Here is a 54,892-nt window from a genome sequence, read left to right as displayed (position 1 = left end):
CTGTCTGCGCCAGGGCGAGGCCCGGACGCTGCTCGGCGGGTTCCCGTGGCGGCGCGCGGTGGTGCTCAGCGCGCAGGAGGGCCGGCTCGCCCGGGCCGCCGCGGTCCCCGGATACCGGCCGCGGGTCTGGCCCGACCGGGTGGCCCGGGCGCTGCGCGAGGCCCGCCCCGGCCTCGCCTGTCTGCTCGTACAGGGCCGGCGTGAGCTCGTCCTCGCCGAGGTGCGCTCGCGCCAGCTGGGCCAGGCGCTCGCCTTCCGGGCCGACCTCGCCCTGATCGCCTGCGGTGGCCCCGATGTGCGGGCGCGCCGGTTCGACGCGGACGCGGTGGAGAGCGAACTCGGCCGGATCGTCGCCTCGTTGAAGGAGACGGGCTGCCGCCACACCGTGGTGGTCAGCCCGTTCGACTGGTCCGCCTCCGGCCAGGTGGCCCCGGCCCACCGCGACCGGGTGCGCAACCGCCAGCGTCTCCTGGTGGAACGGCTGACGGCCGTGACGCTCCGTCATGGAGCCCTGCACATCGACCTCATGCGGCAGCGGGACGCCGATCCCCGGACGCTGTGGGGTCCGCAGCCGGGCCGGCTGAACAGCCTGGGGCACGCGGTGGCCGCGGCGGCGGTGGTGCGGACCCTGGCGTCCCGTCCGACGCCCTAGGGCGCGACACGCCCCGGCCGCCCGCGCCGTCCCGGACCGCCCGCTGAGAGGACGTCGAGACCCGACTGAGACGCGCGCGTCAGGGAATTGGGGCCCACGGCTGCGACGATGCTCATGACAGGGGGGAATGTCATGAGTATCGATACCTGTGCCGTGGACGGCGGCGACACGCTTTTGGGAGCCTTACGTGCCTACGGCGACAATCCCGGCGCGTTTCTCGCGATGCGCGGGGGAGGGGAGTACTTCACCGTGGCGGGCCGGCACGGAGTGATCCCCTATCGGGATACCGGCGGCCATCTGCACCAGAGCGCCGGAGTGATCGCACCCCACGACGGCCGGGAACCACTGCTGCGCGCTTTCACCGAATTCGCCGCGCAACACCGCCGGAGAATCGTGGCCTCGCGGCTCCGGCGCCCCGAGGCCGCGCTCTTCGCGCGCTGCGGCTTCACGGTGAACCAGGCAGGGTCGTCCTACGCGCTCTACCTTCCCGAATTCCGCCTCGGCGGCCCGCGCCCGGCCGAGCTGCGCCTCGCCGTCACCCGGGCGTGGCTGGCGGGGGTCGAGGCGGCCGAAGTGGCGTGCGAGGACATTGCGGCCGGGCCGGTCGGGGCGGGCGACGGACGGCGGGCGTTCGCCGGGCGGATCGGGGGCGAGGCCGTCGCGTCCGTCGCCTATCTGCCGGTCTTCGGCTCCCGGCCGGGCTGGCTGCGCCACACCGCGCACCGGGCGCCGGACGCGCCGAAGGGCGCCCTGGAGGCGGTCGGCCTGGCGGCCGTACGGGCCTTCACCGCCGAGGGGGCGCAGTGGCTGCACCTCGGCTTCACCGCGTTCGCCGGGCTCTGCGCGCAGTACGAGCTGGGGACCGCGAGCACCGTGGCGGCGCGGCTGCTGCGGCTGGCCGCCGGGCGCGGGGCGTGGCGCGACGCGGCGGCCCGGCGCCTCGCCCAGCAGCGGATCTGGGATCCGCATCTGGTGGAGCCCGGCTATCTGGCCTGGCAGGGCCGGGCGGCCGGCGGGGCGCTGGGGCACCTGCTGAAGCCCGCCCCTTCGCCGTGAGGCCCGCTCCGCGCCGTGAGGCCTGCCCCTCGCCCTGACGGCCGCCGCGGACTCAGAGGGCGGCCGGCTCCCTGCGCAGGATGTCCTGGAAGCGGGCGCGCAGCGCGTCGCCCGGCTCCAGTCCGAGGCTGTGCGAGAGCCGCTGGCGGGTGCGGTGGTAGGCGTCGAGCGCCTCGGCCTGGCGCCCCGAGCGGTAGAGCGCGGTGATGAGCTGCTCGCAGAACCGTTCGCGCAGCGGGTACTGGGCGTGCAGTTGCTGGAGTTCGGTGATCGCCTCGCGGTGCCCGCCGAGGTCGAGCTCGGCGTCGAAGAGGTGCTCGTACGCCATCAGCCGCACCTCGGTGAGCCGGGTGTAGGCGAGCCGGCTGATCATGCCCTGGCCGGTGTCGAGGAGCGCGGGCCCGCGCCACAGGGCCAGGGCCTCGGTGAGGAGCTTGACCACTCGTTCGGGAGAGGCCCGCCGTGCGGCGGTCGCCTGCCGCACCAGGGCGGTGAACAGCGAGGCGTCGACGTCCCGTTCCGGCAGCGACAGCGCGTAGCCGAACCCTGATGTCTGGATGAGCCCGCGCGGCCCGTCGCGCCCGGTGCGGGACTCGATGATGCGGCGCAGGCGGGCGACATGGCCCTGGAGAGAGTTCTCGGCGTTGCGGGGGAGTTCCTCTCCCCACAACTCGTCGATGAGATCGTGCCGTGAGACCGGCCGGCCCGGCGACAGGGCGAGGGCCGCCACGATCGCCCGTAACTTCTCGCCGGGAATACGGAACGTGAGATGACCGTCGGTTATTTCCAATGATCCGAGCAGACGAACTTTCACCGTGTGCTTCCCCCGTGCTTCGTGCTGGAATCCCATGACTGAGCTGACTCAGCTGACTCCGCCGACGCCTGAAGGGATCTTCCGGCAGCGCCGGTGGACCGTGGATCTCCGCTGCGAAAAGCGGTGACCTTACCCCGTAACGAACATGGACGAAGAGTATTTGTCGCTTCTGGCAGGGTCAACGCAATAGCGGGACGAGTGACCCGCTGTGAGGGGCTCACGCACAGGCGTGCGCACCGCCCGGCGCGCCTCATCCGACGAGCCGCAGCGCCGTGTCGGACCGCCCCACCCGCACCATCTGACCCCACGTCAACTCCAGGGCGTCCGACTCGATTCCGTCGCCGAAGACCACCAAGCGGTCCGACTCGACGGTGACCCGCAGGCGCTCCGCGCCCTCCAGCACCCCCTCCACCCGACTCGTCCCGGTCGTGGGAGAGGGCCATGCCTCCCGGACGAACCAGACGAGCCGGGGATCGGCGGGACCGGGCAGCGCGAGCCGGCTGCCGCGCTGCTGCCAGAGCGAGCGCAGCCAGCCCGTGGCCCCGGTCCCGGTGCCCACCAGCAGACCGGAGGAGGCCTGCGGTTCGGGCGCGGCGGCCGGGTCGTCGGGACCCAGGCGGTAACGGGCGGTCTGGTGGCCCGGCGGGCCCAGATAGATCTCGTTCAGCGCGAGCAGCCGCTGGGTGTCGTCCGCCACCGCCTCCACCATGGTGAGCTCGTCGGCGCGGCTCGTCGCCGCCGACGCCAGCAACTTCCCCGCGTCGGACGGGCGGTGGCGGACCAGGACGCCCGGGTTGCGGCCCGGGTCGGTGTCGATGCCGACCACAGGCTGGCCCGAGAGGTACTTGGCGGCGTTGGCGACCAGCCCGTCCTGCCCGACCACCACGACCACGTCCTCCGGAGCGAACAGGAACCGGGCCAGATCGGCGCGCTCCACCCGCGACCGGCGCCACCGCAGCGGCACCGCCGCCGCCACCTCGGTGAGCGCCCGGTGGACGCGGTGGTGGCGCTCGGCCACCTCGTCGAGGGAGCGCCCGCGCGAGGCGAGGAAGAAGGCGGCCTGCCCGTGGGTGCCGTGCCGGGCGAGCAACTCCTCGTACTCCGTGGTGCGGTGGACCAGTACCGCGCGCGGCGCGAGGCTCACCGCTCCTCACCGCCCGGGCGGCCCAGCTTGGCGAGCAGGCCGGTGAGCACGTCGGGGGAGAGGGTGAGGCTGTCGATCCGGGGCAGGTTCTCGGCCAGCCGGGTCGCGGTGAGCGCGTGGAGCGTCGCCGTGTCGGTGTCGGTGTGCGCCCGCAGCCAGGCGGCCTGCGCCTGGGCGCGCGCCTCACCGGTCGTGCGGGCGGCTTCGGCCTCGGCGCGGGCGAGCCGGACCGTACGGGCGGCCTCGGCCTCGGCGCGTACCCCGTCGGCGGCGGCCTCCTCCTCGGCCTCGCGGCGGGCGTTGGTGCCGCGCTGCTCGACCAACTGCTCCTCCCTGCGCGCGAGTTCGATCCTGCTGGCGAGCTCGTTCTCCGCGATCGCGCGCTCACGTTCGACGGCCACGGCCCGCCGCTCGTACGTCGCCCGGTCGGCCTCCTGCTGGATCTGCTCGCGGGCCGGGGTGCGCAGCGCCCGCTCCACCTCCGGCTCCGGGCGGATGGCGACGACGCGCACGGCCACCACCTCGATCCCGGTGGCGGGCAGCCGGGGCTCGGCCGCAAGACCGTCCGCGATCCGCCCGCGCACCGAGGCGACCCCGTCGACGAGGGCCGCCGCCAGCGGGGTGCGGGCGAGGACGTCGAGGGCGTGCTGCTGGGCGGTCTCGGTGAGCAGCGTGGACAGCTGCTCCAGCGGGGCGCCGCGCCAGACACCGCTGTCCGGGTCGACCGAGAAGTCGAGCCGGGCGGCGGCCACGGCCGGGTCGCTGATCCGGTAGGTGACGGTGGCCTGCACGGTGACGTCCTGGAAGTCCGAGGTGCGGGCGTGGAAGGCCATCGCCAACTCGCGGTCGTCGACCGGGACTTCGGAGAGCGCGGCGCTCAGCGGCCGGAACCAGAAGCTGAGTCCGGGCCCGTCGTGGACGAGCCGGCCGCGCTGGTGGTGGCGGATGTGGGAGGTGGGGGCGGAGCGCAGATGGCGCAGGCCCAGTCTGCGGTTGATGTCGGCCATGGCGGGAGACCTCCTCGTTTTCGTCACAGCGACGATATTGGGTCTCCTTTATATCGTCAAGGTGACGAAATAAGAACCCGGCGAGAATCCGGCGACCGGGCTTTACCCGTCCGGTATCCGCGAAGCCGTTGACATGTACCGGCCGCGTCATGAATCTTGATGCTCGAAACCGCACTGTTCCAAGCATGAACGCGCACGCACCGCACCCCTTGTTGTTCGACAGCGGCTTCGGCGGCAGCCCGCAGACACCCCGGACGCGGCTCCGAAGCGGCTCGGTACGAACGGAGAACACTCCTTGCGGAATCTTCGACACCGCCGAGGGAGAGTGGCCGCCGCCGTGCTCGCGGCGACCGCGCTCTCCCTCACCGCGCTCACGGTCCCGGCTGCCTCGGCGGCCGACGCCGCCCCGCCCTCGGGCACGCTCGACGGCGCCTCCCCGAGCGTCACCTGGCAGAGCCCGGTCTACCCCAAGGGCACGGTCGGCTCGCCCGACAAGTGCGGCACCCCCGCCGAGGATCCGGCGAACGCCGTCTGTGCCCGCTTCGACCTGACGGTGAACCCGCCGGCGGGCGAGTGGGACGACAACCCCGAGGGCGGGGTCCCCGTCTCCGTCCAGTGGGAGAAACCCACCGACGACTTCGACCTCTACGTCTACGACTCGGCGGGCCGGAAGGTCGCCGAGAGCGCCGGGACCGCCGACCCCGAGGCGACGGTCATCCCCAAGGCGTCCGGTACGTACCACGTGGTCGTCGTCCCCTACGACGTGCACGACAACTCCTTCACGGGCAAGGCCTATCTGCCCGAGGCCAGCGACGCCGGGAACCTCACCGGCTTCACCGGCGGACACGGTACGTACGAGATCGCGGCGGGCGCGCTCAAGGCCCGGGCCGAGTTCTTCGAGGACGACACCCTGCGGCTCCAGGCGTCACCCGACGGCGTCCTCGCCGACCCGCCCGGCAGCCGCATGATCCAGCACCAGCCCCGGCCGCGCCGGGCCACCAGCTCCTTCGACGCGGGGGCCTACTACGGCGTCCGCGCCCAGGACACCGTTCTGCGCGTCTACAAGAAGCCCCTGCGGTTCGCCCTCTACAAGGCCGACAACCGCACCCCGATCTGGCAGGAGGCCGACCCGCTGCGCTGGACCACCGGCGGGCTGCGCCAGAGCCTGGCGCGCGGCGCGGACGAGCAGTTCTTCGGCGGCGGCGAGCAGAACGGCAGCTTCTCCCACCGCGACCAGGTGATGAACGTCGGCAACAACACCAACTGGAACGAGGGCGGCTACAACAACTCCCAGCCGTTCTACATCTCCTCGGCCGGCTACGGCGTCTTCCGCAACACCTTCACCCCGGGCGTCTACGACTTCGGCCCCCACGTCCGCACCGGCCAGCAGGAACGGCGCCTGGACGCCTACTACTTCACCGGTGACGTGAAGTCCGTGATCGGCAAGTACACCTCCCTGGTGGGCAAGCCGTTCATGCCCCCGGTGTACGGGCTCGAACCCGGTGACTCCGACTGCTATCTGCACAACGCCAACCGGGGCGAGCGGCACACCCTGGACGCGCTCAAGGTGGCCGACGGCTATGTGGCGAACCGGATGCCGCTGGGGTGGATGCTCGTCAACGACGGCTACGGCTGCGGCTACGAGAACCTCGCCGAGACCGGGCAGGGCCTCAACGCCAGGAACGCCCAGCTGGGCCTGTGGACACAGGACGGCCTCGACAAGCTCGCCGAGCAGGTCAAGGCGGGCCAGCGGGTCGCCAAACTCGACGTCGCCTGGGTCGGCAACGGCTACGGCTTCGCCCTGAACGCCTGCGACCGGGCGAAGGCCGGTATCGAGGACAACAGCGACGCCCGCGGCTTCGTCTGGCTGCCGGTCTCCTGGGCGGGCGCCCAGCGCTGCGGCGTCCTGTGGAGCGGCGACCAGAAGCTGAGCTGGGACTACATCCGCTGGCAGATCCCCACCTATGCGGGCGCCACCCTCTCGGGAATCGCCTACAACACCGGTGACGTGGGCAGCATCTACGCCCACGACCCGAAGATGTACGCCCGCGACCTCCAGTGGAAGGCGTTCCTGCCCGCGATCATGACCATGGACGGCTGGTCCAGCGACCTCACCACGCACCAGCCGCACGACCAGCAGCCCTGGCTCGACGGCGAGCCGTACACCTCCATCAACCGCAAGTACCTCCAGCTCAAGGAGCGGCTCATCCCGTACATGTACGGGCTCTCCCAGGAGGCGACGAAGACCGGTGTCGGCGCGGTCCGGCCGCTCTCCCTGGAGTACCCGGACGACCCGGACACGCTCGGGGCGAACGCCGAGTACGAGTTCCTGGCGGGCCCGGACTTCCTGGTCGCCCCGGTCTACAGCGACACGGAGGTACGCGACGGGATCTATCTGCCGAAGGGAACGTGGACGGACTACTGGACGGGGAAGACCTATCAGGGCCCGACCACGGTCAACGGCTACAAGGCACCCCTCGACACCCTGCCGCTGTTCGTGAAGGGCGGCTCCATCGTGCCGATGTGGCCCAAGGGCACGCTGTCCTGGCAGACCCGGGACAAGAGCGAGCTGGACTACGACATCTACCCGCGGGCGGGGAAGTCCTCGTACACGCTGTACGAGGACGACGGCGTGACCCGGCGGTTCGCCCAGGGCGCGTCCGCCACCCAGAAGGTCCAGGTGCACTCGGCGGGCCGTGCCTCGGTCATCGAGGTCGGCCCCAGCGTGGGCACGTACACGGGCAAGCCCTCGGCGCGCGCGTACCGCTTTACGGTGCACACGAAGTCCGCGCCCGGCGCCGTCGCCCTGGGCGGTGAGCGGCTGCGCCGCCACGGCTCCGCGCAGGAGCTGTCGGCGGCCGGATCGGGGTGGTTCTACGACGCCCGGACCGGTGTGACGGAGGTGAAAACGGCCTCCGTCCCGACCGCGCACGGCTTCACGGTCACCCTCGTCTGACCCCATGGACAGCGGGGCCGCACCGGAGTTCCCGGTGCGGCCCCGCTGTCCGTCCCTGCTCTCAGACCGGTACGCGCGCCGGTTCCGGGGCGCGCGGGGCCGGGACCTGCGGGGGCTCGGCGCCGGTCAGCATCAGCACGCCGCGGGCGGCGACCGCCGCCGCCACCGCGGCCGTGAGCCAGCCGAGCGGGCCGCCGTGGAACCGCTCGCCCAGCAGCGCCACCCCGATCACGGCGGCAGCCGCCGGGTTGGCGAGGTTCACCACGGCGAGCGGCGCCGCGAGGCCGCCCCGGAACGCGGACTGCGAGAGCAGCAGCCCGCCCACCGCGAACGCCGCCACCAGCACGGCCAGCAGAGCCGTCTGCCACCAGGCGAGCGGGCCGCCCGGCAGCTCGCGGGCGAGCGAGGCGGTGACGGTCTGGGTGAGCGCGGAGCCCACACCGGAGGCGACACCGGAGGCGGTGGCGTGGCCGAGGCCGACACGGCCGTGGCCCTCCCCGGCCCGGGAGGCCGCCGCGATCAGGAGCGCGGTGGCCGCCGCGACGGCGAGCGCCTCCCGCAGACTCAGCGCGTCCCCGGGCGCGGCGGGCCCGGTCACCGCGATCAGTCCGGCCAGCCCGACCAGCGTCCAGGCGGCGCCCCGCCACTCGCGCCGGGTGACCCGGCGCCGCTGGTAGTACGCGCCGATGGGCAGCGCGGCGACGAGCGTGAGCGCGCCCAGCGGCTGGACGAGGGTGAGCGGGCCGTAGTGGAGCGCGGCGACGTGCATCAGCGCGCCCGCCGCGTTGAGTCCGACGGCCGACCACCACTGGGGGCGGGCGAGCAGCGCGGCCAGTCCGCCGCCCCCGTCGGTGGAGGCCAGCCGGGACTGGGCGACGGCGGCGAGGGCGTACCCGGCGGCCGAGGCGAGCGAGAGCAGGACGGCGAGGACCGCGGACCCGTTCATCGCAGCGCCTCCGCGAGCACGGGCTCGTCGGCGGGCTCAGGGGTGCCCGTGCGCCCGGAGGTCAGGGCAGATTCCGGGGCACGGGCGGTCTGGGGGGCCACGGCGGGCCGGGGCGCGGGGGTGCGGCGCACCTGTCCGGCGACGGTGCGTCCACCGCGGACCGGCGCCGGGCGCGGCACCAGGTACAGGGCGGCGCCGAGCAGCGCGGTCGCGACGAGCGCGTCCAGCCAGTAGTGGTTGGCGGTGCCGACGATCACCAGCAGCGTGAGCGCCGGGTGCAGCAGCCACAGCCACCGCCACCGGCCGCGGGTCGCGGCGATCAGTCCGATCGCCACCATCAGCGCCCAGCCGAAGTGCAGTGACGGCATCGCCGCGAACTGGTTGGCCATGGTGTCGGTGTCCGGCGTCGCCGCGTACACCGACGGCCCGTACACCTGCGCGGTGTCGACCAGCCCGGCCGACGCCAGCATCCGTGGCGGCGCCAGCGGCAGCAGGATGTGCAGGGCGAGCGCGGCCGTGGTCACCAGCGCCAGGACCCGGCGGGACCAGAGGTAGTGGGCGGGGCGGCGGAGGTACAGCCAGACCAGGAAGGCGACCGTCGCGGGGAAGTGGACGGTGGCGTAGAAGGTGTTGGCGACGTGGATCACGGTGTCGTCGTGGAGCAGCAGACGCTGCACCGCGCCCTCGCCGGGCAGATGGAGCGCGCGCTCCCAGTCCCAGACGCGGTCGGCGTTGTGGAAGGCGCGCGTCTCGTGTCCGTTGGCCAGCCGGCGGCCGAACTTGTACACGAGGAAGAGCGCGGTCACGAGCAGCAGCTCGCGTACCAGGGGCGGCCGGGGGGTACCGGTCGTCTCCGGTCCGGTGGGACGCCGGGTCCCTGGACGTATACCGGCAGTCATTCTCCGGCCCCTCTGAGACGAGAATTCGAGAAGAAATCGGACAAGCAAACGTAGGAAGGCTAGATCGGATTTCATCGAGACGCAAACGTCTCGATACGTTTGCGTCTCGGACGGGGCGGGGCTTACTCTCGTACCAGCAGGAGCCCTGCCCCACGCCCCGGAGGGACACGATGTCCACGCAGGCCGCGACGGCCGCCGCACGCCGCAGCAAGATCAGCCCCGAACGGGAGCTGGAGCTGTACGAGGCGGTGCTGGACCTGCTCCGCGAGGGCGGCTACGACGCCGTGACCATGGAGGGCGTCGCCGCGCGCACCAAGTGCGGCAAGGCCACGCTCTACCGTCAGTGGAAGTCCAAGCCGGTACTGGTCACGGCGGCGCTCGGCGCGAGCCGCTGCTCGTTCTTCACCGGGATCGACACGGGCACCCTCGCGGGCGACCTGCGCGAGGCGGCCCGCTCCGCGTCCCGCGGCAAGGGCCGCGACGCCGAGCTGATGGAGGCCGTGGGTCAGGCCTATGTGATGCACCCCGACCTGCGCGCGGCGCTGCGCGAGACCGTCCTGAACCCCGAGATCGCCGCGCTGGACGCGATGCTGCGGCGTGGGGTGGAGCGCGGCGAGGTGGCCGCCGACAACCGGGCGATCGACTTCGTGGCGCCCGCGTTCATGGGCGTCCTGCGGGTGGAGCGCCTCTTCGAGGACCGGTTCACGGGCGGGGAATCGCTGCTGGAGTTCCTGGAGGCGGTCCTGCTCCCGGCGCTGGGCCTGGACTGACGGCTCGTCACCTCGACTGTTCACGAGGGGGCTTGGGGGACTTCCCCGCGTCTTCGGGGGTGCGGGGGTGTGCGCGACGAGCCCCGCCGGGCGCCGACCGGCCGTGCGCGGCCCGCAGGCAGACGGCCGGCTCAGACGGCGAGGACCGTGACCCCCGCGTCGGTGAACCGCGCGACCGTCTCCCCGGAGACCCCCGCGTCGGTCACCAGCGTGCCGACCTGGTCCGTCGCGCAGATCCGCGCGAACGTCCGGCGCCCCAGCTTCGTCGAGTCCGCCGCGACCACCACCCGCTCGGCCCGCTCGCACAGCAGCCGGTTGATCCCCGCCTCGTCCTCGTCGTGCGCGGTCGCCCCGTGCGCCACGTCGAACGCGCCGACCCCGAGCACCGCGACGTCCATCGTGATCTGGTTCAGTACGCCCCCGGCCAGCGGCCCCGTGAGCTCGTACGACTGCGGCCGGGCCACCCCGCCGGTCACCACGATCTTGAACTGTGGCCGCACCGCCAGCTCGTTGGCGATGTTCAGCGCGTTGGTCACGATCGTCAACGCCGGTGACCCGGAGGCCAGTTCCGGCCGTACGGCGAGGGCCCGCGCCACCTCGGTGGTCGTCGTGCCCCCGGTGAGACCCACCGCCTCGCCGGGTGCGACCAGATCCGCCACGGCCTTCGCGATGCGCTGCTTCTCCGAGGCCCGCCGGGCCGTCTTGTAGCGCAGCGGCAGCTCGTACGAGACACCGTGGACGACCGCGCCCCCACGGGTGCGCACCAGCATCTGCTGCTCGGCGAGCTGGTCGAAGTCGCGGCGGATGGTCGCGGCCGACACACCGAGCACCGTCGCCGCCTCCTCGACGTCGAGGCGGCCCTGCTCCACGAGCAGTTCAAGGAGCGCCTGCCAGCGGGCGTCGCGCGACATCCGGATCCTCTTCTCTCCCGTGCTCTCCCACACCGACCTGTGACTTTAACCCACGCCCGAATGCTTGATTGTGCTCGAAAGCTAGCTATATTTTGCAGAAACATGCATCCGGAAGCATGCATCCGACGACGGATCCAGAGCGAGTGGGAGCCCGGCATGAGCCATGTCGAGAACGAACTCAGCAGCCAGCCCGAGTGCTGGAAGCGCGCCGCCGAGCAGGCGGCGCACCACAAGGACGCCCTTCCCGCGCCGGGCGAGCGGGTCGCGATCGTCGGCTGCGGCACCTCGCTCTTCATGGCCCAGGCCGCCGCCGCCCTGCGCGAGGGAGCGGGCCAGGGCGAGACGGACGCCTTCGCCGCCTCCGAGTACCCGGCGGGCCGCTCCTACGACCGGGTGGTCGCCCTCACCCGCTCCGGCACCACCACCGAGGTCCTCGAACTCCTCGCCCGGGTACGCGGCAGCGCCCGCACCACCGCGATCACCGCCGACCCCGAGACGCCGGTGATGCGGACCGCCGACGACCTCGTGGTGCTGGAGTTCGCGGACGAGGAGTCCGTGGTGCAGACCCGCTTCGCCACCACCGCGCTCACCCTGCTCCGCGCCCACCTCGGCCTCCACACCGAACAAGCCGTCGCCGACGCGCGCACCGCGCTGGCCGAGCCGCTGCCCGAAGGGCTCGTCGGGCGGAGCCAGTTCACGTTCCTCGGCCGCGGCTGGACCGTCGGGCTCGCCCAGGAGGCCGCGCTGAAGATGCGCGAGGCGTCGCTGTCCTGGACCGAGGCCTACCCCGCGATGGAGTACCGCCACGGCCCGATCAGCATCTCCACCGCCACCACGGCCACCTGGATGTTCGGCGAGGCCCCGGACGGCCTCGCCGACCAGGTGCGGGCCACCGGCGCGCAGTGGGTGGCCGGGCACCTCGACCCGCTGGCCGAACTCGTCCGGGCACAGCGGCTCGCGGTGGCCGTCGCGGCTGCCCGCGGCCTCGACCCGGACCGCCCGCGCCACCTCACCCGCTCGGTGATCCTCGACGGCTCCTGACCCGCGCCCGACCACCGACAAGAACAAGCAGCACAGCAGAGGACAGGGGAAGCACGATGCCACTCGCCCGGACCGGGGTCCTGGTCACCGAGGCCGCCGCCAAGCGCGGCGCGGTCGCGGCCTTCAACATCATCACGCTGGAGCACGCCGAGGCCGTCATCGCGGGCGCCGAGGCCGCGCACTCGCCGGTCGTCCTGCAGATCAGCGAGAACGCGGTGAGGTTCCGCTACGGCCGGGTGCTGCCGCTCGCCCGGGCGGCCGTCGCCGCCGCCGAGACCGCCGCCGTACCGGTGGCGCTCCACCTCGACCACGTCAAGCGCGACGACCTGCTGCGGCAGGCGGCCGACGCCGGGTTCAGCTCGGTGATGTACGACGGCGGACATCTGCCGTACGAGCAGAACCTCGCCGCGACCCGTGCCGCCGCTGATTGGGCGCACACCCAGGGCCTGTGGATCGAGGCCGAGCTGGGGGAGGTCGGCGGCAAGAACGGCCGGCCACCGCTGGACGCGCACGCGCCCGGCGCCAGGACCGACCCCGAGGAGGCGCGCGCCTTCGTCGCGGAGTCGGGGGTGGACGCGCTCGCCGTCGCCATCGGCAACACCCACGCCATGACCACCCGTACGGCCGAGCTCGACCACGGTCTGCTCAGCCGCCTCGACGCGGCGCTGCACGTCCCGCTGGTGCTCCACGGCTCCTCGGGTGTCCCCGACGACGAGCTGGCGGCGGCGGTCGCCGGCGGTATGTCGAAGATCAACATCGGTACGGCGCTGAACATCGCCATGACCGACGCGATCCGCGCCTATCTCGCCGCCCATCCGGAGGCGGTGGACGCCCGCGGTTATCTCACCGTCGGACGGCAGGCGATGGTGGAGACGGTCACCCGGCTGATCGGGGTGCTGACCGCCAAGGCGTGACACGCGCAGGAGGGGCGGGGCGGCGGGGCCGGGAGACCCGGAACCCGGTCGGCCACACGGGTGAAAGAACGGGCGCGCGGAGGGGGGAAACCCCGCCGCCTCCCCGCCCGGACCCGTCCGCCCCTCCCGGTGCTCTTCCGCCCGCGACCCGCTTCGTACACGATGAGCCTGTGGACAGGCATGAGCACGCACGGCTCGACGCGCTCCAGCGCGACCCCTATCCGCACTACGCGCGCGCCCGCCGCGCCGAGGGCCTGACCTTCGTCCCCGAGCTGGACGCCTGGCTGGTCGCGCGCGACGCCGACGTACGCGAGGTGCTGCGCCGGCCCGAGGCGTTCTCCTCGGCGAACGCGCTGCGCCCCGACGTGATCCCCGGCCCCGCCGTCCTCGCCGAACTCGGCTCCGGCTTCGGGGGCCGCCCCGTCGTCGTCACCTCGGACGGGCCCCAGCACCACCGGCTGCGCGCCCCCATCGTCCACGGCCTCTCACCCGCCCGGGTCGCCGCCGTGCTGCCGTACGCCGCCGAGCGCGCGACCGCCCTGGTGGACGCCTTCGCGGCGCGGGGCCGGGTGGAGCTGATGGGGGAGTACGCGACGCTGCTGCCCGGGGACGTCGTCGGACGGCTGATCGGCCTGGACGCGGCGGACGTCCCGGTGGCGGTACGCGGCGGACACCGGGCCGAGGAATTGCTGTTCCGGCCACTGGAGGAGGCCGAGCAGATCGCGGCGGCGCGGGACGTGGTGACGATGCAGCAACTGCTCGACACGTATCTGCGCGCGAGACGGGCCCGGCCGCGCGACGACCTGTGCACGGCGCTGCTCACCGCGCTGGCGCCGGGCACCGGTGAACTGACCCTGGAGGAGCGCCACGAAATGGTGGCCCACCTGCAGAACTTCCTGCTGGCCGGGCATCTGACCACGACCGCGCAGATCGGTACGACGGTGCTGCACCTGCTGCGGCACCGCGCGCAGTGGGAGCTGCTCTGCGCGAAGCCCGAGCTGATCCCCGCCGCGATCGAGGAGGCGGCGCGCTACGACTCGGCGCTCCAGGGGTTCCGGCGCATCACGACCCGGCCGGTGCTGCTGTCCGGGACCGAACTGCCCACGGGCGCGGCGGTCTTCGTGGCCTTCGGCTCGGCGAACCGGGACGCGCGCCGCCACGAGCGCCCGGACGTCTTCGACATCACCCGCCCGCCCGCGCGCCACCTCGCCTTCGGCCACGGCGCCCACAGCTGCCCGGGAGCGCAGCTGGCGCGCGAACAACTCCGCATCACCGTCCAACTGCTGACCAGCCGCTTCCCCACCCTGCGCCTGGCGTCCCCGGACGCACCGGTACGGATGAGGCCAACGCTGATCCACCGGTCACCGGAGGTGCTGGAGCTGGCGTGGTGAGGGGTGTTGCGGGCGGTCTTTCGTCTGCGGGTGGTGGTGGGCTGGTCGCGCAGTTCCCCGCGCCCCTTCGAGGCCGGGCCTCACGCCCCTGAGGGGGACGGTGGGGCGGGGGGAACAGGGGCCGAAGGTCCCGTTCCTTCAGGGGCGCGGGGAACTGCGCGACCGGCCCCCACCGGCCCGCAGGAGAAGACGAAAGCGGGGCCCGGGGGCCGCAGGCCACCGCCACGGGGTCCGGGGGCCTCGCCCCCGCCCACCCGCCTCCGGAGGATTCGGGGAAGGGGCGGGGTGGGGGAACTATCCTCGGCCCATGCCCACCCCCGCCAACCCCCTGCCCCCCCACACCCTGATCCTCGCCGGCACCACCGAAGCCCGCGAACTCGCCGCCGCCCTCGCCGCCACCGGCATCCGCGTCACCACCTCCCTCGCCGGACGCGTCGGCGCACCCCGCGCGCTCCCGGGCGAGCTCCGCGTCGGAGGGTTCGGCGGCGCCGAGGGGCTGGCGGCATGGATGCGGGAGCAGCACGTCACCGCGCTCCTCGACGCCACCCACCCCTTCGCCCACCGCATCAGCGAGAACGCCGCCGAGGCCGCCCGCCGCACCGGTACCCCGCTCGTCGCCCTGCGCCGCCCCGGCTGGACCCCCGGCCCCGGCGACCGCTGGCACAGCGCGCGCACCCTCGACGAGGCCGCCGCCCTGCTGCCCGCCCTCGGCCGCCGGGTGTTCCTCACCACCGGCCGCCTCGGCCTCGCCGCTTTCGTACCCGTCGGTGAAAGCGGGCCCGTCGGTGAAGGCGTACCCGTCGGTGAAGGCGTACCCGTCGGTGAAAGCGGACCGGTCGGTGAAGGCGGACCCGACCCGCTCTGGTTCCTCATCCGTTCCGTCGAGCTCCCGGACCCCCCGACCCCCCGCCACTGCCAAGTCATCCTCGACCGGGGCCCGTTCACCCTCGACGGGGAGCGGCGGCTCCTGCGGGAGCACCGCATCGACGTGCTCGTCACCAAGGACAGCGGCGGCCCCGCCACCGCCGCCAAGCTCACCGCCGCCCGCGAACTGGGGCTGCCGGTCGTCGTGGTGCGCCGGCCGGAGCCGCCCGCCGGGGTGACCACCGCCCCGGACGTGCCGAGCGTCCTCGCGCTGCTCAGTCGCGCCGCAGCAGATACGTGTCCATGATCCAGCCCTTGCGCTCGCGGGCCCGCGCCCGCAGCTCCTCGATCCGGTCGGAGACCTCCGACAGGCGGCCCCGCACCAGGATCTCGTCCGGCGTGCCGACGTAGGCGCCCCAGTAGATGTACAGGTCCTGGTCGAGGTGGCGGGTGAAGGCCTGGCGCGCGTCCAGCATCACCACCACGTCGTCCACCCCCTCCGGCCAGCCCTCCGCGAGCCGCCGCCCGGTGGTGATCTGCACCGGCCGGGCCACCCGGTTCAGCCCCGTGCGGTGCTTGGCCAGGAGCGCCGAGACGCTGCTGATGCCCGGCACCACCTCGTGGTCGAACTCCACCGTGCCCCGCTCCAGGATCTCCTCCAGGATGCCGAGGGTGGAGTCGTACAGCGCCGGATCGCCCCACACCAGGAACGCCCCGCACTCGTCCTCGGCCAGTTCGTCCACGATGAACCGCTCGTAGAGGTCGGCCCGGCGGCGCCGCCAGTCGTCGACGGCGGGCGAGTAGTCCGATGTCTTGCGGTCGCGCTCGGGGTCGCGCGCCTCGACCAGCCGGTACGGGCGGCCGGTGACATGTGCGTCGAGGATGTCCCTGCGCAGCCCGGTCAGATCGGACTTCTCCTCGCCCTTCTCCAGGATGAAGAAGGCATCCGCCTTGTTCAGCGCCTTGACGGCCTGGAGCGTCAGATGGTCGGGGTCGCCCGCCCCGATGCCGATCACATAGATCTTTCTCACGGTCCCGAGTCTGCCCCATCCCTTCCACGACGCGAACGGCGAGGCCTACCGGGACGGCGGGGCACGGCCTATCCTCCGACCATGCGTGTCGCACTCTTCGTCACCTGCGTCAATGACGCGGTGTACCCGGCCACGGGCATCGCGACGGTGAGACTTCTCGAACGCCTGGGCGTGGAGGTCGACTTCCCGCCCGGCCAGACGTGCTGCGGACAGGCCCAGTTCAACACCGGCTACCGCCGCGAGACCGAGCCGCTGGTACGCCGGATGGGGGCGGTGTTCGAGGGGTACGACCACGTGGTCACGCCGTCCGGCTCCTGCGCGGCCATGATCCGCGACAACTACCCGCGCCTCGCCCGCAGGGCCGCCGCCGAGGGCCGGGGCACCGAGCTCGGCGCCATCGCCCAGTCGCTGGTCCCGAGGGTGCATGAGCTGTCCGAGTTCCTGGTCGACGTCCTCGGTGTCACGGATGTCGGCGCGTACTTCCCGTACACCGTCACTTATCACCCCTCCTGTCATGGTCTGCGCATGCTGGGACTCGGTGACCGGCCACGGCGGCTCCTGGAGGCCGTCACGGGGCTCAAGCTGCGGGAACTGCCCGGCGCCGAGGAGTGCTGCGGCTTCGGCGGCACCTTCGCCCTCAAGAACCCGGACGTCTCGGCGGCCATGGGCACCGACAAGGCGGACAGCGCGCTCACCACCGGCGCCGAGGTGCTCTGCGGCGCCGACAGCTCCTGTCTGATGCATCTGGACGGCATCCTGCGCCGCCGGGGCGACCCCCTGCGGGCCGTGCACCTCGCCGAGATCCTGGCCAGTACGGAAGCGGAGCCCCACGTATGAGCGGCACCTTCGTCGGCATGCCGGCCTTCCCGAAGGCGGCCAGGGGCGCGGTCCACGACGCCACCCTGCGCGCCAACCTCCGCCACGCCACCCACACCATCCGCGACAAACGCGCCGCGGCCGTCGCCGAGCTCGCCGACTGGCAGGAGCTGCGCGAGGCGGGCAGGCAGATCAAGGACCACACCCTGCGCCATCTCGACCGGTATCTGGTGATGCTGGAGGAGTCGGTCGTACGCGCGGGAGGCACCGTCCACTGGGCGGCCGACGCCGAGGAGGCCAACCGCATCGTCGCGGACCTGGTCAAGGCCACCGGCGAGCACGAGGTCGTCAAGGTCAAGTCGATGGCCACGCAGGAGATCGGCCTCAACGAGGCGCTGGCCGCCGAGGGCATCTCCGCTTACGAGACCGACCTCGCCGAGCTGATCGTGCAGCTCGGCCACGACCGGCCGTCCCACATCCTCGTCCCCGCCATCCACCGCAACCGGGGCGAGATCCGCGACATCTTCCGCGAGGAGATGGGGAATTGGGGCCGCCCCGCCCCGGACGGCCTCAGCGACAGCCCCGCCGAGCTGGCCGAGGCGGCCCGGCTGCATCTGCGGGAGAAGTTCCTGCGCGCCAGGGTCGGGATCTCCGGCGCGAACTTCATGGTCGCCGAGACCGGCACCCTGGTCGTCCTGGAGTCCGAGGGCAACGGCCGGATGTGCCTCACCCTGCCCGAGACGCTGATCTCCGTGGTCGGCATCGAGAAGGTGATCCCCGCCTGGCGGGACCTGGAGGTCTTCCTCCAGACACTGCCGCGCTCCTCCACGGCCGAGCGGATGAACCCGTACACCACCATGTGGACGGGCACCACCGACGGCGACGGCCCCTCGGTCTTCCACCTCGTCCTGCTGGACAACGGCCGCACCGACACCCTCGCCGACGAGGTGGGCCGCCAGGCGCTGCGCTGCATCCGCTGCTCCGCCTGCCTCAACGTCTGCCCGGTGTACGAACGGGCCGGCGGCCATGCGTACGGCTCGGTCTACCCCGGCCCCATCGGCGCCATCCTCAGCCCCCAACTGCGCGGCACCGCGAGCGAGATCGACGCCTCGCTCCCGTACGCCTCCTCCCTCTGCGGGGCGTGCTACGAGGTGTGCCCGGTCGCCATCGACATCCCCGAGGTGCTGGTGCATCTGCGCGAGCGCGTCGCGGACCGGGGTGGCCGGGGCCACCGGCTGGAGAAGGCGGCGATGAAGGCGGCGAGTTGGGCGATGGACCGGCCTGCGGTGCTGGCGGCGGCCGAGCGGGCGGCGACCCGGACCCGGCGGATGCACCCGGCCAACCCGCCCGGCGCCGGAGCGTGGACGGCCAGCCGCGCCCTGCCCGAACTGCCGCCGGAACCGTTCCGCGACTGGTGGAAGAAGAGGGACCGATGAACTCCCGCGACCGCATCCTGGCCCGCGTCCGCACGGCGGTGGCCGACGCCCGCGAGGCACCGGACCCCGCCCGCGACTACCTCACCAGCCACACCCCGGACGACCCCGGCGCCCTCGTCGACCTGCTGCACGAGAACCTGGCCGACTACCGGGCGCTCGTGCACCGCACGGACACCGAGGGCCTGCCGGCGCTGCTGGCCCGGCTGCTCGCCGAGCGCGGCGCGGCGACGGTCCTGGCGCCGGCCGGGCTGCCCCCGCGCTGGCTGGGCGCCGCCGACGCCGTACAGGTGCGGGACCGGGCCGCGTCCACCCCGGCCGAACTCGACGCGGTGGACAGCGTGGTGACCGGCTGCGCCCTCGCCGTCGCCGAGACCGGCACCCTCGTCCTGGACGGCGGCCCGGACCAGGGCAGGCGCCGGATCACGCTCGTCCCGGACCACCACATCTGCGTCGTCCGCGTGCCCGACCAGGTGGTGGCGTCGGTCCCGCAGGCCCTGGCGCGGCTCACCCCGACACGCCCGCTGACCTGGATCTCGGGACCGTCCGCGACGAGCGACATCGAGCTGGACCGGGTGGAGGGCGTACACGGCCCGCGCACGCTGGAAGTGGTGCTGGTCGGCGCCTGAGGCGGCCGGGCTCCCGGGGGCCGCCGTCAGCGGGTGAGCCGGGGCGCCTCGGCCGCCGCGTCCACCGGTCCGGGCAGCCGCTCCGCGAGCGCCCGGGCCCACGCCATGAGCCCGGCCGGATCGATCCCGTACAGCGGTGTCCCCCTGTACCGCCCCAGCGAGTCCGTGCCCCGCGCGAGCAGCGCGGCGCCGCCCTTCGCGTTGCCGCGCGCGGCGTGCGTGAGCCCCACGGCGAGCTGGGCGAGCCCCCGCCACAACTCGCGCTCGCTCTCCGGCCCCGACTTCCAGGCGTCCTCGAACACCTCGTGCGCGTGGAACGGCATCCCCGCGTCGAGCAGCCGCTGCGCCTCCCGCACGGTCTCGTCCGGGGTGCGCACCACCCCCTCCGCCAGCCGCTCCACTCCGGGCGAGCCGTACGGCAGGGGCCGCCCCAGCCCGTCCCTGGGCCGCGCGTTGCGCGCCCGCCCCTCGGCGTCCCGGTCCCGGCGCGAAGAAGTCTCCATACGCCCATTGTCCCCTCCGTCGCTCCCCGTACCGGAACACCGCCCTGAGTGAGGTATGGTTCTCATGCACGACCGGCCAGGGGAAACCCCAGGTCAGACGGGCACCGGGACGTGGCGCAGCTTGGTAGCGCACTTGACTGGGGGTCAAGGGGTCGCAGGTTCAAATCCTGTCGTCCCGACTTGCGTGACGCGAGTCAGAGGCCGTATCGGAAACTTCCGATGCGGCCTCGGTGTTTTTCGGGGACCGGTCGGCCGCGGGCTGCCCCCGGCTCAGCGGGGGGAGCTGACCTGGCCCAGGAACAGCCCGCGTTGCCGATCACCAGGGTGCCGACGCCGTGCCGGGTCCCGGGCACGGTGCTCACAACGTATCGCCGGGAGCTCCGCCGGCTCATCCGGAATGCGTGGCCGTTTTCCGCAGCCGGGGGAGGCGTCAGGGGGTGCCCAGGGTCTGGGAGGGCAGCTCGCCGAAGCGCGCGCGGTAGCTGTCCGCGAAGCGGCCCAGGTGGGTGAAGCCCCAGCGGTAGGCCGCCTCTCCCACGGTCAGCCGGCCGGGGTCGGCCTGGCGCAGCTCCGCGTGGACCCGGCTCATCCGGACGTCGCGCAGATACGCCATCGGGGACATGCCGAGATGACGGCGGAAGCCCTCCTGGAGCCAGCGCGCGCCGACCTGGCCCAGGCCGGCGAGTTCGGTGGTGGTGTAGGGGCGCTCGGGATGGGCGTGGATCGCGTCCACGACCCGCTTGACCGGGCCGGGCAGCACGGCCCCGACCGGCTTGTCGAGCTCCTCGCGGTAGCGGTGGCCGGTGGCCAGGAGCAGCCCCGTGAGCAGGGCGTCCTGGAGGCGGGCCGCCATGAGCGGCTGAGCGAGCGCCCCGTGCTCGTTGTCCATTTCCCGTACGACCAGGGCCACCATGCGCGACCAGCTCAGACCGGGGCCCCGGGCGATGTCGACCTCGGGTTCCAGCCGTGTCCCGGTGGGGACCGAGCGGTCGAGCAGGACCTCCAGATGACGCAGCAGGGCCTGGGCCTCCACCTTGACGGCGAACAGCCGGCAGTCCCGGTTCCACCGCTCCAGCGTCGGCTCGCCCTCGGGCTGGAAGACGGCCGCGCGCCGTGCGGTCGCGGTGGCCGAGGTCCGCGCCTGGCGCCAGCTCAGCTCCCCGGAGAGGGGGACGTCGACGTGGTAGGCCCCCAAGTCGCCGAAGCGCATCCGCACATCGGCGCCCCAGCGCAGGTCGCCCAGGGTCAGCGGCCCCAGCCGCGTGACGTCGAAGACGGCGTCGAGCCGGTGCGTACGGTCCAGTACGTCGATGGAGGTGGCGTAGTACGTCTCGCCGATCACCTGGCGTGCCTCGTCGAGGTCCCCGGTACGGAAGGAGAGCCGGGACGCGGTCGGGGTGCCCCGCGTGCCCGAGTGCGAAGTCGCCTGCATGGCCCCCATCTTCCCCGGCGCCCGGCCCGGCCGTCACCGCCGGCCGCGCACACGATCCGGCGCGGGCGGCGTCCGGCTCGCTCGTGTGTTCCTCCGGTCGGGCCGTATCGCGGGAATTGCGGCGGTCCCGGAGAAATCCGGTGCCGCCCCTCTGTGTTTACCGGAAAAGCCGGTGAACGCGTCGTACTCTTAGGCGGTTGTCGGCTATCGGGTCATCATCAGAACTCTCCGGTCCGTCCATTGAGGGTCCGTGGGACGGCTGACGGGAGAGGCGATGCGGGAGATCACCCGAAGGGCAGTGCTGGAGACCGGACTTGGCGCCGTGGCGGCGGTCTCGGTCGCCGGGTGCGGGGCCGGCGGGGAGCGGGGCGCCGCCGGGGGACCGCAGCCGCCGGGCAACGGGCCGGGCCGCCCGGCCGCGCCCAACGCCCCGGTGAAACCGCACTTCAAGATGGTCGGTGACGGTTCGACCGCGGACACCGGTCCACAGCCCAACCAGCCCAGACCCCTGCCGCTCGAACCGGGACAGACCCCGCCGCAGTTCGTGGTCTTCTCCTGGGACGGCGCCGGGGAAGTCGGCAACGGGCTCTTCCCGCGCTTTCTGGAACTCGCCCGCGACCACGGCGCCTCGATGACGTTCTTCCTCTCCGGGCTCTATCTCCTGACGGAATCCGGCAAGTCGCGCTACCGGCCGCCCAATAATCCGATCGGCGCCTCGGACATCGGTTATCTGAACGACGCACATGTGCGCGAGACACTTCGCTGTGTACGGGAGGCGTGGTGGGACGGCCATGAGATCGGGACGCATTTCAACGGCCATTTCTGCGGTGGCCCGGGATCGGTGGCCAACTGGTCGCCCGGCCAGTGGCGCAGCGAGATCGAACAGGCCGTCTCCTTCGTCACCGAGTGGCGGACCAACACCGGCTGGCGCGACCTGGAACCGCTGCCCTTCGACTACCGCAAGGAGCTGATCGGCGGTCGCACCCCCTGCCTGCTCGGCCAGGACAACCTGCTGCCCACCGCCCGGCAGCTCGGCTGGCGCTACGACGCCTCCTCGCCCGGCGGGCGCCAGGTGTGGCCGGGAAAGCGCCAGGGGATCTGGGACCTGCCGCTCCAGGGCGTGCCCTTCCCCGGGCACTCCTTCGAGGTGCTGTCGATGGACTACAACATCCTCGCCAACCAGTCCGCGAACACCACCCGGGGCACGCCCTCGCGCTACCCGGCCTGGCGGCAGCAGGCCACCAGCGCCTATCTCGCCGGTTTCCAGCGCGCGTACGAGACGAACCGCGCGCCCTTCTTCATCGGCAACCACTTCGAGGAGTGGAACGGCGGCATCTACATGGACGCCGTCGAGGAGGCGCTGAAGGGAATGGCCGGGAAGAAGGACGTACGGCTGGTCTCCTTCCGCCAGTTCGTGGACTGGCTCGACGCCCAGGACCCCCGGGTGCTGGACAGGCTGCGGGCGCTGGACGTCGGCCAGGCCCCGGCGGGCGGCTGGAACGCCTACTTCAAGGCCGCCTGAACGCCCCCGGGACGGCCCGAACGGCCCCCGGCGCCCCTGACACCCCGTACGACGTGAACGTCCCGAACGACGTGAACGCCCCGAACGACCTGAACGAAAGGGCCGCCGCCGTGCACGAGATGAGAGCCGAGCGGGACTCCGGCGAGACCGGGGCAGCGGGCCGGGGAGCCCTGCTCTGGCACGTCATGAGCACCGACGAGCCGAGGACGATGTGCGGACGCACGCTCGCCCGCCCGCAGGCAGCGGTCCCACCGGACCCGGACCTCTCCGACGCCGACCGCTACTGCGCGGACTGCATGGCGGCCTGCTGAGGGCGGGCCTCCCGGCCTCCTCGCCGCTCAGAGGCGGCCCGCCGGCTCCTCACGCCGTATCTCCACCGGGATGTGCGGCGCCGTCACCCAGCTGCCGAGGGTCAGCCACACCGCCGCGAAGAGCCAGCCCCCGAGCACATCGGTCAGCCAGTGCACCCCGAGGTAGACACGGGAGAGGCCGACCGCCGCACCCCACAGCAGGATCAGCGCCGCGGCGAGGCGGCCCGAGGACGAGCGGGAGCGCCTCGTCACGCCCCAGGCCAGCAGCCCGGCGGTCAGCGCCGAAGTGGTGGTGTGACCGGAGGGGAAGGAGTAACCCGAGGCGTGGGTGGCCCAGTCGGCCAGGGCGGGGCGCGGGCGGGCGACGGCGGCCATCACGGCGAACCGCACGGCCTGGCCGAGGGCGAGGACCGCGAGGGCGCCCGCCGCCGCGCACAGGCGCTGGCGGGGGTCCCGCCCGGCCAGCAGCCCGGCGCCGACGGCCAGCAGATACGGGAGCGGCCCGGTGCCGGTGGCGGTGAGCGCGCGGGCCAGCGCCTCCGCCACCGGCGGGCGGTGGTGCACCGCCCAGGAGTGCGAGGCCCGGTCGCCGGGCAGCGGTGCCCCGTCCCGTACGGCGACGACCACCGTGAGCAGGACGAACAGCAGCAGGCACACGGCCGCTCCGACGCGCCGGGCCCTTGTCATCGGGCGGCCACCAGCGGGCGCAGCCGGGTGTCGCGGAGCCGGTCCACCCACGGCGCGGCCCGGCGCGCGAGCAGCGTGAGGACCAGGGCGACGACGGCGCCCACGGCCAGACCGGCCAGCACGTCGTGCGGATAGTGCGCGCCGATCCAGACCCGGGAGGCGGCCATGAGCAGCGCGGCGGGCACCGCGATCGCGCCGAGGAGCCGGTCGCCCAGCAGGAGCGCCACCGCGGACGCCGCCGCGATCGCCGCGTGGTTGCTGGGGAAGGACCAGTCGCCCAGCGCCGGACAGGCCTCCACGGTCATCACGTGCAGGCTCTGGCAGGGCCGCTGTTCGTGGACGGCCGCTTTGGCCAGGTCGTTGACGGCGAAGGCGGCGACCACGACGAGCGGCGCGGCCAGCGCCGCGGCCAGCCGGGCGCCGCCGGCCGGACGGGCCCGCCACCAGGCGAGGACCATCAGCACCGCGAAGAGCCCCAGGCCGTAGTCCGACCAGAGCCGGACCGCCGTGTCGACCGGGCCCGGCGCGTCGTGCGCGAGCTCGGTGACCCAGGTGTACCAGCCGTTGTCGAAGTGCATCAGTGGGTGTCCTCTGCGGTGCGGGCGCGGCGGGCGCGCAGGATCTCCAGGGCGATCGGGAGCAGCGAGACGGCGACGACCAGCGCCACCAGCGGCAACAGATAGCGGTCGATGTTCGGGATGGACGAACCCAGCGCATACCCGCCGAGGACGAGTCCGCACGTCCACACCGCGCCTCCGGCGACCTGCCAGAGCGCGAAGACGCCGGCGGGGACGCCGAGCACGCCCGCGAGCGGGTTGAGCACGGTCCGGACGATCGGAACGAAGCGGGCCAGGACGATCGCCTTCGCGTGGCCGTACTTGGCGAGCAGCTCCTCGGCGCGCGCCGCGCCCTCATGGAGCTTGCGGGACCTGGTCCGGGCGAGAAGCGCCCGGCCGCCGCGGCGGCCGATCCAGTACCCCACCTGCGCTCCGGTGAGCGCGCCCGCCACGGAGGCGAGCAGGACCTGCGGCAGCGAGAGGGAGACCGGCCCGTCCCCGCCCGGCACGCACAGCAGCCCGGCGGTGAACAGCAGCGAGTCGCCCGGCAGGAAGAAGCCGACGAGCAGGCCGGTCTCGGCGAACAGCACGACGGCGACGCCGATCGCGCCGAAGGCCGAGAGCAGCGAGCCCGCGTCCAGCACGTTCACGGCCTGGGGGGTGGCGGCGAACAGGGGTACGGCCATGGCGGTGGGCCCTCCCATAATGGTTTGCGGGCCGAGAGCAGCTCGCGGCCCGACTGACTACAGTGCTGTAGACGGTCTACAGAACTGTAGACGAAAGATCGAGGAGGATCGTTCCCATGGGCGTCGTTGACGGGTCCGGCCCCTTCGCCGGCCGTGCGGGCGGCGACGCGCGGCGGCCCGCCGGGGAGCTGGAGGCGGGTGTGCTCGCCGCGCTGTGGGCCGCCGAGGGCCCCCTCACGCCCGGCGAGGTCCAGGGCGCCCTGGGCGGCAGCCTGGCCCGCACCACCGTGACCACGATCCTCACCCGGCTCTACGAGAAGGGCGCCGTCACCCGCGACCGCTCCGGCCGGGGCTTCGCCTACACCCCCACCGAGGACTCGCCGGGCCTCACCGCCCGCCGGATGCACACCGAACTCGCCAAGGAGGAGGACCGCTCCACGGTCCTCGCCCGCTTCGTCTCGCAACTCAGCGACGAGGACGAACGCCTGCTGCGGACCCTGCTCGACGGGGAGGCGGGCGCGCCCGGCGAGGCGATATCCGGCGACCGGACCTCCCTCGGCCAGGACCGTGCCGGGGGTGACCGGAAATGATTTTCGCGGTGTGGGTTCCGCTGCTCGTCCCGTTCCTCGCCGTCCCGGCGGCGTGCCGGCTCGCCGAGGCACTTCCGCCCAGGCCCGCCGCCTGGCTCCTCACCGCCACCACCACCGGCCTCGCCCTCTGCTCGGCGGCTGCCCTCGGACTGCTGACCGCCGCGGGCGCCCTGCGGCTCCCGTTGGTCGCGGCCCTCGGCCATCTGGTGACCCCGTTCGACGCGGTGCCCGGCGCGGTCGCCCTGCCCGCCGCCTGCGCGGCCGGCGCCCTGCTCGCCCTGTGCGGCGTCGCCCTGATCCGCACCGTCCGCCGCCAGACCGGCGAGGTGCGGGCCGTCCGTCGCCGTCTCGCGCCCGCCACCGGGGAGCTCGCGGTGGTGCGCGACCCGGGCCCGTACGCCTACGCGCTGCCCGGCCGCCCCGGCCGCATCGTGGTGACCACCGGCATGCTGCGCGCCCTCGACCCGGCGGAGCGCGAGGCGCTCTTCGCCCACGAGCGCGCCCATCTGCGCGCCCGTCACCACCTCTTCCTCGCGGCGGCCGAGCTCGCCGCGCATCTGCACCCCGCGCTCCGCTCGCTGCGCGCGCCCCTGGAGTACGCCCTGGAGCGCTGGGCGGACGAGGCCGCCGCCCGGGCCGTGGGCGACCGCCGGCTCGCCGCCCGCGCCATCGGCCGCGCCGCCCTCGCCGGACGCACCGCCGCGCCCGCGCCGCGCGCCGTCCTCGCGGCGGCCACCGGACCGGTGCCGCGCCGGGTCGCCGCCCTCCTGGACCGCCGCCCGCCCGCCGCACCGCTCCGCTCGCGCGACCCCCGCCTGATAGCGGCGGCGCTGCTCGCCTGCCTCTGCGCCTCCGCCGTCTCGGCGGCCGAGGCAGCGGTCGATCTGCACGGCGGCATCGAGACGGCCCAGGGCGAGGACTGACCGCCCCGCGAACGGGAACCCCGGTGGTCGGCGATGACCCGTACGGCCCAGCAACACCGGGGCCCCGGGCCCCGCGCCACGGAGAGTGGAGTGCGTACGCCCGTGGGGCGTGCCACGCCACGAACGGCCACCGCGGAGGCAGTCATGACATGCATCAACCGACGGGACCTGGGACTGCTGGTCCTGCGGGTGGGCACCGGAGCCGTCCTCGCGGCGCACGGCGCCCAGAAGCTCCTGGGCTGGTTCGGGGGCGGCGGCATCGAGGGCACGGCCGCGGCGATGGAGCACATGGGCTTCCGCCCCGGCAAACAGAGCGCGGTGGCCGCCGGGCTCGGCGAGGCCGGCGGCGGCGCCCTCCTGGCCCTGGGCCTCGCCACCCCGGCGGCCGGGGCGGCGGCGGCCGGGGCGATGGCGGGCGCGGTCTCGGTACACGCCCCGGCCGGCTTCTTCGCCACGGCCGGCGGCTTCGAGTACCCGGCGTTCCTCGGCTTCACGGCCGCCGCGATCGGCGTCGCCGGAGCCGGCCGCTACTCCCTCGACCACGCCACCGGCCACGTCCTGGACCGGCCGTGGACGGTCGCCCTGGCGTTCCTCGGCAGCGCGGCGGCGGCAGCGGTGGTCGTGGGGCGGCGGGCGCAGGGGCAGGACGGGGACGGGGGCGAGGACGCGGGGGCGGAGGCCGACGCCTCTCCGGAGGCGGGGGCGTAACCCGGGGCGCGCGGCCGGCCCGCGCCAGGACACGCGACCGGCGCGGGAGTTGAGAGGGAGGGTCAGGTCACAGAGTCATACAGAGTCATACGGCGGACGGTGGCCTACCCTGTCAGGCGACGGGACCGGGGGTACCTCGTGTTCACGGACGGCCCCGGTGCGTGGCGTTCGACGCGGTCTTGGTGTGCTCCGGCGTGCCGTCTGGCTGCAAGCAGGTCCGCGTCATCAACGGCTGCCCTCTTGATGCTCACTGCGGGTGGCGTCGGTAGGAGGGCCCTTCGGCACGGCGGCACCTGGGCTCGTACGGGTCCGCCGACCGATTCCCGGTAGGGCGTCGCTGTAGCGGAACGTCCCGATCCTTTCGTCATGCTGTGTGTTGAGCCGGTGGATCACGATCATTCCCGCGATGATCACGACAATGATCACGACGACGGTGACGGCGGTCTCCACGTCCTCACCTCCTCGGGGCGGGGGTGGAACTAGAGATCCCGGTCGCGGCTCCGTCAGCCGAAGCGGCTCCGCCGTCGGTCTCCCATTTCTCTTCCCGGTTATGAGCCTCTGCCGCGTCCCGGCTGATGGCCTCGTCGGCCATCAGACCGCCGGCGGTGCGGATGCCCCCCGGAGAGGTTGCCGCTGCCATCAGCCGGGCGGCGGCGGCCGGTTCCGCCTCCGGAGGGATCACCAGCAGGTCCAGGCGGCCCACCGTGTAGGAGAGGAGGATCACTTTGTTCGGGTCCTGCTCGGCGGCGAACCAGCCGACATGCACCGTGTGGCCCGTGACGGGGACCTTGCGCGGGATGACGGGCCAGTGGGTCGGGTTCACGGTGACGTGGGTGATCCGGCCCCAGCACGTGTCCAGTGCGTCTGTCAGAGTGGGGATCTCGCGGAGGAGATCACGGGAGCGGGGCCACCAGGCGCCGTCCAGGAGACCGGGAACCGAACCGATCGGGGTCAGGGACAGCCGGGCCGCCGACGAAGGCAGGCGTTGTTGGATGATCGTGGGTTCGATGGTCGCGGTCATGACGCGGACCTGTCCCCGGGCCTCCTCTCGGAGGCCGGTGTTGTTGCTCGCCGGAAATGGCACCGACATGGCGGCCGGCGTGCGAAGTACTCCCGGTCCTCTCACTGTACGCCGCTGCGGAGGTCCGGGACGTGTGCGTGAGCAGGCAGTCCGCCGATGGACAACGGGGCCCGGAAACGTCGCGCAGCCGCTGCGGCGGGGCACGGCTTACGGTGAGAGGACGAGGTCCCGCGTTCGGCGGCGGCACCGCTTCCCGCAGACAGGCGGACACACCATGAGCGAATCCGACATCCCTCGCGTTCCACGTCTTCTGCCGGACGCGATCCATCGGGCCGCTAAACCCGGGACGGTCCTTCTGAGGCTGGAGACGACACGGTCCCGGGAAGGCAACTTCGACGGTGCGTGGTGGCCGCGTTCCCGCGACATCGGTGCTGAGCTGCCCGACCTCGTCCACGCGCTGACCGTGCATCTCGGCTCCATCACGCGCGTCGGTCTGGACGCCAGCGCTTGGGATGAACTTCCCCCGCACCTGGTGATCGACGACCAGGTCGTCCGTATCGACTCCTTTCCGGTGGGTGACGACACCGTCCTGATCACTCGCGGCGGCCAGGACCACTTCTCCCTTCTCGTGGTCCCGCCCCACGCGACAGCCGAGGCCGCCCGTGCCGCGATGGCCAGGGCTGTCCGGGCCGACAACGTCACCGATGCCGCACAGATCCTCATCGACACCGGCACCCGTCAGGCATACACGGTCCCCGCGGAGGGCCTTCGGAGCGGCGAGGAACACCACGAGCCCGAGGAATGACTTCCGGAGCTCCGGGTGCCCGTAGGGCTGTATGTGCCGGGCGGTGCCCTCAAGGCGGTCGAGGCGGTGCCCCCGTCGGAGTGGATGCCCGGTCGTGGTGTCCGCCGGGGCTCCGCCGGTGCCGTTAGGGTGCGCGACGTGGCCCGTACCCGGCTGTACCGCGACGGCTCCCTGGCCGAGGAGGACTTCCCGGTCCGGGACATCTCCCGGCATCTGGAGGACCCGTCCACCACCGTGTGGTTGGACCTGTACCGCCCGGACCGAGCCGAGTTCACGGCGGTCGGCGAGGCACTCGGTCTGCACGAGCTGGCTCTCGAGGACGCGTTGCACGAGGGACAGCGGGCGAAACTCGACAACTACCGCACCCACCACTTCCTCAGTATCTACGCGGTCGCCGTCGACCCGGACGGCGTGGGACTGACGATGAGCGAGCTCGCGGTCATCCTCACGCCGCAGGCCCTGATCACGGTCCGCAAGGACGCAGCGTTCGCCCTCGACGAGCTGGTCGCCCGCTGGGACCGCACCCCGGCTCTGGCAGCGCACGGGGTCGCCTTTCTGCTCCACGGTCTGCTCGACCATGTCGTCGACGGGCACTTCGCCGCGGTACGGCGGCTCGACGAACGTATCGAGGAACTGGACGCTCTGCTCTTCGCCGAAGGCGGCCGGCAGATCCAGACCGTACAGCGCCAGTCCTACGCCCTGCGGAAAACACTGGTCCGGCTCCGCCGCGTGGTCCTGCCCATGCGGGAGGTCGTCAACGCCCTCATGCGCCCCGACCTCGACGTCGTCGACGGGCCCTTGTTGCCGTACTACCGAGACGTGTACGACCACGTGCTGCGTGCCGGCGAGTGGACGGAGTCGCTGCGCGACCTGGTGGCCTCGGCGATGGAGACCAACCTGTCGGTGCAGGCGAACCGGATGAACCTGATCATGAAGAAGGTGACGAGCTGGGCCGCGATCATCGCCGTGCCCACCGCGATCACCGGCTTCTATGGACAGAATCTTCCCTACCCCGGCTTCGCACACCAGTCGGGATTCATCGTGTCCAGCGCCGTCATCCTCGTTGCCTCTGTGACGCTGTACTTCGTTTTCAAGAACGGGGACTGGCTCTGATCGCACACCCCCTGCGTGCTCCTCGCCGGCCGGGGCTGGGCCGGTTCCAGAAGTCGGCCCCCGTGCGGGTTGCAAGACTTCGGGCTGTGTGCCAGTTCACGTGCTGCGACCGACCGTCGTGAAGGAGGCGTTCATGACGGCTGTCTCTACTGGCTCCCGTGGCACCGCCCGTGCGACTCACATTCGGTCTCAGCGATGCCGTTGCACACCCACGCCAGGGTTTGGCCACCGTTGGGAAGGACGGCGTGGGCTTGGGAGTCGCAGTCCGTTGACGGTGGCCTCGGACCAGTCCCCCCGGGTCCGCACTCCTGGCGCGATCCCGGGGGTGTTGTCACCGGACCCGGCTGGGAAGGCTCCACCTTGCCCGGACCTGGACCGGCCGCGCTACCTGACGGGAGTCCGCTCGGGTCGTCAACGGAGTACTGTGGTGTTACCGAGGGTATTTCGTGCATCGGCTTCCATGACGTTGTCGCTTTCGGCGATGTGATCACGCCGGGCCGGTTCCGGTCGGCCCGGAGCAGGGTGCGCGTCATGACTGCGACCGCTTGCCCCACGCCGACCCCCGTACGTCCTCCTCCCCATCACTGCGGATTCCTTCCGCTCTTCTCGGTCCCTCGCCGACGGCCGTGCCCGATCCGCCGTCGGCGTTGATCACGTGGGGCCTGTTGAACCGCGCGTACCGGCCCGCCGCCCGGGCCGGCGTACCGCAGAGTTCTCCCGGCTGAGCCGGGCCGCCCCACCAGAGCCTCAGCAGCAGCCCGAGACCCCGGCCGCGCCGCAGACGACAGGCCGGGGTCCTCCCGTGCCGTGTGCTTCCCGGACCGCTCGGGTCCGGGACCGTCATCGACGTAAGGAAAGTGAGAACCATGGGTGTTCTGATCACCGTGCTGGCGGTGTGCGCCGTGGCCGGACTGGTCCTGCTCGCCCTGAGCGTGCGCAACGTCCAGCAGTACGAGAAGGGCGTGGTGTTCCGCTTCGGGCGGCTGCTGCCGGACATACGAGGGCCCGGCCTGCGCGTCATCCGGCCGATCGGGGACCGGATGCGGAAGGTGTCCGTACAGACCGAGGTCCTCGGCATCCCGCCGCAGCGGTCCATCACCGCCGACAACGTGACGCTCACCGTCGACGCGGTCGTTTACTTCAAGGTCATCGACCCGGTCAGGGCCCTGGTGAACGTCCGCAACTATCCTGCCGCTGTCTCCCAGATCGCGCAGACGTCGCTCCGCTCGGTCATCGGAAGGGCGGACCTGGACACGCTGCTCTCCGACCGCGACCACATCAACGCGGAACTCAAGAAGGTGATGGACGCCCCCACCGAGGAGCCCTGGGGTCTGCGCATCGAACGCGTCGAGATCAAGGACATCGCCCTGCCGGAGCCCATGATGCGCTCCATGTCCAAGCAGGCCGAAGCCGAGCGGGAACGCCGGGCGCGGGTCATCGCGGCCGACGGAGAGTTCCAGGCGTCCCAGCGGCTGACCGACGCCGCCGCGACGATGGCCGACACCCCCGGGGCACTCCAACTGCGGTTGCTGCAGACCGTGGTGGACGTCTCCGCCGAGAAGAACAGCACCCTCGTGATGCCGTTCCCCGTGGAGATGCTCCGCTTCTTCGAGCACCAGAGCAGGGAGACGGGCGACGAGTCCGCGGGCCGGCGCGTGCACCGGACCGCCAGGCGCCCCGCGCTGTCCACCAGCGCTGTGATCCCCGAGCCGGCCACCTCGGTACCTGCCCTCGCACCGTCGGTGTCCCTGCCCGGGGAGCGGGCCGGCAGCCGTGCCGAGGTGGCCCGGGAGCGGCGGGACAACTGGCCGACGCGGCGGGATGCCGAGGAAGCCTTGAGCGGTTGACCGTTCCGGGCCGCCCGGGGTGACGCGATCGTCCTGGTGTGGTGCGGTGCGGAACAGCTGATGGCCCCGGTGACAGCATGTCACCGGGGTCACAGCGGTCCGGGGTGGCTGAAGCGGCCGGCCCGCCGTTGGATGCGGTGCCGACGGGTGCGGTGGCGCACCGGCGGATGTGCGGCCCGCGCGTCGAGGCGGGCGTAGAAGACGTGCTTGGCGCCCTCGATCAGCACCAGGTAGAGCACGACCATCAGGCCCAGGGTGAGGAGGAGTCCGAGCGGCAGGGACTGGAAACCGAGTGGTCCCGCGAGCGGGGACATCGGCAGCGCGACACCGACGGTGACGACGCCGATGGCGCTGACCAGCAGGGGGCGGCTGGGCCGGCTGCGGTAGAACGGCACCCGGCGGGTGCGGATGGCGAAGACGACCAGTGCCTGCGTGGCGAGGGACTCCACGAACCAGCCGGAGCGGAACAGTTCGGCGCCGGTGTGGAAGATCTCGATCATGACCGCGAAGGTGAGGAAGTCGAAGAGGGAGCTGACGGGCCCGAAGAAGAGCATGAAGCGACGGATGAAGGCGATGTCCCAGTGTGAGGGCGCGCGCAGTTGCTCCGGGTCGACGTGGTCGGTGGGGATGGTCAACTGCCCCGCGTCGTAGAGGAGGTTGTTGAGCAGGATCTGTGAGGGCAGCATCGGCAGGAAGGCCAGCACCAGGGAGGCTCCAGCCGCACTGAACATGTTGCCGAAGTTGCTGGAGGTGCCCATCAGGACGTACTTGATGGTGTTGGCGAAGATCCGGCGGCCCTCGGCGACCCCGTCGGCGAGAACCCCGAGGTCCTTCTCCAGGAGCAGGACGTCCGCCGCGTCCTTGGCCACGTCGGTCGCGGTGTCCACGGACAGCCCCACGTCGGCCGCGTGCAGGGCCAGCGCGTCGTTCACGCCGTCGCCCAGGAACCCGATGTCGCGGCCCCGGCGCCGCAGCGCCCGTACGACCCGTGCCTTGTCCTGGGGCGAGACGCGGGCGAAGACGGTGGTGGTCTCGGCCGCACGGGTCAGCTGGTCGTCGTCCAGCTGACCGATGTCCTGGCCGGTGAGGGCGCGGCCGGGCGGCAGGCCGAGGTCGGCGCAGACCTTCTGGGCGACTAGCGCGTTGTCGCCCGTACAGATCTTGACGGTGATGCCGAGGTCGGCGAGGCGGCGCAGTGAGGCGGCGGCGCCGGTCTTGGGCGGGTCGAGGAAGACCAGGAAGCCGGCCAGACACAGCCGGTACTCGTCGGCGGCACTGAGGGACGTCTGCCCGTCCGCGTCCCGGGTGGCCACGGCGACCACCCGGCTGCCCGCCGCGAAGTGCTCCTGGAGCACCGCCGCGGCCTTCTCCGGTACGTCACCGCAGCGGGCCAGGACCGCCTCGGGCGCGCCCTTGGCGACGAGAAGGCGGCTGCCGTCCGGGCGCTCGACGAGCGCGGAGCCCAGCTGCCGGTCGTGGTCGAAGGGCAGCAGCGCGAGCCGGTGGTGTCCGGCCGGGGGTTTGCCCGTGGCCTGCCACAGCGCGCTGTCCAGCGCGTTGCCGCCCACGTGGTCGAGGTCGCCCTCGGTGGCCAGCAGGCCGAGCTTCAGCACCGTGTCGGAGAGTGCGCCGGCCGGGTCGAGGGCCGCCTCGAAACGGATGCGGCCCTCGGTGAGCGTGCCGGTCTTGTCGGTGACCAGGACATCCATGTCGCCCAGGTCCTCGATGCACACCAGCCGCTTGACGAGGACCTTGCGCCGCGCCAGCTGCCGGGAGCCGGTGGCCAGGCTCGTGCTCACCACGGCCGGCAGCAGCTGTGGGGTGATGCCCACCGCGATGGCCAACGAGAAGAGCAGAGCGTCGAGCAGCGGGCGCTGGAGCAGGAGGTTGATGACGAAGATCCCGGTGGTGAGGGCGGCGGCGACCTTGAGGAGCAGCATGGAGAAGCGGCGCAGCCCCGCCTGGAAGTCGGTCTCCGGCTGCCGTTCCCCCAGCCCCAGCGCGATCCGCCCGAACTCGGCACGGCCCCCGGTGGCGACGACCACTCCGGTCGCGCTGCCCCCGTGCACCACCGTCCCCATCAGCGCGCAGGAGGTCAGCTCGGCCAGGGCCGCCCCTGCGGCGACCGGCTCCGGGTCCTTGTCGGCGGGGGCGGACTCCCCGGTGAGGACGCTCTCGTCGCAGGCGAACGCGGTGCACTCCAGCAGGCGCAGGTCCGCCGGGACCACCTGCCCCAGCGTCAGCCGGACGACATCGCCCGGCACCAGCTCGGTCACATCGACCTCGGTGGCCGCGCCGCCGCGGATCACCACAGCCGTGTGCCGCACCCGCGAGTGCAGGGCCTGTGCCGCCCTCTCCGCCCGGTACTCGTTGACGAAGCCCAGCGCGACGCTCAGCACCAGAATCCCCGCGATGATGACCGCGCCGGTCCGCTCGCCGAAGAAGTACGAGACCCCGGCCGTCACCGCGAGCAGGATCAGCAGGGCACTGCGCAGCTGCCGCCCGAGGACCGCCAGGACGCGGACGTGGTGGGTGCGCACGGCGTTCGGCCCGACGGCCGCGAGCCGCTCGGCCGCCTCACCCTTCTCGCCCCCCGACAGGCCGTCGGGGCTGCTCGCGAGCGCGGCCAGCACGGCCTTTGCGTCCTCGGCGGCGGCGTTCCCCACCCGCAGCTCAGCCGCACGGGTGGTCACCGACTCCGTGGTCACTGGCTCCAGGTCCATTCGGCGACCTCGGGCAGGTCCGCCCCATGGGCGCGGATCCAGTCGTGATGGCGGTAGCGGACGTCGACCATCCGCTGCCGCAACGCAGCCGCGCGGACCGCGAGGCCCGGCACCCGGTCGATGACGTCCATGACCAGCCGGTACCGGTCGAGGTCGTTGCGTACGACCATGTCGAACGGAGTCGTGGTGGTGCCCTCCTCCTTGTAACCGCGCACGTGCAGGTGCGGGTGGTTGGCGCGGCGGTAGGCGAGCCGGTGGATCAGCCACGGATAGCCGTGGTACGCGAAGACGACGGGCTTGTCGGGGGTGAACAGCGCGTCGTACTCGCTGTCGGGCATGCCGTGCGGGTGTTCCTCCACGGGCAGCAGCCGGGCGATGTCCACGACGTTGACCACCCGTACCGCGAGGTCGGGCAGATGGCGGCGGAGCAGCGAGGCCGCGGCCAGCACTTCGAGGGTGGGGACGTCACCCGCGCAGGCGAGCACCACGTCGGGCTCGCCGAGGTCGGCCTCGGTGCCCGCCCACTCCCAGATGCCGGCGCCGCGGGCGCAGTGCGCGCGGGCGGCGTCGAGGTCGAGCCAGTCGAAGCACGGCTGCTTGCCCGCGACGACGACGTTGACGTAGTCGCGGCTGCGCAGCACGTGATCCGCCACGCACAGCAGGGAGTTGGCGTCCGGCGGATAGTAGACCCTTACCACCTCCGGCGACTTGTTGAGCACGTGGTCGACGAAGCCGGGGTCCTGATGCGAGAAACCGTTGTTGTCCTGGCGCCACACGTGCGAGGTGAGCAGGTAGTTGAGGGAGGCGATCGGGCGGCGCCAGGGGAGTCGGCGGGCGACGCGAAGCCACTTGATGTGCTGGTTCGCCATGGAGTCGACGATGTGGACGAATGCCTCGTAGCAGGAGAACAGGCCATGCCGACCGGTGAGGAGGTAGCCCTCCAGCCAGCCCTGACAGGTGTGTTCGGAGAGGATCTCCACCACCCGGCCGCCGCGCTCCAGGTGTTCGTCCGTGGACAGTATCTGGGCCTCCCACGCCTTGCCGCTCGCCTCGTAGACGGCCTGGAGGCGGTTGGAGGCCGTCTCGTCCGGGCCGACCAGCCGGAAGTCGCGCCGCTCGCCCGTGTCGGCCATCACCTGCGCGAGCAGGTCGCCGAGGACGCGGGTCGGCTCGTGCGCTGTCGCGCCGGGCTTGTCGACGGGGACGGCGAACCGCTCCAGGGACGGTACGGGCAGGTCGCGCAGCAGCAGGCCGCCGTTGGTGTGCGGGTTGGCGCCCAGCCGGTGTGCGCCGTCGGGGACACACGCCAGGACCTGCTCCCGGGGGCGCCCGTGATCGTCGAAAAGTTCCTCGGGACGGTAGGAGCGCAGCCACCGCTCCAACTGCCTCAGATGGTCCGGGTTCTCGCGTACGGCCGGCAGCGGCACCTGGTGCGCTCGCCAGGTGCCCTCCACCGGGAGGCCGTCGACCTCAGCGGGCCCGGTCCAGCCCTTCGGCGTACGCAGGACGATCACCGGCCACCGCGGGCGTTCGGCAGCGCCCTCCGTGCGGGCCGCGTGCTGGAAGGCGGCGATGCGGTCCAGGGCCTCGTCCATGGCACGAGCCATCGTCTGGTGGACGGTGTGAGGGTCGTCCCCGGTGACATGGAGGGGCTCGTGGCCGTATCCCCTGAGCAGGGAGTCGAGTTCGCGCTCCGGTATCCGGGCCAGGACCGTCGGGTTGGCGATCTTGTAGCCGTTGAGGTGCAGGATCGGCAGGACGGCGCCGTCCCGTACCGGGTCGAGGAACTTGTTGGAGTGCCAGGACGCTGCCAGCGGGCCCGTCTCGGCCTCACCGTCGCCGATCACGCAGGCCACCAGAAGTCCCGGATTGTCGAACGCGGCCCCGTAGGCATGCGAGAGGGAGTAGCCCAGCTCGCCGCCCTCGTGGATCGATCCGGGAGTCTCGGGTGCGACGTGACTGGGGATGCCGCCCGGGAAGGAGAACTGCCGGAAGAGGCGGGCCATGCCGGCCGTGTCCCGTGTGATGTCCGGGTAGGTCTCGGTGTAGCTGCCCTCCAGCCAGGAGTTCGCCACCACGGCCGGTCCGCCGTGACCGGGCCCCCAGACGCAGATCGCGTCCAGGTTCCTCGCCTTGACGACCCTGTTGAGGTGGGTGTGGACCAGGTTCAGGCCCGGTGAGGTGCCCCAGTGCCCGAGCAGTCGCGGCTTGACGTGCTCAGGCGTCAGCGGCTCGGTCAGCAGTGGGTTGGACATGAGGTAGATCTGCCCGACGGCCAGGTAGTTCGCTGCCCGCCAGTGGGCGTCCAGCGCGCTCAGCTCCTCCTCGTCGAGGGAGCCGGGGGTGTCCGGAGTGTCGAGGGAGGTCTCGGTGGTGGGGCCGAGCGGCATGACGAACCCTTCTCGCAGGAGGCTGATCAGGAACTTCCGGAAGTGAGACCGGGAAGGTGCTCGGTCTCGTCGATGAAGGCGCGGGCGACGTCCGCCAGGCGGCGGTTGTGGGCGCGGGCGTAGGTACGCAGCGTCGTGAAGGCCCGCTCCATGTCCGTGTTGCGGCGTTCGGCGAGCTTTCCCTTGGCCTGTTCGATCAGGACGCGGCTGTTGAGGGCGGTCTGCAGCTGTTCGTTGAGGAGGGTGCTGCGCTCGGTGGTGCGTTGTTGCAGCACGCTGATGGTGGCGACGTCGGCGAGGGCCTGTGCGAAGGGGGTGGCGGCGGGGTTGATGGGCGCCGGGGTGGTGTGGAACAGGTTGAGGGCGCCGACGGCCTCGTCGCGCAGGCGCATGGGCAGCGCCTGGACGGCGGTGAAGCCGAGGCGCTGCGCCTGGGCGGTGAACAGGGGCCAGCGCGCCGCTTCGTCGCGCAGGTCGGGAACGGACACGGTGATCCCGGTGTGGAAGCAGTCCAGGCAGGGGCCTTCGTGGTTCTGGAGCTGGAACAGTTCGAGGAGGCGCACCCGTTCGTCGGAGGCGGCCATGACACGCAGCACGCCGTCGCGGTCGGCGAGCAGGACGCCCGCCGCACTCGCGTCGAGCAGATCGACGCAGCGGTCGGTGAGCAGGCGCAGGAAGTCCATGAGGTCGAAGTCGGCGACGAGACTGTCCGCCAACTCGACGAACGTCCGGGCCATCAGCTGTTCCTTCATCGTGCACACCTCTGTTTGTGGGGCGTGAGCATCAGGGCTCCTCGTCGGGCGGTCGCGCATCCGGCGGTTGCGGGTCGGACGCTGTCGTCTCCGGGGGGAAGCGGAGCCGGTGGGCGACCACGTCGGCGGCGACCACCGAGATCCGTGTCCCCCGGGCGTACGCGTGGGCGCGCAGCCGGATGAAGGCTTCCTCGGCGCCGACGCCGAGCTGGACCATGAGGATGCCGGTGGCCTGGTCGATCTCGGCCCGGTAACCGCCCAGGTCGTCGAGGGGCGCGGCGCCCGGCAGGTCCGTGCCGGCCACGTCGGTGCCGGACGCGCCGGTGTCGGACGGGACACCCGTCACGCTGATCCCGGCGTCGAGCAGAAGCAACGTGGCAGTGTCGGCGAAGGCCATCGCGTCGGCCACCTCGTCCGCGTCCAGCTCGACCGAGGTGCTGGAGTACAGGTCGAGTACCCCGGGGCTGATGGCACCGATCTGCAAGGGGAAGGCGAAGACCGCCCTGGCTCCGGCTTCCAGGGCCGCATCGGCGAACACCGTCCAATGCTGCTGGAGTTCACCGGCCAACAAGTCCGTGCAGAGGACCGAGGAGCCGAGGACGAAGGCATCCACGCACGGCCCCTCGCCCAGGGTGAGCTGGAGTTCTTCCAGCTGCTGACTGACGGAGTCGGTGCTGCACAGCGGATGGCTCGCCCGGTCGCGGGACATCGCGGACACCCCGGCCCCGCCGACCGGCAGCGCCGCCACCGCCGCCGTGCACACGTCGAGGAGGCCGACCCGGACGCCGCGCAGGGCCGCCTGCTCGGCCACGAGAGCCTGGATCCGCGCCGACCGGCTGCCGGGGGTCACGGTAACCACCGGATCGAGGAGGGAGCCGGCGCCGGGCACACGGCACGGCCGACCGGCCTGCGGACGTTTCCGACGCCCTTCCTGCGCCAGGAGCGGAGAGAGGCCACGATCGGCTCGTCGGCCCGGTCCGCCGTGGCGACACCGACTGACGTCTGACGCCCGGAGGGGAGCAGTTCCCGCAACCGCTGGGCCACAGCCCGGTGCCGCTCGTGCGAGGAAACCAGGAGCCCGGCGAAGCCGGCGCCGGCGCTGGTGATCCGGCCGACGGCGGGCCGGAGAACTCCGTCGACTCCCGGCCCCCCGAAGCCGTCCTCGCCTACGACACGGGGGGCCGCGTAGGGGAGCCGCCGGCGCCAACCCCCCGGGGAAGACCCGAACCCGCGGCCCTTCAGGGCCGCGGTTTCCGCGATCACCATGGCGAATCGGGGCGGCTCTACGGCGACGGCGAGACGTCCTGGACGGACTTCCGGGCTCGGCTCGCGTGCGTCTTCGTCGGACGCCGCTGCGCGGGACTCCGCGACGGACCCGTCAGATCCCCGCGGGAACCGACGGCCTGCCGGTGGGCCGGCCCGGCCCGGGTACATCGCTTCCACGGCGAGCTGCTCGCAATGGCCTCCGCTCCACGGCTGACCGCGGGCCGGAGGGGTGATCACGGCGCGTCCGCCCGCTGGAGGGGACGAGAGCGGCGCGAGCGGGCGCGAGCCCTCTGGCGGACGGACAGCCGCAGAGTAAGGCATGACACCTCGGTTCCAGCCGTTCAGGCGTTCTCGGGACCGCCCCTGGCACCGGACGCGATGCGCCGGCTCAGTGCCCGGCGGGGTGCGACCGAGGTCGGGGGCGTGCGAGGACGTGAGTGGGTCACCAGGTCGGGATTCCGCGCTCCGAAGCTCGGCGCCCGACAGGGATCTTCTCGAAGATGTGACGGGTCCGGACGGTAATCCGCTCTCGTGGCATCGTGGTCAGCAAGCGTGCGTCCACCGGGGTCCTGGGCGTCCGCTCACCAGCATAGTCCCCGGCCCTCCGCCGCGGCGGATCCGAACGGGCCGGAATCCGGCACCCGGCGGCTGCGGAAAAGCGTGGGAGAAATCCGGAGCGAGCCGAAGGTGAGTGAGCGGGTGGGCCCGCAGCGCAAGTCGACGAGCGGGGCGATGGCCAGGCAGGCGGAGAACAGGAGTGTCGAGCAGAGGCAGGAGCCGGGTCATGTCGATGAGGTTTCCGCCGGTCAGTGACACCGCGAGCGGGAGGCCCCGCCCGTCGGGGAGGACGTGGTGCCTGCTGCCCGGACGTGCGCGGTCGACCGGGCTGGGACCGCTTTGGCGGCGCCGAGCCGCCCGCCCGCGTGAGGAGTCGATCACCACCCGCGACCGGTCGAGCTTCTTCGGGGCCCGCGGTTTCCTCAGCAGCACCAAGCAGCCGCTCGGCATTATCGCGCAACAGTGGGCCAGTGCGCCGGTGTTGATCGAGCCAAGGAATGCTGTTTGCGGAGGCACGACTTGTGGTCGTCGCGGGGCCTGGCTTGAGGCGGCCCGCCGGGTGAGTGGCCACGTGCGAGCACGGATGCGAGGCCGCCTCGGATGCCGGCGACGGCAAGCCGAGTCCAGGGCAGGCTCAGGTGAGAAGCCTGCTCGTCGTGACGCACGATGTTCTGGAAAGTCTTCGACTCGAAGGCGTGCCGTTGTACAGTGATGGATGCCCCTGACCTGCAGAAAGCTGGCGGGGAGCCGTCCTCCAGGAGTCCAAAGTGCTGCGAACTCTGTTCAAGTCCAAGATCCACCGAGCCACCGTGACCCAGGCCGACCTCCACTACGTGGGTTCGGTCACCGTCGACGCCGAGCTGATGGAAGCCGCCGACCTGCTGCCCGGCGAGCTCGTCCACATCGTCGACATCGACAACGGCGCCCGGCTGGAGACCTACGTCATCGAGGGCGAGCGCGGCTCCGGAGTCATCGGTATCAACGGCGCCGCCGCCCACCTCGTCCACCCCGGCGACCTGGTGATCCTCATCAGCTACGCCCAGGTCGACGACGCCGAGGCGCGCACCCTGCGCCCGCGCGTGGTGCACGTCGACGCGGACAACCGTGTCGTCGAGCTCGGCGACGACGCCTCCGCGCCGGTCCCCGGCACCGACCAGCGCCGCAGCCCGCACGCGCGCGTCCCCTCCGCCTCCCAGCACTGACGCCGGAGGAGGACGCCATGGCCGGCCCCCTCACCCTGCTGCACACCTCGCCGGTGCACGTGCCCGTCTTCGACGCCCTGCGCGACGAGGACCACCCGGGCCTCGCCCTGCGCCACCTGGTGGACGAGGACCTGCTCGCCCGGGCTCGCCGGCTCGGTGCGTCCGGGGCCGCCGACGCCACCGGGGCGGTCCTCGCCGAGGCCGTGGCCGGGGGTGCGAGGGCCGTGCTGTGCACCTGCTCGACCATCGGCGGCCTCGCGGAGGCCGCCGGGGCCGAACTCGGGCTGCCGGTCCTGCGGGTGGACCGGCCGATGGCCGCCGCGGCCGTCGCCCACGGCCCGCGGATCACGGTCCTCGCCGCCCTGGAGACCACCCTGCGCCCCACCACCGAGCTGCTCCACGAGGAGGCCGCCCGGGCGGGCCGCGCGGTCGCGCCGCGGACGGTGCTGGTGGACGGAGCCTGGCGCCGCTTCGAGCAGGGCGACCCGGGGGGCTACGCGCGGGCGGTCGCCGAGGCCATCGGGCGGGTCGAGGACGCGGACGTCATCGTCCTGGCCCAGGCCTCCATGGCCCCCGGGGCGCGACTGGCCCCGTCCAGGACTCCGGTGCTGTCCAGCCCCCGCCCGGGGCTGGCGGCGGCGGCGAAGCTGGTGTGAGCCGGGCGCGGGGGGGGGGGGGGGGGGGAACCAAACCCCCCCCCCCCCCCCCCCCCCCCCACCCCCACCTCCCCCCCCCCCCCCCCCCCCCCCCCCCCCCCCCTCGCCGCTCAGCCCGCCTCGACCTCCGTGCGCTCGCCGCCCCACAGCGTGTGGAACGAGCCCTCGCGGTCCACCCGGCGGTAGGTGTGCGCCCCGAAGAAGTCCCGCTGCCCCTGGGTGAGCGCCGCCGGCAGCCGCTCGGCGCGCAGCGCGTCGTAGTACGCCAGCGCCGCCGAGAAGCCCGGCACCGGCACGCCCTGGCGCGTCGCCGCCACGACCACCGCGCGCCAGTCCTCCTGCGCCGCCCCGATCTCCTCGCCGAAGCGCTTGTCCGAGAGCAGGCTCACCAGGTCCGGTTCGGCGTCGTACGCGGCCCGGATGCGGTCCAGGAACGCCGCCCGGATGATGCATCCGGCGCGCCAGATCGCGGCCACCGAGCCCAGGTCCACGTCCCACCCGTACTGCTCGCTGCCGGCCCGGACCTGGTGGAAGCCCTGGGTGTACGACACGATCTTCGAGGCGTACAGCGCCTGCTCCACCTGCGCGGCGAACGCCTCGGCCGCCTTCTCGTCCAGCGGCTCGGGCACGGGCCCGGCCAGGGCGCCGGAGGCCTCGCGCAGATCGGCGTGGCCGGAGAGGGAGCGCGCGAACACCGCCTCGGCGATCCCGGACACCGGCACCCCCAGGTCCAGCGCGATCTGCACCGTCCACCGCCCCGTGCCTTTCTGCTCGGCCCGGTCCTGGACGACGTCGACGAACGGCTTCCCGGTCGCCGCGTCCTGGTGGGCCAGCACCTCCGCCGTGATCTCGATCAGATACGAGTCGAGGCGCCCCGTGTTCCAGCCCCGGAACGTCTCGGCGATCTTGGCGGGGGAGTACCCGGCGACCGTACGCAGCAGGTGGTAGGCCTCGGCGATCAGCTGCATGTCGGCGTACTCGATGCCGTTGTGCACCATCTTCACGAAGTGGCCCGCCCCGTCGGGGCCGACGTGGGTCACGCACGGGGTGCCGTCCGGCGCCTTGGCCGCGATCCTCTCCAGGAGCGGGCCCAGCGACTCGTACGACTCGGCGGAGCCGCCCGGCATGATGCTCGGGCCGTGCAGCGCGCCCTCCTCGCCGCCCGAGACGCCGGCGCCCACGAAGTGGATACCGCGCTCGCGCAGCTCGCGCTCGCGCCGGCGCGTGTCCTCGAAGTGCGCGTTGCCGCCGTCGATGATGACATCGCCCTCGTCGAGCAGCGGGGCGAACTCCTCGATCACCGCGTCCGTCGGCTCGCCCGCCTTCACCATGACGACCAGCCGGCGCGGCCGTTCGAGTGCCGCCACGAACTCCTCCGGCGACTCGGCGGGCACGAACCGCCCCTCCTCGCCGAACTCCTCGACCAGGGCCCGGGTCTTGGCCGCCGTCCGGTTGTGCACCGCCACCGTGAGGCCGTTGCGAGCGAAGTTGCGGGCGAGGTTGCGCCCCATGACGGCGAGTCCGGTGACGCCGATCTGGGCTGTTCCACTCATGGCTGTGCTCCTCGGATCATCGGGTGCGCTGCTCGGTCAACCCTACGGAAGACTCCAAGCGGCGCGACTCGGCCGGCATTCCCCTCGACGGATGGGTACGCACTCTTGTCACGGTCCGTTCAGAGCCCCTACTTTGGCGGCTCCCGATGCGTTCGAGGGGGACCCATGTCCGTACGCGGGCGGCACCGCCGCTACCAGCCGGGCCGTATCAACCGGGCTTCGCTGACGGTGACGGCGGGCGGGGCGGGCATGGCCCTGCCCCTGATCGGCGCGGGCGCGGCCCACGCCGCCTCCCTGGACGTCTGGGACAAGGTCGCGGCCTGCGAGTCCACCCACAACTGGCAGATCAACACCGGTAACGGGTACTACGGCGGGCTCCAGTTCAGCCAGTCGACCTGGGTGGCCTACGGCGGCCGGGCCTACGCCCCGCGCGCCGACCTCGCCTCCAGGAGCGAGCAGATCGCCGTCGCGGAGAAGGTGCTCCAGGCCCAGGGTCCGGGCGCCTGGCCGGTCTGCTCGGGCGAGGCGGGACTGACCCGCGGCGCGGCGCACACCACACACACGGCGCACACCGCGTCCACCACCCATACCGCGCACCCCGCCCCGGCGGTCCAGGAGCACCACGCGCGCGTGGTGCGCGAGGCGGCGCCCCAGGCGGGCCCCACCAAGGTCCCCGGCAAGCGGGAGGGATACGTGGGATACACCGTCGTCCCCGGCGACTCCCTCTCCCGTATCGCGCACACCGAGCAGGTCAGGGGCGGCTGGCACGCGCTGTACACCGAGAACCGCCGGGTCGTGGGCTCCGACCCCGATCTGATCCTGCCGGGCCAGCGGCTGTCCTTACCGGACACGGCGGCGCCGCCGCGGACCCGCCCCGGGCCGCAGCCGGCGCCCCAGCAGAAGCGGCCCGCCAAGCCGCAGCCGAAGAAGCCCGCCGCCCCGCACAAGCAGCCGGCGCCGAAGCAGGTCGTCCACAAGGGCGGCCTCCTCGCCGCGCCCGTGGACGCCGGGCCCAGCACCCCCTACCACAAGGCCGGTTCGTCCTGGGCGAGCGGCTACCACACGGGGGTCGACTTCCCCGTCTCCACCGGGACCTCGGTCCACGCGGTGGCCACCGGCAAGGTCGTGGAGGCGGGCTGGGGCGGCTCGTACGGCTACCAGGTGGTGATCCGGCACACCGACGGCCGCTACAGCCAGTACGGCCATCTCTCGGCCGTGAACGTACGGGCCGGACAGCAGGTCAACACCGGCCAGCGCATCGGCCGTTCGGGCTCCACCGGCAACGCCACCGGGCCGCATCTGCACTTCGAGATCCGCACCGGGCCCTCGTACGGGTCGGACATCGACCCGCTGGCCTACCTCAGGGCGGGCGGCGTCAGCCTCTGACCGGACGTGCTGCCCTCGGCGCTCTGGCCGGGCGCCGGGATCGCCGGCAGGGTCCGGGGCCCGGGGCGTGAGCGCCGGGAGGCGGCGCCGAGGCGCTCGGTGGTGAGCAGGATCAGTCCGCCCGCGGCCACGACGCCGCTGGCGAGGGCGACGGCCAGACCTGCCGTCCCGTAGCGGAACTCCTCGCCGAACATGGTGAGCCCGACGGTCGCCGCGACCACCGGGTTGACGACGGTGACGGTCGCCAGGGGCGCCGCGAGTCCCGCGCCCCGGTAGGAGGCCTGGGAGAGCAGCAGGCCCGCGGCGGCGAGCACGGCTATGGCGAGCAGGCTGGGCGCCTCGGTGAGCTTCAGGCCCTCGTCCCAGTCCTCGGCCACCAGCTTGGTGAAGACCGACGCCATGCCGAAGGAGATGCCCGCGGCGGCGGCGAGCAGCACACTGCGCACCACCGGGCCGTGCACCGCGCGCGAGGCGAGGAAGAGCACCGCCATCGCGCCGAAGGTGACCGCCCCCAGCAGCAGCCGCTCTCCGCCGCCGACCGAGTCGGCGTCCGCGTCGCTGGTGAGGGCGAGCAGCCCGGCGAGGCCGGCGGTGGCCATGACCGCGCCGCGCCAGGCCGCCGCGCCCGCCCTGCGGCGGACGAACACGGCGGCCATCGGCAGCGCGAAGACGATGGTCAGCGCGCCGAGCGGCTGGACGAGGGTGAGCGGTCCGCACGCGAGTGCCACGACGTGCAGGAGGGCGCCGAGACCGTTGAGTGCCACAGAGCCCCACCAGGCGCCCTGGCGGAGGTACGTACTGTCGGGGGAGGCCGCGGCCACGCGCTCCTGGACGATCGCCGCAGCCGCGTACGCGACGGCGGAGACCAGGGAGAGCAGCACGGACAGGGCAAGGGCACTCATGCATCCACGATCCCTCGCCGATCGCCTCTCGTCGTCGTCCTTGAGACCGCATTGACACGTACTGCCATAGGAGTACGCCCCTACTCCAGAAGTCGTCCATACATCGGGCATTCGGTACAACTGCTGGTGGGGAGGGGTGAGATGAGGGCATTTCGGCCAGGTACGGGATGGGGGATGTCCATTAGTAGCCGAAGATGTGTTCGATCGAAAATCTGTGAGAATCGCGGGGTACGTGGCAGGTCCGCCACGGCGCGCACGGAGGGGGACGAGGAGTGGATCTGGCGGCGGTGGCCTCGGTCGGCGGGTTCTTCGCGCTGCGCACCGGACCGGCCGGGGGCGCGCACCACCCGCTTGCCCGGCTCTACGCGGGGGAGGGCGGCCCCCTGGCCGCCCGGATCGACACCGTCACGGCCGCCCTGCGCGCACCCGACCGCCGCACCGGCGCCTCCATCGCCCACCTGGGACTCGTCGCCCGGCTCTGGTCCATCGCCCTCGGGCCCGCCGTGCTCCACGGCGAACTGCCCGACCTCGACCCGGCGGCCCTGTCCTGGGACGGTGGCCGCGGCGCCCCCGACGACCTGCTGCTCGACCGGGTCCGGCCGCTGCCCGGCACCGCCGGGCGGATCCGCGAGAGCGTCCAGTACGGCCACTTGGTCCCGCTCGCCGAGGCCGTCCGGCGCGACACCCCCGTCGCGACCGGCCTGCTGTGGGGGAACGCGGGCTCCGCGCTCGCCGGAGCCGTCCGCGAACTGCACCGCTGGGCGCTGCGCGCGGGCCGCCCGGACGCGGCCGGGCGGGCGCTGGAGCTCGGCGCCGAACTCCTCGCCCACCCGGATCTGGCGGGCACCGGCACGCTGCTCCCGGGCCCGGTCTTCCGGCGCCGCAGCTGCTGCCTCTACTACCGCTGCCCGGGCGCCGGGCTCTGCGGTGACTGCGTCTTCGACCGCCCGCCCGCACGCCCCTGACCGGCGGTCCACGGGCTCGCGGTTTGGTCTGCGGCGCCCCGCTCCGTACGATTGCGCTTTTGGGAACTTCCACACGCGGGCGAGACCGCGCATGACCGAGGAACGGCGACGGCGATGACGGTGACAGAGGACATCCAGGACCAGGAGTACGGTCCCGGCATCGGCCAGGAGCCCGCCGAACCCGACGTGGAGTACGGCCCCGGCATCGACCCCGAGCGCCTCGCCGTCTGCCTGAGCGTGCTGGACGAGCTCGACAGCATCGAGGTCGACCACCCCGACGCGATCGCCGTGCGCCGCGCCACCGCCGCGATCTACCGGACCGTGAAGCAGCGCCGCCGCCAGGAGCGCCGGGCCGCCAAGACCGCCCACGACCGGGCCGTCACGCATGCGACCGCCACCGGCTCCGCCGAGCGCATCGACGACGAGACCGAGGGCATCCTGCCCTCGTCCGCGACCCCCACCGGCCAGATCGCCGGGGTGCTCCAGCGCCCCCGCTCCTGCTACATCTGCAAGACCCGGTACGTCGAGGTCGACTACTTCTACCACCAGCTCTGCCAGAAGTGCGCCGCAGAGAACCGGATGCGCCGGGAGGCCCGCACCGACCTCACCGGCAAGCGCGCGCTGCTCACCGGCGGCCGGGCGAAGATCGGCATGTACATCGCGCTGCGGCTGCTGCGCGACGGCGCCCACACCACCATCACCACCCGCTTCCCCAAGGACGCCATCCGCCGCTTCAAGGCGATGGAGGACTCGGCGCAGTGGATGCACCGCCTGGAGGTCGTCGGCATCGACCTGCGCGACCCGGCGCAGGCGGTCGCGCTCGCCGAGCAGACCGCCCAGCAGGGTCCGCTGGACATCCTGATCAACAACGCCACCCAGACCGTGCGCCGGCTGCCCTCCGCGTACGCCGCCCTGGTCGAGGGCGAGAGCGCCCCGCTGCCCGCCGGTGAGCTCCCCGCCCACCATGTGATCGGCGCCTTCAACTCCGGCGCCGTCGGTGATCTCGGCGCACCGGCCGCGCTGCCGCTCGGCACCTCCGGCCTCGACGCCCAGCGGGTCGCCGACCTCGCCCTGGTCGCGGGGAACGCCAGCATCGCCCGGCACCACGACGGCACCGCCATAGACGCGGGCGGGCTGCTGCCGGACGTCGTCGACACCAACACCTGGGTGCAGTCCATCGACCAGATCTCCCCGGTCGAACTGCTGGAGACCCAGCTGTGCAACTACACCGCGCCGTTCATCCTGATCAGCATGTTGCGCCCGGCGATGGCCGACGCGGCCCGCAAGGCCCCGAAGGGCCGCGCCTACGTGGTCAACGTCTCCGCGATGGAGGGCGTGTTCAGCCGCGGTTACAAGGGCGCCGGGCACCCCAACACCAACGCCGCCAAGGCCGCCATGAACATGGTCACCCGGACCAGCGGCCAGGAGATGTTCGAGACCGACAAGATCCTGATGACCTCGGTCGACACCGGCTGGATCACCGACGAGCGCCCGCACCACGACAAGCTGCGACTCGCCGAGGAGGGCTTCCACGCCCCGCTCGACCTGGTCGACGGCGCCGCGCGCGTCTACGACCCGATCGTGCGCGGCGAGTCGGGCGAGGACCTGCACAGCGTCTTCCTCAAGGACTACGCGCCCGGGAACTGGTAGACCGCACCCGCAGCGCGCACGGTGGCCGGACTCCCCGAGGGGCTCCGGCCACCGGTGCGTCCGGGGCCCTGCCCCGCCGCCGACGACTGTGGGACCGGGCGCGCTCACCCGGACGGAGCAGAGATCGCCGCCCCGGCGTGGCGGCCGTCCGGGGGCGGCAGATCATGGCTGGACGGGGCCCGTGACCAACGCACGGTGAAGGAAAGTTGACGCAAAGGAAACGGCCCCATCGAGCAGGGGCCCGCTCATTTGGTTACTCTGACTCCGACGGAAGCCATCAAAGGATCGACCAGTCCTCGATGCCCGTTCCGGAACCGGCCCGCACACTGGGCCGAGCTTCCGACAGAGTGCCGGCGCCACCGCGTCAGAACTGCCCCTGACCCCTGCCCCCTCGGGCGGCCGGCGACCGGGAAGGGACCGGAGCCGCCAGTACGCCCAGGGTTACGCGACACAGAGGAGTGCGCGGTGACACCAGAGACGACAGAACGCGAACAGCGGACGCCGGAACGCGGCGACCGGCCCGGCCGACCCGAAAAGCTCCGCAACCTTGAGGTCTGGGCCCGTTCGGCCCCGATCCGGCTGGCCGGCTACGAGGACGACCTGGCCGAACCGCACATCCTGCCGGGCATCGACTGAGCGGTCCCCGCCCCGTCCGGGCGGTCCGCCCCGGCCCCTTTCTCGCAACGTGTGCCCCCTGTTCCGGCAGGGGGCACACGTCTGTCCCGGCCCGGACGACGCGCCCGGGCCGCTCTCCCGTACGGCGGTCGTCCGCTTGCGGGACCGGGCGCCCTCCGGCAGACAATGAGTGACAACTCGGGGCGAATAGGTGGGAGATCTACGTGCGCTCGACCCCGCGCCGGTTCACCCTGGCGGCAGTCGTCATGTCCATCGGAGTGCTCGTCGCGGCCTGTGGCGGCGACGGCGGAGGAGGCCGCGCCGCCTCCGACGAGAAGGAGCTCTTCCTTCAGCCCGTCGCGGCGTCCGGCCCCGACCCCTTCACGGAGTCGACGGCCAAGGCCGCCCGGCCGCTCACGCCCTCCCAGCCGCCGCCGAGCGCCCCCGGCAACCCCACGGCGACCGTACAGACCGTCCGGACCGTCCCGGGCTCCATGCCCGGCCTGTACGGCGGCACCCAGTCGGTGGCCAGCTGCGACGTGGAGGCGCAGATCCGCTTCCTCGACGCCGACCGGGCGAAGGCGCGCGCCTTCTCGGAGACCGCCGGGATCAACCCGGACGACCTCCCCTCGTTCCTGCGCGGGCTGACCCCCGTTGTGCTGCGGGCCGACACCCGGGTCACCAACCACGGCTTCAAGGACGGCCACGCCACCCCCTTCCAGTCGGTGCTCCAGGCCGGCACCGCCGTCCTGGTCGACGACCACGGCTCGCCCCGGGTGCGCTGCGCCTGCGGCAACCCGCTCAAGCCGCCCGTCGCCACCCAGGGCGCCGCCTCCCGGGGCCAGTCCTGGCCCGGCTACCAGCCGCAGCGCACCGTCGTCATCAACCGCACCACCACGGTCATCAACAGCCTGATCATCGTGAACGTCGTCAACAACACCTGGATCGAGCGGCCGACGGGCGACCAGGGCATGCGCGACCGCGAGCGGCCCGACATCCAGATCGACCCGACGGCGCCGGTGGTCACCGACTCGCCGAGCGCGCCGGTCAGCCCGGACCAGTCCGGCCCGGCCGTGGCGCCGAGCCTGTCCGCGCCGTCCACGAACAGCACCTCGCCGAGCGTGAACTGCCCCAGCCCCGCCCCGACCGTCACCGTGACGAGGCCGCCCGGGTCGCTGCCGCCGGGCGCCGCCCTGCCGAGCGTGCCCTCCCCGGGCTGCCCGACGGCCACCGTCACCGTCCGCCCCAAGCTGACCTCGAAGCCCCCCACGGCTTCCATCGCCCCCACCGCCCCCACCGCCCCCACCGCCCCCACGGCTCCCAGCGAGCAGATCGTGCCGACGGCGTCGTCCGAGCTGCCCACGCTGCCCTCGGAGCCGCAGCCGGTCTTCCCGCCGCAGCCGTCCGGCGGCGGTGAGATGCCCACGGGCCTGTCCGCCTTCGACATCGAGCCGCCCATGGACGCCAGACTCTCCTGACGGGCGCCCCCGATCGGACCGAGGATCGGAGTGACGATGGACGAGTGGCCCGCACCCCCCGGTCTAGGCCTCGCCCTCAACCGCATGGGCACCTTCGACTGGGACCTCACCAGCGGGCAGATGCACATGGACCGGTCGGCGCTGGCGGTCTTCGACATGGAGCCCGAGGAGTACGACAACCGGCCCGAGACGCTGGGCAGCCGGGTCACCCCGGCCGAGGCGGCCCGGCTCGACGCCATGGTCTCGCAGGCCCTGAAGAGCGGCGGCGTCCACTACGGCGCCTACTTCCGCGTCCGGCTGCGCGACGGCACCGCGCGCTGGACGCACACCCAGGGGTATGTGCGCCGGGACGCCACCGGCCGCCCGCAGCGCATCATCGGCGTGATCCGGGACGCCACCCAGGAGCTCACCGAGTACGCCGACCGTCCCGCCGCCGACGACGAGGACCGCCGCCGCACCAGTGTGGTGGACAGGACCACGGCCGCCCTGGCCCACGCCCGTACCGTGCAGGACGTCATCGACGTGCTCAAGGGCTCGCGCGGGCTCGAACACCTGGGCGCCACCAGCCTGGTGATGGGGCTCCTGGAGGCCGGCCGCATCCATCTGGTGGCCGAGGGCCCCGAGGGCAGCTTCGTGCCGGGCACCCGCTGGACGCGGGTCGACGAGCAGTACCCGATGAGCGAGGTCGTGCGCACCCTGGCCCCCCGGTTCATCCAGACCCCGGAGGACTTCGCCGCCTCCTACCCGCGCCTGTGGCCGCACATCAGCGGGCTCGGGATCACCGCCGCCGCCTATCTGCCGCTGATCGCCCAGGCCCGTCCGATCGGCGCGCTCGGCCTGCTCTACAGCGACAAGACCGGCTTCACGGCCGACGAGCGCAACCTCCTGGTGGCGCTGGGCAGTTCCCTGGCGCAGAGCCTGCAGCGGGCCGTGCTGTACGAGCAGGAGCACGACCTCGCCGAGGGGCTCCAGCAGGCCATGCTGCCGCGCCGCATCCCCGAGGTGCCCGGCGCCCAGATCGCGGTGCGCTACCGTTCGGCCCGGCTCGGCCGGGACATCGGCGGCGACTGGTACGACGTCATCCCGCTGCCCGGCGGTCGCGTGGGCGCGGTCATCGGCGACGTCCAGGGCCACGACACGCACGCCGCCGCCGTCATGGGCCAGCTGCGGATCGTGCTGCGCGCGTACGCGGCCGAGGGGCACACCCCGGCGACCGTGATGGCCCGCGCCTCGGTGTTCCTGCACGAGCTGGACACCGACCGCTTCGCCACCTGCACCTACGCCGAGGCCGACCTGTCGACCGGGGTCGTCCAGCTCGTCCGGGCCGGGCACGTGGACCCGCTGCTGCGGTACGGCGACGGCAGCTGCCGCCGGCTGCCGGTCGAGGGCGGCCTCCCGCTGGGCCTGTCGGCGGAGTTCGGGCGGCTGGAGTATCCGGTGGCCACCGTCGAGCTGGACCCCGGCCAGACCCTGCTGCTCTACACCGACGGCCTGGTCGAGCAGCCCGGCGCCGACCTCGACGACGGGATGCAGCTCCTCGCCGCGCTGGTGCGCTCGGGGCCCGGTGACCTCCAGGAGCTGGCGGACCGGCTGTGCGACGTGGTCGACGACCGGGCGGGCGACGACGACGTGGCCCTGTTGCTGCTGCGCCGGCGCGCCCTGGAGGCCCCGCAGAGCGGCGGCCGGCTCCAGCAGCACGTGGCGCAGAACGACCCGGAGGCGCTGAGCTCCTCGCGCCATATGATCCGGGCGGCGGTGCGGGCCTGGGGCGCCCGGGAGCGGGCCGACGAGATCGAGCTGGCCGCCGACGAGCTGATCACCAACGCGCTGATGCACACCGACGGCGGTGCCATCGTGACCGTACGGGTCCTGACCGGGCCCGTACGGCGGCTGCGCGTCGAGGTCGAGGACCGCTCCAGTGCCCTGCCGCGCCGCCGGGAGGCGGGCGACTCCGGGGTGTCGGGGCGCGGTCTGATGCTGGTGGACCGGCTCGCCGACGTCTGGGGCGTGGAGTCGAGAGGCAGCGGCAAGTGCGTCTGGTGCGAGTTCGTCGTCCCGGAGCGGGGCGCCCCCGCCGACGGGTGACCGGCCGGCGCGGGCGCCGGGCTCGCGGAGCTGGTTAATCTGTGAGGTATGCCGGAATTGCCCGAAGTTCAAGCGCTCCGTGACTTCCTCGCCACCCACCTCGTCGGCCACCGCGTCGAGCGCGTGCGACCCGTCGCGATCAGCGTCCTCAAGACGTACGACCCGCCGCTGGACGCCCTCGACGGACGGTCGGTCACCGGGGTGGGGCGGTACGGCAAGTTCCTCGACATCGACGCCGACGGCCTCCATCTGGTGACCCATCTGGCCCGGGCCGGCTGGCTGCGCTGGCACGACGCCCTGCCCGAGGCCCCGCCGCGCCCCGGAAAGGGCCCCCTGGCCCTGCGGGTCGCGCTGGAGGGCGGGGCCGGGTTCGACCTGACCGAGGCGGGCACCCGCAAGAGCCTCGCCGCCTATCTGGTCCACGACCCCCAGGAGGTGCCCGGTATCGCCCGGCTCGGGCCCGACCCGCTCGCCCCGGACTTCGACCGCGACCGGTTCGCCGGGCTGCTCGCGGGGGAGCGCCGGCAGCTCAAGGGCGCCCTGCGCGACCAGTCGCTGATCGCCGGGATCGGCAACGCCTACAGCGACGAGATCCTCCATGTGGCGCGGATGTCGCCGTTCAAGCAGGTGGACCGGCTGACCGAGGAGGAGGTCACCGCGTTGTACGAGGCGGTCCGCGCCACCCTCACTGACGCGGTGGAGCGCTCGCGCGGACTGGCGGCGGGGCGTCTGAAGGCGGAGAAGAAGAGCGGGATGCGGGTCCACGGCCGGACCGGCGAGCCCTGCCCGGTCTGCGGCGACACCGTCCGCGAGGTCTCCTTCGCGGACTCCTCCCTCCAGTACTGCGCCACCTGCCAGACCGGCGGGAAGATCCTCGCCGACCGCCGGCTGTCCAAGTTCCTCAAGTAGGCGCCGCCGCCGTGTGCGTTCCTCCTCACCCCGACCGGGACAGCGTCGCGAGCCGGGACCCGTCCTGGCCCCGCACCTCGAAGTGGGAGATGTCGGCGGGCGCCAGGGCCGCCGCGCCCCGCATCGTCACCCGCGCCCCGTCCCGTACCGCCCAGGTCGCCACCGTGTCCTCCTCGCCGCCGCGCCCGACCGCGACCAGCGTGCACACCGCCGGGCCGCTCACCCCGCCCACGTCGAGCCCCACATCGGTGCCGAACCCGGTGGGCGCCGCCGCCAGGGTCGCCGTCACCCCCGGCGCCGACGCGGTCGCCGTCCAGTGCGGAACGGTCGGGTTCGCCAGCAGGTTCAGCGCGGCGAAGGGCGCGCCCACCACCAGCGCCGCCGCGGCGGCCAGCAGCCCCAGCCGCACCCTGTGCCGGGCCCGCAGCCGGCCGCCCACCGCCGCCAGCGCCGAGGGCAGCAGCGCGGGCGAGGGCACGGCGACGGGATCCACGCCCGGCGGCGTCCAGCGGGCGTACGCGGCGAGCAGCGCCTCCACGCTCCCGAGCTCCTCCAGCAGGCGCGCGCAGTGCGCGCACCCCGCCAAGTGCTCCTCGAAACGGAAGGTGTCGGCGGCGCCGAGCACCCCCAGTGCGTACGCCCCGACGTCCCGGTGCAGTTCCAGCGGCCTCATGCCGTCTGGTACGCAGACGGCGGCACAATCACTCACGTCACACGCAAGGGGACAGCGAGGAGTCGGCCCACCTACAATCCGAGCGCATGCTGCGCGTACTGGCGGTCGACGACGAAGCCCCCGCCCTCGAAGAGCTCCTGTACCTGCTGCGCTCCGACCCGCGGGTGCGCAGCGCCGAGGGCGCCACCGGGGCCACCGACGCGCTGCGCCTGATCGGCGGCGCGCTCGACGCCGGGCCCGAGGACGAACAGGGCCTGGACGTCGTCTTCCTCGACATCCACATGGCGGGGCTCACCGGACTCGACGTCGCCCGGCTGCTCGCCGGGTTCGCCCGGCCGCCGCTGATCGTCTTCGTCACCGCGCACGAGGGCTTCGCGGTCCAGGCCTTCGACCTGAAGGCGGTCGACTACGTGCTCAAGCCCGTGCGCAGGGAGCGGCTGGCCGAGGCGGTGCGCCGGGTGGCCGAGATGGTGGGCGACCGCGGCCCGGCGCCGGGGGAGGCCCGGACGGGCGCGAACGCGCCGGCCCCCGTGCCCGTGGAACTCGGCGGCGTCACCCGGTTCCTGGCCGTCGCCGACATCAGCTACGCCGAGGCGCAGGGCGACTACGCCCGGCTGCACACCGACTCCGGCAGCCATCTCGTGCGCGTACCGCTCTCCACGCTGGAGGACCGCTGGCGCGTGCACGGCTTCGTCCGCATCCACCGCAGCCATCTCGTGGCCCTCGCCAGGATCGACGAACTGCGCCTGGACGCGGGCAGCATGAGCGTCCGCGTCGGCGGGGCCGTGCTCCCCGTCAGCCGCCGCCACGCGCGTACCCTCCGCGACCGGCTGCTGCGGCAAGGCCGCTGACGATCCGCCGTGCCCCTGGTGCGTCAGAACAGGTGGATCGCCAGATGCCCCAGTGGCAGGCCGAGTTCCCAGGCCGGGGTCCACACCCGCGGCTCGTCCTCCGCCTCGGCGCGCGGGTCGACCCCGCCCGGTACCACCGCGTCCAGGTCCGCGGCCAGCAGCTCGGTCTCCTCCAGCCACCGCCAGGCGTCCCGCGCCAGCGCCAGGTCCGGGCCGGACCCGGTCGCCTCCCGCTCCCGCAGCCGCTCGCGGACCCAGCCGTGCCACGGCCGGCCGGCCGCGGTGAGCGCGCTCCACTC

The 54,892-nt window shown here is 73.0% G+C and carries 50 protein-coding genes, 1 tRNA gene and 2 pseudogenes (2 of these 53 running past the window's edge); 30 read left to right on the top strand and 23 right to left on the bottom strand.

The annotated features are described in order from the left end of the window. Together ACZ5ID_RS19575 and ACZ5ID_RS19570 are read left to right on the top strand one after the other, a co-directional pair. Positions 1-652: the 3' portion of a GDSL-type esterase/lipase family protein gene (locus ACZ5ID_RS19575; protein ID WP_468899354.1), read on the top strand. The gene continues 20 nt to the left of window position 1, outside the view; only the last 652 of its 672 coding nucleotides appear in the window; its start codon lies beyond the left edge, outside the window; the stop codon is at positions 650-652. 132 nt (positions 653-784) lie between these two features. Next, positions 785-1,708: a phosphatidylglycerol lysyltransferase domain-containing protein gene (locus ACZ5ID_RS19570; RefSeq protein WP_468899352.1), complete on the top strand. Its 924-nt coding sequence runs from the start codon at positions 785-787 to the stop codon at positions 1,706-1,708. A gap of 52 nt (positions 1,709-1,760) precedes the next feature. Here the strand turns inward: ACZ5ID_RS19570 and ACZ5ID_RS19565 are convergent, their stop codons facing one another. From ACZ5ID_RS19565 to ACZ5ID_RS19555, 3 genes are all read right to left on the bottom strand, one after another. Then, the gene (locus tag ACZ5ID_RS19565; RefSeq protein ID WP_468899350.1) at positions 1,761-2,522 is read right to left on the bottom strand and encodes an AfsR/SARP family transcriptional regulator; all 762 of its coding nucleotides are present in this window, start codon (positions 2,520-2,522) and stop codon (positions 1,761-1,763) included. Positions 2,523-2,772: 250 nt separating this feature from the next. Continuing rightward, complete coding sequence (locus ACZ5ID_RS19560) at positions 2,773-3,666, bottom strand: hypothetical protein (protein ID WP_468899347.1); 894 nt, start codon at positions 3,664-3,666, stop codon at positions 2,773-2,775. After that, positions 3,663-4,673: an SPFH domain-containing protein gene (locus tag ACZ5ID_RS19555; RefSeq protein ID WP_468899345.1), complete on the bottom strand. Its 1,011-nt coding sequence runs from the start codon at positions 4,671-4,673 to the stop codon at positions 3,663-3,665. The genes ACZ5ID_RS19560 and ACZ5ID_RS19555 overlap by 4 nt, the downstream gene beginning before the upstream one ends. Before the next feature lie 325 nt (positions 4,674-4,998). On the opposite strand from ACZ5ID_RS19555, the gene ACZ5ID_RS19550 reads away from it, so the two are divergent. Further along, positions 4,999-7,629, top strand: coding sequence for a glycoside hydrolase family 31 protein (locus ACZ5ID_RS19550; protein WP_468899342.1), 2,631 nt, complete (start codon positions 4,999-5,001; stop codon positions 7,627-7,629). Between the two features lie 61 nt (positions 7,630-7,690). Here the strand turns inward: ACZ5ID_RS19550 and ACZ5ID_RS19545 are convergent, their stop codons facing one another. Beyond that, complete coding sequence (locus tag ACZ5ID_RS19545; protein ID WP_468899340.1) at positions 7,691-8,575, bottom strand: DMT family transporter; 885 nt, start codon at positions 8,573-8,575, stop codon at positions 7,691-7,693. Then, a complete protein-coding gene (locus tag ACZ5ID_RS19540; protein WP_468899337.1) occupies positions 8,572-9,474 on the bottom strand; it encodes a phosphatase PAP2 family protein in 903 nt (300 codons plus the stop codon). Before ACZ5ID_RS19540 ends, ACZ5ID_RS19545 begins: the two co-directional genes overlap by 4 nt. A gap of 170 nt (positions 9,475-9,644) precedes the next feature. Between ACZ5ID_RS19540 and ACZ5ID_RS19535 the strand changes: the two genes are divergently transcribed. Continuing rightward, entirely contained in the window at positions 9,645-10,244 is a 600-nt protein-coding gene (locus ACZ5ID_RS19535; RefSeq protein WP_406556380.1) for a TetR/AcrR family transcriptional regulator, read from the top strand. A 131-nt stretch (positions 10,245-10,375) separates the two neighbouring features. Here ACZ5ID_RS19535 and ACZ5ID_RS19530 read toward each other — a convergent pair whose 3' ends face one another. Continuing rightward, positions 10,376-11,155 carry a DeoR/GlpR family DNA-binding transcription regulator gene (locus ACZ5ID_RS19530; protein WP_468899333.1) on the bottom strand — a complete coding sequence of 260 codons (780 nt, stop codon included), beginning with the start codon at positions 11,153-11,155 and terminating at the stop codon, positions 10,376-10,378. A 156-nt stretch (positions 11,156-11,311) separates the two neighbouring features. On the opposite strand from ACZ5ID_RS19530, the gene ACZ5ID_RS19525 reads away from it, so the two are divergent. The 4 genes from ACZ5ID_RS19525 (at position 11,312) to ACZ5ID_RS19510 (ending at position 15,672) form a co-directional block, all read left to right on the top strand. Continuing rightward, a complete protein-coding gene (locus tag ACZ5ID_RS19525) occupies positions 11,312-12,196 on the top strand; it encodes an SIS domain-containing protein (protein ID WP_468899330.1) in 885 nt (294 codons plus the stop codon). 56 nt (positions 12,197-12,252) lie between these two features. Next, complete coding sequence (locus tag ACZ5ID_RS19520) at positions 12,253-13,110, top strand: class II fructose-bisphosphate aldolase (protein WP_468899328.1); 858 nt, start codon at positions 12,253-12,255, stop codon at positions 13,108-13,110. Between the two features lie 170 nt (positions 13,111-13,280). Then, positions 13,281-14,501 carry a cytochrome P450 gene (locus ACZ5ID_RS19515; RefSeq protein ID WP_468899325.1) on the top strand — a complete coding sequence of 407 codons (1,221 nt, stop codon included), beginning with the start codon at positions 13,281-13,283 and terminating at the stop codon, positions 14,499-14,501. A 307-nt stretch (positions 14,502-14,808) separates the two neighbouring features. Further along, positions 14,809-15,672, top strand: coding sequence for a precorrin-6A/cobalt-precorrin-6A reductase (locus ACZ5ID_RS19510; RefSeq protein WP_468899323.1), 864 nt, complete (start codon positions 14,809-14,811; stop codon positions 15,670-15,672). Here the strand turns inward: ACZ5ID_RS19510 and cobF are convergent. After that, positions 15,641-16,396 (bottom strand): precorrin-6A synthase (deacetylating), encoded by a 756-nt coding sequence (gene cobF, locus ACZ5ID_RS19505; RefSeq protein WP_468899321.1) that lies wholly within the window; start codon positions 16,394-16,396, stop codon positions 15,641-15,643. The two genes, ACZ5ID_RS19510 and cobF, sit on opposite strands and share 32 nt — an antisense overlap. 81 nt (positions 16,397-16,477) lie before the next feature. Between cobF and ACZ5ID_RS19500 the strand changes: the two genes are divergently transcribed. The 3 genes from ACZ5ID_RS19500 to ACZ5ID_RS19490 are packed head-to-tail and all read left to right on the top strand — an operon-like array spanning position 16,478 to position 19,274. Continuing rightward, complete coding sequence (locus ACZ5ID_RS19500) at positions 16,478-17,233, top strand: (Fe-S)-binding protein (RefSeq protein WP_468899318.1); 756 nt, start codon at positions 16,478-16,480, stop codon at positions 17,231-17,233. After that, complete coding sequence (locus ACZ5ID_RS19495) at positions 17,230-18,648, top strand: LutB/LldF family L-lactate oxidation iron-sulfur protein (protein WP_468899316.1); 1,419 nt, start codon at positions 17,230-17,232, stop codon at positions 18,646-18,648. The genes ACZ5ID_RS19500 and ACZ5ID_RS19495 overlap by 4 nt, the downstream gene beginning before the upstream one ends. Continuing rightward, the gene (locus ACZ5ID_RS19490; RefSeq protein WP_468899313.1) at positions 18,645-19,274 is read left to right on the top strand and encodes a LutC/YkgG family protein; all 630 of its coding nucleotides are present in this window, start codon (positions 18,645-18,647) and stop codon (positions 19,272-19,274) included. Before ACZ5ID_RS19495 ends, ACZ5ID_RS19490 begins: the two co-directional genes overlap by 4 nt. A gap of 26 nt (positions 19,275-19,300) precedes the next feature. Here ACZ5ID_RS19490 and ACZ5ID_RS19485 read toward each other — a convergent pair whose 3' ends face one another. Further along, positions 19,301-19,777 (bottom strand): DUF309 domain-containing protein, encoded by a 477-nt coding sequence (locus ACZ5ID_RS19485; RefSeq protein WP_468899310.1) that lies wholly within the window; start codon positions 19,775-19,777, stop codon positions 19,301-19,303. Between the two features lie 105 nt (positions 19,778-19,882). On the opposite strand from ACZ5ID_RS19485, the gene ACZ5ID_RS19480 reads away from it, so the two are divergent. After that, a tRNA-Pro gene (locus tag ACZ5ID_RS19480) sits at positions 19,883-19,956 on the top strand. A gap of 251 nt (positions 19,957-20,207) precedes the next feature. Here ACZ5ID_RS19480 and ACZ5ID_RS19475 read toward each other — a convergent pair. After that, positions 20,208-21,209 (bottom strand): AraC family transcriptional regulator, encoded by a 1,002-nt coding sequence (locus ACZ5ID_RS19475; protein ID WP_468899307.1) that lies wholly within the window; start codon positions 21,207-21,209, stop codon positions 20,208-20,210. A gap of 274 nt (positions 21,210-21,483) precedes the next feature. On the opposite strand from ACZ5ID_RS19475, the gene ACZ5ID_RS19470 reads away from it, so the two are divergent. Further along, positions 21,484-22,731 carry a polysaccharide deacetylase family protein gene (locus tag ACZ5ID_RS19470; protein WP_468899458.1) on the top strand — a complete coding sequence of 416 codons (1,248 nt, stop codon included), beginning with the start codon at positions 21,484-21,486 and terminating at the stop codon, positions 22,729-22,731. Between the two features lie 53 nt (positions 22,732-22,784). Beyond that, positions 22,785-23,042: a hypothetical protein gene (locus ACZ5ID_RS19465; protein WP_468899305.1), complete on the top strand. Its 258-nt coding sequence runs from the start codon at positions 22,785-22,787 to the stop codon at positions 23,040-23,042. A gap of 27 nt (positions 23,043-23,069) precedes the next feature. Here the strand turns inward: ACZ5ID_RS19465 and ACZ5ID_RS19460 are convergent, their stop codons facing one another. The 3 genes from ACZ5ID_RS19460 to ACZ5ID_RS19450 are packed head-to-tail and all read right to left on the bottom strand — an operon-like array spanning position 23,070 to position 24,972. Continuing rightward, entirely contained in the window at positions 23,070-23,729 is a 660-nt protein-coding gene (locus ACZ5ID_RS19460; RefSeq protein WP_468899303.1) for a phosphatase PAP2 family protein, read from the bottom strand. After that, positions 23,726-24,307 (bottom strand): phosphatase PAP2 family protein, encoded by a 582-nt coding sequence (locus ACZ5ID_RS19455; protein ID WP_468899301.1) that lies wholly within the window; start codon positions 24,305-24,307, stop codon positions 23,726-23,728. Before ACZ5ID_RS19455 ends, ACZ5ID_RS19460 begins: the two co-directional genes overlap by 4 nt. Further along, positions 24,307-24,972: a DedA family protein gene (locus ACZ5ID_RS19450; RefSeq protein WP_468899299.1), complete on the bottom strand. Its 666-nt coding sequence runs from the start codon at positions 24,970-24,972 to the stop codon at positions 24,307-24,309. The genes ACZ5ID_RS19455 and ACZ5ID_RS19450 overlap by 1 nt, the downstream gene beginning before the upstream one ends. 116 nt (positions 24,973-25,088) lie before the next feature. Between ACZ5ID_RS19450 and ACZ5ID_RS19445 the strand changes: the two genes are divergently transcribed. From ACZ5ID_RS19445 to ACZ5ID_RS19435, 3 genes are all read left to right on the top strand, one after another. Then, complete coding sequence (locus tag ACZ5ID_RS19445; protein ID WP_468899296.1) at positions 25,089-25,562, top strand: BlaI/MecI/CopY family transcriptional regulator; 474 nt, start codon at positions 25,089-25,091, stop codon at positions 25,560-25,562. Then, complete coding sequence (locus ACZ5ID_RS19440; RefSeq protein ID WP_468899293.1) at positions 25,559-26,485, top strand: M56 family metallopeptidase; 927 nt, start codon at positions 25,559-25,561, stop codon at positions 26,483-26,485. Before ACZ5ID_RS19445 ends, ACZ5ID_RS19440 begins: the two co-directional genes overlap by 4 nt. A gap of 144 nt (positions 26,486-26,629) precedes the next feature. Then, positions 26,630-27,193, top strand: coding sequence for a DoxX family membrane protein (locus ACZ5ID_RS19435; RefSeq protein WP_468899290.1), 564 nt, complete (start codon positions 26,630-26,632; stop codon positions 27,191-27,193). A 225-nt stretch (positions 27,194-27,418) separates the two neighbouring features. On the opposite strand, the gene ACZ5ID_RS19430 is transcribed toward ACZ5ID_RS19435, so the two are convergent. Continuing rightward, positions 27,419-27,643, bottom strand: coding sequence for a hypothetical protein (locus tag ACZ5ID_RS19430; RefSeq protein WP_468899288.1), 225 nt, complete (start codon positions 27,641-27,643; stop codon positions 27,419-27,421). Between the two features lie 4 nt (positions 27,644-27,647). Then, entirely contained in the window at positions 27,648-28,214 is a 567-nt protein-coding gene (locus ACZ5ID_RS19425; protein WP_468899285.1) for a DUF5994 family protein, read from the bottom strand. Between the two features lie 274 nt (positions 28,215-28,488). Here ACZ5ID_RS19425 and ACZ5ID_RS19420 point away from each other — a divergent pair, with 274 nt between their 5' ends. From ACZ5ID_RS19420 to ACZ5ID_RS19410, 3 genes are all read left to right on the top strand, one after another. Beyond that, positions 28,489-29,019, top strand: coding sequence for a DUF5994 family protein (locus tag ACZ5ID_RS19420; protein WP_468899282.1), 531 nt, complete (start codon positions 28,489-28,491; stop codon positions 29,017-29,019). Between the two features lie 15 nt (positions 29,020-29,034). Continuing rightward, positions 29,035-30,132 carry a magnesium transporter CorA family protein gene (locus ACZ5ID_RS19415; protein ID WP_468899280.1) on the top strand — a complete coding sequence of 366 codons (1,098 nt, stop codon included), beginning with the start codon at positions 29,035-29,037 and terminating at the stop codon, positions 30,130-30,132. 866 nt (positions 30,133-30,998) lie between these two features. Then, positions 30,999-31,979 (top strand): SPFH domain-containing protein, encoded by a 981-nt coding sequence (locus ACZ5ID_RS19410; protein WP_468899278.1) that lies wholly within the window; start codon positions 30,999-31,001, stop codon positions 31,977-31,979. Positions 31,980-32,068: 89 nt separating this feature from the next. Here ACZ5ID_RS19410 and mgtA read toward each other — a convergent pair whose 3' ends face one another. The 5 genes and pseudogenes from mgtA to ACZ5ID_RS19385 all read right to left on the bottom strand — a co-directional run. After that, positions 32,069-34,702 (bottom strand): magnesium-translocating P-type ATPase, encoded by a 2,634-nt coding sequence (gene mgtA, locus ACZ5ID_RS19405; protein ID WP_468899275.1) that lies wholly within the window; start codon positions 34,700-34,702, stop codon positions 32,069-32,071. Continuing rightward, positions 34,684-37,092, bottom strand: a complete 2,409-nt coding sequence (locus tag ACZ5ID_RS19400; protein ID WP_468899272.1) for a phosphoketolase family protein — start codon at positions 37,090-37,092, stop codon at positions 34,684-34,686. Before ACZ5ID_RS19400 ends, mgtA begins: the two co-directional genes overlap by 19 nt. 26 nt (positions 37,093-37,118) lie before the next feature. Further along, positions 37,119-37,844 carry a GAF and ANTAR domain-containing protein gene (locus ACZ5ID_RS19395; RefSeq protein WP_468899270.1) on the bottom strand — a complete coding sequence of 242 codons (726 nt, stop codon included), beginning with the start codon at positions 37,842-37,844 and terminating at the stop codon, positions 37,119-37,121. A 31-nt stretch (positions 37,845-37,875) separates the two neighbouring features. Further along, entirely contained in the window at positions 37,876-38,694 is an 819-nt protein-coding gene (locus tag ACZ5ID_RS19390; RefSeq protein ID WP_468899268.1) for a GAF and ANTAR domain-containing protein, read from the bottom strand. 1,133 nt (positions 38,695-39,827) lie between these two features. Continuing rightward, positions 39,828-40,100 (bottom strand): annotated as a pseudogene (locus tag ACZ5ID_RS19385) (IS5/IS1182 family transposase); the annotation flags it as partial. A gap of 335 nt (positions 40,101-40,435) precedes the next feature. Here ACZ5ID_RS19385 and panD point away from each other — a divergent pair. Together panD and ACZ5ID_RS19375 are read left to right on the top strand one after the other, a co-directional pair. Beyond that, positions 40,436-40,870: an aspartate 1-decarboxylase gene (gene panD, locus ACZ5ID_RS19380; RefSeq protein ID WP_468899266.1), complete on the top strand. Its 435-nt coding sequence runs from the start codon at positions 40,436-40,438 to the stop codon at positions 40,868-40,870. 17 nt (positions 40,871-40,887) lie between these two features. Then, entirely contained in the window at positions 40,888-41,526 is a 639-nt protein-coding gene (locus ACZ5ID_RS19375; RefSeq protein WP_468899263.1) for an aspartate/glutamate racemase family protein, read from the top strand. Positions 41,527-41,636: 110 nt separating this feature from the next. Here the strand turns inward: ACZ5ID_RS19375 and gndA are convergent, their stop codons facing one another. After that, on the bottom strand, positions 41,637-43,079 hold the full coding sequence (gene gndA / locus ACZ5ID_RS19370) for an NADP-dependent phosphogluconate dehydrogenase (protein ID WP_468899260.1): 1,443 nt from the start codon (positions 43,077-43,079) through the stop codon (positions 41,637-41,639). A 165-nt stretch (positions 43,080-43,244) separates the two neighbouring features. Here gndA and ACZ5ID_RS19365 point away from each other — a divergent pair, with 165 nt between their 5' ends. Next, on the top strand, positions 43,245-44,465 hold the full coding sequence (locus tag ACZ5ID_RS19365) for a transglycosylase family protein (protein WP_468899257.1): 1,221 nt from the start codon (positions 43,245-43,247) through the stop codon (positions 44,463-44,465). 2 nt (positions 44,466-44,467) lie between these two features. Here the strand turns inward: ACZ5ID_RS19365 and ACZ5ID_RS19360 are convergent. Continuing rightward, positions 44,468-45,367 (bottom strand): annotated as a pseudogene (locus tag ACZ5ID_RS19360) (DMT family transporter); the annotation flags it as partial. A gap of 272 nt (positions 45,368-45,639) precedes the next feature. On the opposite strand from ACZ5ID_RS19360, the gene ACZ5ID_RS19355 reads away from it, so the two are divergent. The 6 genes from ACZ5ID_RS19355 to ACZ5ID_RS19330 all read left to right on the top strand — a co-directional run bounded on the left by ACZ5ID_RS19355 (position 45,640) and on the right by ACZ5ID_RS19330 (position 53,069). After that, on the top strand, positions 45,640-46,332 hold the full coding sequence (locus tag ACZ5ID_RS19355; protein WP_468899255.1) for a (2Fe-2S)-binding protein: 693 nt from the start codon (positions 45,640-45,642) through the stop codon (positions 46,330-46,332). Positions 46,333-46,446: 114 nt separating this feature from the next. Further along, a complete protein-coding gene (locus ACZ5ID_RS19350) occupies positions 46,447-47,982 on the top strand; it encodes an SDR family NAD(P)-dependent oxidoreductase (protein WP_468899252.1) in 1,536 nt (511 codons plus the stop codon). A gap of 465 nt (positions 47,983-48,447) precedes the next feature. Next, the gene (locus ACZ5ID_RS19345; protein ID WP_199831852.1) at positions 48,448-48,618 is read left to right on the top strand and encodes a hypothetical protein; all 171 of its coding nucleotides are present in this window, start codon (positions 48,448-48,450) and stop codon (positions 48,616-48,618) included. 203 nt (positions 48,619-48,821) lie between these two features. Then, positions 48,822-50,075 carry a DUF6777 domain-containing protein gene (locus tag ACZ5ID_RS19340; protein WP_468899249.1) on the top strand — a complete coding sequence of 418 codons (1,254 nt, stop codon included), beginning with the start codon at positions 48,822-48,824 and terminating at the stop codon, positions 50,073-50,075. Between the two features lie 36 nt (positions 50,076-50,111). After that, on the top strand, positions 50,112-52,160 hold the full coding sequence (locus ACZ5ID_RS19335; protein ID WP_468899246.1) for a SpoIIE family protein phosphatase: 2,049 nt from the start codon (positions 50,112-50,114) through the stop codon (positions 52,158-52,160). Positions 52,161-52,208: 48 nt separating this feature from the next. Next, entirely contained in the window at positions 52,209-53,069 is an 861-nt protein-coding gene (locus ACZ5ID_RS19330) for an Fpg/Nei family DNA glycosylase (RefSeq protein WP_468899244.1), read from the top strand. A 25-nt stretch (positions 53,070-53,094) separates the two neighbouring features. Here ACZ5ID_RS19330 and ACZ5ID_RS19325 read toward each other — a convergent pair whose 3' ends face one another. Next, on the bottom strand, positions 53,095-53,742 hold the full coding sequence (locus tag ACZ5ID_RS19325; protein WP_468899242.1) for an anti-sigma factor family protein: 648 nt from the start codon (positions 53,740-53,742) through the stop codon (positions 53,095-53,097). Between the two features lie 86 nt (positions 53,743-53,828). Here ACZ5ID_RS19325 and ACZ5ID_RS19320 point away from each other — a divergent pair, with 86 nt between their 5' ends. Beyond that, a complete protein-coding gene (locus tag ACZ5ID_RS19320; protein ID WP_468899239.1) occupies positions 53,829-54,593 on the top strand; it encodes a LytR/AlgR family response regulator transcription factor in 765 nt (254 codons plus the stop codon). A 23-nt stretch (positions 54,594-54,616) separates the two neighbouring features. On the opposite strand, the gene ACZ5ID_RS19315 is transcribed toward ACZ5ID_RS19320, so the two are convergent. Next, on the bottom strand, positions 54,617-54,892 hold the 3' portion of the coding sequence (locus ACZ5ID_RS19315; RefSeq protein WP_365113045.1) for a hypothetical protein. Its footprint extends 216 nt past the window's final position; only the last 276 of its 492 coding nucleotides appear in the window; its start codon lies off the right edge, out of view — the gene reads right to left on this strand; its stop codon occupies positions 54,617-54,619.

The organism is Streptomyces sp. NPDC031670, from assembly GCF_055580545.1.
Note: the sequence above shows the minus strand (reverse complement) of the source record. Positions and strands in the feature narration are given on the sequence as shown.

What these genes read in the sequence shown, in the direction of transcription:
- ACZ5ID_RS19570 (WP_468899352.1), top strand. Translation starts at nt 785, where the DNA reads ATGAGTATCGATACCTGTGCCGTGGACGGCGGCGACACGCTTTTGGGA.
- ACZ5ID_RS19555 (WP_468899345.1), bottom strand. Translation starts at nt 4,673, where the DNA reads ATGGCCGACATCAACCGCAGACTGGGCCTGCGCCATCTGCGCTCCGCC.
- ACZ5ID_RS19545 (WP_468899340.1), bottom strand. Translation starts at nt 8,575, where the DNA reads ATGAACGGGTCCGCGGTCCTCGCCGTCCTGCTCTCGCTCGCCTCGGCC.
- ACZ5ID_RS19540 (WP_468899337.1), bottom strand. Translation starts at nt 9,474, where the DNA reads ATGACTGCCGGTATACGTCCAGGGACCCGGCGTCCCACCGGACCGGAG.
- ACZ5ID_RS19535 (WP_406556380.1), top strand. Translation starts at nt 9,645, where the DNA reads ATGTCCACGCAGGCCGCGACGGCCGCCGCACGCCGCAGCAAGATCAGC.
- ACZ5ID_RS19530 (WP_468899333.1), bottom strand. Translation starts at nt 11,155, where the DNA reads ATGTCGCGCGACGCCCGCTGGCAGGCGCTCCTTGAACTGCTCGTGGAG.
- ACZ5ID_RS19525 (WP_468899330.1), top strand. Translation starts at nt 11,312, where the DNA reads ATGAGCCATGTCGAGAACGAACTCAGCAGCCAGCCCGAGTGCTGGAAG.
- ACZ5ID_RS19520 (WP_468899328.1), top strand. Translation starts at nt 12,253, where the DNA reads ATGCCACTCGCCCGGACCGGGGTCCTGGTCACCGAGGCCGCCGCCAAG.
- ACZ5ID_RS19510 (WP_468899323.1), top strand. Translation starts at nt 14,809, where the DNA reads ATGCCCACCCCCGCCAACCCCCTGCCCCCCCACACCCTGATCCTCGCC.
- ACZ5ID_RS19500 (WP_468899318.1), top strand. Translation starts at nt 16,478, where the DNA reads ATGCGTGTCGCACTCTTCGTCACCTGCGTCAATGACGCGGTGTACCCG.
- ACZ5ID_RS19495 (WP_468899316.1), top strand. Translation starts at nt 17,230, where the DNA reads ATGAGCGGCACCTTCGTCGGCATGCCGGCCTTCCCGAAGGCGGCCAGG.
- ACZ5ID_RS19490 (WP_468899313.1), top strand. Translation starts at nt 18,645, where the DNA reads ATGAACTCCCGCGACCGCATCCTGGCCCGCGTCCGCACGGCGGTGGCC.
- ACZ5ID_RS19485 (WP_468899310.1), bottom strand. Translation starts at nt 19,777, where the DNA reads ATGGAGACTTCTTCGCGCCGGGACCGGGACGCCGAGGGGCGGGCGCGC.
- ACZ5ID_RS19475 (WP_468899307.1), bottom strand. Translation starts at nt 21,209, where the DNA reads ATGCAGGCGACTTCGCACTCGGGCACGCGGGGCACCCCGACCGCGTCC.
- ACZ5ID_RS19470 (WP_468899458.1), top strand. Translation starts at nt 21,484, where the DNA reads ATGCGGGAGATCACCCGAAGGGCAGTGCTGGAGACCGGACTTGGCGCC.
- ACZ5ID_RS19460 (WP_468899303.1), bottom strand. Translation starts at nt 23,729, where the DNA reads ATGACAAGGGCCCGGCGCGTCGGAGCGGCCGTGTGCCTGCTGCTGTTC.
- ACZ5ID_RS19455 (WP_468899301.1), bottom strand. Translation starts at nt 24,307, where the DNA reads ATGCACTTCGACAACGGCTGGTACACCTGGGTCACCGAGCTCGCGCAC.
- ACZ5ID_RS19450 (WP_468899299.1), bottom strand. Translation starts at nt 24,972, where the DNA reads ATGGCCGTACCCCTGTTCGCCGCCACCCCCCAGGCCGTGAACGTGCTG.
- ACZ5ID_RS19445 (WP_468899296.1), top strand. Translation starts at nt 25,089, where the DNA reads ATGGGCGTCGTTGACGGGTCCGGCCCCTTCGCCGGCCGTGCGGGCGGC.
- ACZ5ID_RS19440 (WP_468899293.1), top strand. Translation starts at nt 25,559, where the DNA reads ATGATTTTCGCGGTGTGGGTTCCGCTGCTCGTCCCGTTCCTCGCCGTC.
- ACZ5ID_RS19435 (WP_468899290.1), top strand. Translation starts at nt 26,630, where the DNA reads ATGACATGCATCAACCGACGGGACCTGGGACTGCTGGTCCTGCGGGTG.
- ACZ5ID_RS19425 (WP_468899285.1), bottom strand. Translation starts at nt 28,214, where the DNA reads ATGACCGCGACCATCGAACCCACGATCATCCAACAACGCCTGCCTTCG.
- ACZ5ID_RS19420 (WP_468899282.1), top strand. Translation starts at nt 28,489, where the DNA reads ATGAGCGAATCCGACATCCCTCGCGTTCCACGTCTTCTGCCGGACGCG.
- ACZ5ID_RS19410 (WP_468899278.1), top strand. Translation starts at nt 30,999, where the DNA reads ATGGGTGTTCTGATCACCGTGCTGGCGGTGTGCGCCGTGGCCGGACTG.
- mgtA (WP_468899275.1), bottom strand. Translation starts at nt 34,702, where the DNA reads ATGGACCTGGAGCCAGTGACCACGGAGTCGGTGACCACCCGTGCGGCT.
- ACZ5ID_RS19400 (WP_468899272.1), bottom strand. Translation starts at nt 37,092, where the DNA reads ATGCCGCTCGGCCCCACCACCGAGACCTCCCTCGACACTCCGGACACC.
- ACZ5ID_RS19395 (WP_468899270.1), bottom strand. Translation starts at nt 37,844, where the DNA reads ATGAAGGAACAGCTGATGGCCCGGACGTTCGTCGAGTTGGCGGACAGT.
- ACZ5ID_RS19375 (WP_468899263.1), top strand. Translation starts at nt 40,888, where the DNA reads ATGGCCGGCCCCCTCACCCTGCTGCACACCTCGCCGGTGCACGTGCCC.
- gndA (WP_468899260.1), bottom strand. Translation starts at nt 43,079, where the DNA reads ATGAGTGGAACAGCCCAGATCGGCGTCACCGGACTCGCCGTCATGGGG.
- ACZ5ID_RS19365 (WP_468899257.1), top strand. Translation starts at nt 43,245, where the DNA reads ATGTCCGTACGCGGGCGGCACCGCCGCTACCAGCCGGGCCGTATCAAC.
- ACZ5ID_RS19350 (WP_468899252.1), top strand. Translation starts at nt 46,447, where the DNA reads ATGACGGTGACAGAGGACATCCAGGACCAGGAGTACGGTCCCGGCATC.
- ACZ5ID_RS19335 (WP_468899246.1), top strand. Translation starts at nt 50,112, where the DNA reads ATGGACGAGTGGCCCGCACCCCCCGGTCTAGGCCTCGCCCTCAACCGC.
- ACZ5ID_RS19330 (WP_468899244.1), top strand. Translation starts at nt 52,209, where the DNA reads ATGCCGGAATTGCCCGAAGTTCAAGCGCTCCGTGACTTCCTCGCCACC.
- ACZ5ID_RS19325 (WP_468899242.1), bottom strand. Translation starts at nt 53,742, where the DNA reads ATGAGGCCGCTGGAACTGCACCGGGACGTCGGGGCGTACGCACTGGGG.
- ACZ5ID_RS19320 (WP_468899239.1), top strand. Translation starts at nt 53,829, where the DNA reads ATGCTGCGCGTACTGGCGGTCGACGACGAAGCCCCCGCCCTCGAAGAG.